Source organism: Pseudomonas sp. ZY71 (assembly GCF_036542145.1).
Classification (GTDB): Bacteria; Pseudomonadota; Gammaproteobacteria; order Pseudomonadales; family Pseudomonadaceae; genus Aquipseudomonas; species Aquipseudomonas koreensis_A.
In genome coordinates this window covers 6017501-6074978 of sequence record NZ_CP144274.1, presented here as the reverse complement: position 1 = coordinate 6074978, position 57478 = coordinate 6017501, and the positions used below count along the sequence as shown (strand labels likewise).

Here is a 57478-nt window from a genome sequence, read left to right as displayed (position 1 = left end):
TTACCACGGCAAGAATCGTCACCAACAGCAACAGCCCCGGCAAACCGTAGATCAACAGATCCGACCAGAATGTCCGATGATCAAGGACGTTGCCGACCCAGTGCTCCTGAATGCTGCTGATTTCATCAGGGCTCATGTCCGCGAGCACTTTGTCGAGAATTCCCACCAGTACTTTGTTGTCGCGGGGCACGGCCATTGCCAGTTGGTAGCGATAGGGGGTTTCGCCGCTGACGTACAGGCCGTCGAGCTTGAGCTGGCGCAGGCTCCAGACGCTGGATGCGAGGTCGCCGACCACAGCGTCCACTTCGTCGATCGCCAACGCCTGCAGCGCCGAACTGACATTGGGCATGGCGACCAGATTCAGATCGGGGTGGTGGGTGCGCAGCAGTTCGTGGGGCGCATAGTTTTCCACCACGGCGATTTTCAAACCGTACAGGTCGTCGAGTTTGCGCGGTTGCGCGCCGCCGATGTGCGCGAGGATCACGATCGGGAAATCAAGATAGGGGCGAGTGAACGACAGGTAGGTCTGGCGTTCAGGGGTGGACATGATGCCGGGCAGAAGGTCGATCTTGCCCGATTTGACCTGTTCCAGTACCACCGTCCAGCTCACGGGCTCGATCGGCGTCAACTTGATCGCCAGGCGTTGGCGAATCACGTCGATATAGTCCGCCGCCAGGCCCTGGTAGCGATTCTGATCGTCGCGAAACTCAAAGGGCGGCCACGACGCGTCGACACCCAGGCGCAAGTCCGGGTGAGCCGCCAGCCAGCTACGTTCTTCATCGGTCAGAGTCAGCGCGTCAGCCGTTGCGGTCCAGATCATCAGTGACAGCAAAAAAAGCACGGACGCCAATCTGGGCATAACGCTCTCGTTATGGCTCGGGGATGATTGTTTCGAGTGTAGACGGGGTATGCGGGGGAGGGGCGTTGCGAAGGATTTAATCTGCCATATAAACAAAACCCCCGGCCTGGGCCGGGGGTTCTGGTATCACTCGTCGAGGAAGGAGCGCAGATGCTCGCTTCGCGTCGGGTGGCGCAGCTTGCGCAGTGCCTTGGCTTCGATCTGACGGATCCGCTCACGCGTTACGTCAAACTGTTTGCCCACTTCTTCGAGTGTGTGGTCGGTGTTCATGTCGATACCGAAACGCATGCGCAGTACTTTGGCTTCACGGGCAGTGAGGCCGGACAGCACTTCGCGAGTCGCTTCTTTCAGGCTCTCAACAGTGGCGACATCGATTGGCGACTGCATGGTCGAGTCTTCGATGAAGTCACCCAGATGGGAGTCTTCGTCATCACCGATCGGGGTTTCCATGGAGATCGGCTCTTTAGCGATCTTCAATACCTTGCGGATCTTGTCCTCAGGCATCTCCATGCGTTCGCCCAGCTCTTCCGGCGTCGGTTCGCGACCCATTTCCTGCAACATCTGCCGGGAAATACGGTTGAGCTTGTTGATCGTCTCGATCATGTGCACCGGAATACGGATGGTGCGGGCCTGGTCGGCGATCGAGCGAGTGATCGCCTGACGGATCCACCAGGTGGCATAAGTCGAGAACTTGTAACCACGACGGTATTCGAACTTGTCCACCGCTTTCATCAGGCCGATGTTGCCTTCCTGGATCAGATCGAGGAATTGCAGGCCGCGGTTGGTGTACTTCTTGGCGATCGAGATCACCAGACGCAAGTTGGCTTCAACCATCTCTTTCTTCGCGCGGCGGGCCTTGGCCTCACCGATCGACATGCGACGGTTGATGTCCTTGATTTCTGCGATGGTCAGACCGGTCTCGGTTTCCAGCGCGATCAGTTTCTGCTGGCAACGAATGATGTCCGGCTGCACGCGACCGATGGCTTCGGCGTACTTGCTCTTGCCTTTGGCCAGGGCGTCGGACCAGCTTTCGTCGACTTCGTTGCTCGGGAACTGACGCAGGAAATCGGCGCGTGGCATACGTGCATCACGTACACACAGTTGCATGATCGCGCGCTCTTGCTGACGCAGACGATCCAGGGCACCGCGAACACGCTCGACCAGGCCTTCAAATTGCTTCGGCACCAGTTTGATCGGCATGAACAGCTCGGCCAGTACCAGCAACTCGGCAATCGCTGCCTTGTTGTTGCGACCGTGCTTTTTCAGGGCCTTGCGGGTGATTTCCATCTGATCAGCCACGGCGCCAAAGCGCTGGGCAGCGATGACCGGATCCGGACCGCTTTCGGCTTCTTCTTCGTCATCGGAAGATTCGGCTTCATCGTCGTCGGTTTCGTCGTCGGCTTTCGCCACTTTCGCTTCGACAGGCGGCGGCACTTCGGCAGGCGGCGCAATGCCGTCGTCCGGGTCGATATAACCGCTCAGAACGTCGGACAGGCGACCACCTTCGGTGGTGACGCGAGTGTACTCGGAGAGAATGTGGTCAACCGTGCCAGGGAAGTGCGCGATTGCGCTCATCACTTCACGGATGCCCTCTTCGATACGCTTGGCGATTTCGATTTCGCCTTCACGAGTCAGAAGCTCGACCGTACCCATTTCACGCATGTACATGCGCACTGGGTCAGTGGTGCGACCGATATCGGTCTCCACCGCTGCCAACGCAGCGGCTGCTTCTTCCGCAGCGGCCTCGTCGGTATCGGCGTCGGCCAACATAAGGGCGTCCGCATCCGGAGCACTCTCGTGTACGGGGATCCCCATGTCGTTAATCATGCGGATGATGTCTTCCACCTGCTCTGGATCTGAAATATCCTCGGGCAGGTGGTCGTTGACCTCGGCGTAAGTCAGATACTTCTGCTCACGACCCAGTTTGATCAACTCAATAATACGAGACTGCTGTTGCGCTTTTCCGGACATAACACCCTATCCACTGAAGGTCTTGGCGGGCAAAAAACAAGCCGAGGATTATACCTGAGCTATGACCTCACGCGCCAGTTGAGGTCGGGTTTGATGCGGAAACATTGCGACTTAATAGGTCGCGCAGTTGATTTTTCTCTTCGATACTCAGTTCGCTTTGACGCGCTTTCCTGAGCAACTGTTCCAGATTTCGCTCGCGTTGGCGGGCTGACAAGCTAGTAATGGTGTCGAAAAACTGTTGTTCAAGGTTATCTCCGTCAATCAGCCACTCCTTTTCTGCCAGCGCCTTGAGCAAACGACCCTGTTCAGTGCCGTGCCATCGCGCGATCAACTGAAATGAGTTTAGCTTGGGATTCTTCTGTACGGCTTCGAGCAGCGCCACAAGTAACTGGGCGTTGGTCTGATTCTCGTCCGCAATGTGCCCGGCATCTTCGACGCGCTCGGCCAGTTGCGGGTGATGGAGCAGGGTGCGCAGGGCAGTCAGGGTAGGCGATTCGACACCGATCGGCGTGCGCGGGCGCTGTTGTTCGCGATCACCGCCACGTTTGCCATTCTTGTCCCAGGGTTTCTTGTCCCATTTTTTGCCGCCAGCGCCGGGTTTCTTTGGCGTCCACTCCTGCTGCGGCACATACATGTCCTGTGCCTGCGGCTGATGGTAGTCGCTGTAGTCCGGCATCGCGTCGTAATCGATGCCCGGATCGTAGGCGGGCGGTGCTTCCTGCGGCGCACTTTGTGCAAGCTGGCTGACGGTTTCACTGCTCAGACCAGTAATTTCGGTCAGGCGTTGACGCATCAGGATCCGCAGGTTGGCGCCCGGCACTTTGTCGATCAGTGGCGCAGCGAGGGTGGCCATGTGCGCCTTGCCCTCAAGCGAGCGCGGGTCGGCTTCTTCGGTCAGTTGCTGGAAGAAATAATCCGCCAGCGGCTGAGCATGCTGATTGATCCTCGCCTTGAACGCATCAGTGCCTTCGGCGCGCACCAAGGTGTCCGGGTCTTCGCCTTCGGGCAGAAACAGAAAACGGGCGCGACGCCCGTCCTGCAGGCTTGAAAGCGTTGCTTCCAGTGCGCGCCATGCGGCGTTGCGGCCAGCCTGATCGCCGTCGAAGCAAAACAGCACGTTCGGCACTACGCGGAACAGACGCTTCAAATGTTCTTCGCTGGTCGCGGTGCCGAGCGTCGCGACGGCATTTTTCAGCCCTTGCTGAGCGAGGGCGATGACGTCCATATAGCCTTCAACGACGATGATTTCGTCGAGGTTGCGGTTGTTCTTGCGCGCTTCATAGAGGCCGTAGAGTTCCTGACCTTTATGGAATACCGGGGTTTCCGGTGAGTTCAGATACTTCGGCTTGTCGTCGCCGAGTACGCGGCCGCCGAAAGCGATAATTCGCCCACGGGTGTCGCGGATCGGGAACATCACGCGATCGCGGAAGCGGTCATAGCGTTTGCCGGTTTCGGCGTTCTCGATCAGCAGGCCGGCGTCGATCATGGCTTTTTGCTGAAGCGTGTCGCTGCTCAAATGCTTGAACAGGTTGTCCCAGCCCGGCGGTGCGAAGCCGAGACCGAAGTCCCGGGCGATCTCGCCAGTCAGGCCGCGGCCCTTGAGGTAGTCCACTGCAGCTTTTCGCGATGGATGGCTCTTGAGCGCCTGCCGATAAAAGTCGGCGGCAGCGGTGAGCAGCGGATACAGCGGCGAATCGGTCGGTTGGCGCGGTTTGTGCGGTCGGCCGCTTTCTTCGCGAGGGATTTCCATGCCGGCGGCTTTCGCCAGATCTTCGACAGCCTGGGGGAAGTCCAGGTTGTCGTGATCCATGAGAAAGCCGAGGGCGTTACCGCCGGCGCCGCAGCCGAAGCAATAATAAAACTGCTTGTCGGGGCTGACGCTGAAGGACGGAGTTTTCTCTTTGTGAAACGGGCAACAGGCGGTGTAGTTCTTGCCGGCCTTCTTCAATTGCACGCGCGAACTGACCACATCGACGATGTCGGTGCGGTTCAGCAGGTCGTCAATGAAGCTCTGGGGAATCAGCCCGGCCATGGCGTTCTCGTCGTCTGCGCTGTAATAAGTCCGATGCGTAAGGCTGGCGGACGCGGGTCATTGTTTGAAGCGCGCAAATATGCGGCTCGACCGGTGTCGTCTGCGTAATCGCTGTCGGGAAGTGTATCTGCCGAAAATCCACTGACGTTAGTACTCATCAGCCTTCGACTATTTGAAAGTGTTGCGCTGAATCCGCTGACAGCCGGTTAGGGGCCTCGGATAGCTCAATAAAGCGGGCACGCATGCAGGTGCCTTGGGCTGATCGTCGTAAGAGGAATCAGTGGGTGTGCTCGTCAGTAGCCTTGAAAGGCTCGTCAGAAAAGACGTGCACCGCTGGCAAAAGAGCCAGGTCTGACGTGTAAAGCAGATTCGTCTTGGTCGCGTCTGCGGCTTCGACGTTGAAGCATCAAGCGTTTTACGCAAATGCCATTAGCCCGGCTGAGAGCCGGGCTTAGGCAAAGAAGCTTGCAACGAACGTCTGTGTATTAGTACAGACGAACGGCGCGGCGCTGTTCGCGCTGAACTTTCTTGGCGTGACGCTTAACAGCGGCTGCTGCTTTGCGCTTACGCTCAGAAGTTGGCTTCTCGTAAAATTCGCGGCTACGAACTTCAGCCAGTACACCGGCTTTTTCGCAGGAGCGCTTGAAACGACGCAGAGCTACGTCGAAGGGTTCGTTCTCTTTAACTTTGACGGCTGGCATCCAGAGCTACCTTCATTCATTACCGGGGTCAACATCCTCGCGGCAAAAGAGCACTTGAAGACGTCGGTTTTTAAGGGTTGCGGATGTTAACCCCTCATCGCTCGGAATGCAAAGCCTCTGATCGAAAACCGCTGGTCGGGGCATCACGTGGCGACTATTATGCGCGCCTTCGAATTCAGCCTAAACAAGGCGCAAACCCATGCTAGTACTGGGATTAGAAACCTCCTGCGACGAAACCGGCGTCGCATTATATGACAGTGAACGGGGCCTGCTGGCCGACGCGCTGTTCAGTCAGATCGACCTGCACCGCGCTTATGGCGGTGTGGTGCCGGAGCTGGCCTCGCGTGACCACGTCAAACGCATGCTGCCCTTGATTCGTCAGGTGTTGGCCGAGGCGGACTGCGTACCGACCGAGATCGATGCGATCGCCTATACCGCGGGTCCTGGGCTGGTTGGCGCGCTGCTGGTCGGTGCTTCCTGCGCTCAGGCGCTGGCGTTTGCCTGGGGCATTCCGGCGCTCGGCGTGCATCACATGGAGGGGCATTTGCTGGCGCCGATGCTGGAGCCGAAACCACCGGAATTCCCGTTCGTCGCTTTGTTGGTGTCCGGCGGCCATACGCAGCTGGTTCAGGTGGATGGCATCGGCCAATACAGCCTGCTCGGCGAGACGCTCGACGACGCCGCGGGCGAAGCGTTCGACAAAACCGCGAAGATGATGGGCCTCAATTATCCGGGGGGGCCGGAAATCGCCAAACTGGCCGAGAAGGGCGTCGCAGGACGTTTTACCTTCCCGCGTCCGATGTGTGATCGCCCGGGTCTGCAATTCAGCTTCAGTGGTCTGAAAACCTCTGCGCTCAACGCCTGGCAGCAGTGCGTCAGCGCCGGGGACGACAACGAGCAAGCCCGTTGCGACATCGCGCTGGCGTTCCAGCAGGCCGTGGTGGAGACTTTGACCATCAAGTGCAAGCGTGCCCTGAAACAGGCCGGCATGAAGCGTCTGGTGATCGCTGGCGGCGTCAGTGCCAACAAGGCCTTGCGAGTTTCGCTGGAGAAAATGCTCGGCGATATGAAAGGTGATGTGTTCTACGCCCGTCCCGAGTTCTGCACCGACAATGGCGCGATGATCGCGTTTGCCGGTTGCCAGCGCTTGCAGGCCGGTCAGCAGGAAAGTCTGGCAATCAGCGTGCAGGCGCGCTGGCCAATGGAGCAATTGTCGCCGTTGTGATGAGAGGCGCTCATGGCCGGTATTTAAAAATGCCGTTCGCGCCCGGCAAACAGGTCGCGTAGATTGCCGCGATGGCGCCAGACGATCAGCAAGGTCAGCGCGCTCATCGGCAACAGCGCCTCCGGTTCCTGCCAGGCCAGCAACGGCAGGGTCAGCGGCGTGGCAATCAGCGCGGCCAGCGAGCTGGTGCGGGTCAGGTAGAACGTCAGCAGCCAGGCGCACACGGCCAACAGCGCAGCGGGCGGATACAGGCCCAGCAGCATCCCGGCAGCGGTGGCGACACCTTTGCCACCACGGAAGCGGAAATACAGCGGGAACAGGTGACCGATCACGGCGCACACGCCGATCCACGCCTGATCCTGCAGCGAAAGGCCGACAGCCGAGGCGATCAGCACCGGCACCAGGCCTTTGCACAGATCACCCAGCAGGGTCAGGATCGCCAGTTTGCGACCGGCCAGGCGCAGCATGTTGGTGGCACCGGCATTGCCCGAGCCACTCATTCGCGGATCCGGATTTCCGGTCAGGCGGCTGAGCAAAATGGCGAAGGACAGCGAGCCGAGCAGGTAGGCGAAAGTCGCCAGTAACCAAAACATGCTAACTATTCCGGGCGAGGACGCCCTGATTCTAACGGCGCATTGCGCCCTTGTCGTGCAGCGGAGAGAAGTGCTTGGACAGAGTGTTTATCGAGGGCCTGGAAGTCGACACCGTCATTGGTGCCTACGACTGGGAGCGCGGCATCCGACAGTGCTTGCGACTTGATCTGAGCTTCGCCTGGGACAATCGCCCGGCCGCCGCCGGTGACGACCTGACCCTGGCGCTCGACTACGCTAGCGTTTCCACGCGGATTCAGGCTTTTGCCGAGCAGGCGCAGTTTCAGTTGGTCGAGACCTTTGCCGAGCGTCTGGTCGAAGTGCTGATGAGCGAATTCAGCATCACGTGGGTGCGTCTGAAGCTGACCAAGCCTGGCGCCGTTCCGGCTGCGAAGGGTGGCGTGGGTGTGGAGATCGAGCGCGGATGTCGCTGACTCAGGTCTATCTCGGGCTCGGTAGCAATATCGAGCGCGAAACCCATTTGCGTGCCGGACTCGACGCTTTAGCGACATTTCTGGTGGATATCCGCTGTTCGGCGGTGTTCGAGAGCGCACCTGTGGGGATCAAGAGCGGGCCGTTCTTCAACTTTGTGGTGTCGGCGTTTACCGATCTACCGTTGATGGAACTGGATCGACGCTTGAAATTCATCGAGGCGGATAACGGTCGCTACGCGCCTGATCGCAAAGGCTTGCCGCTGGATATCGACGTGCTGCTGTATGGCGAGCTGGCGGGGAATTTCGACGGGTTGGTTCTGCCACGTGCCGAGATTTTGAAAAATGCTTTTGTGCTGTGGCCGTTGTCGCTGATTGCGCCGGATCGCGTGCATCCGGGTGCGGGAAAAAGCTTCGCGACGTTGTGGGCTGAGGCGCAGATCGACCAAGTGCTGGCGCCGGTCGCGTTCGAGTGGCGTGGGCAGCGGCTCACGCCTTCAGATTTGCTTTAGATCGACTGACGTCTTCGCGAGCAGGCTCGCTCCCACAGGGAAATGCATTCCAAAATGTGGGAGCGAGCCTGCTCGCGAAGCTTTTCAAGCGGACGCCGCGTCTTTGTAGGCTTTCAGCGCCTTCAGTCGCTCACGCTTGAGCGCTTCGCCCAGCTCCGGGCCTTTGAATCCCTTCTCTAGCAATGGCTGCACCGCGACTTCCCGTGCTGCCTTCGCCGCACCACGCAAATAATCGGCCTGTGGATAACTTCTCTGCTCGAGCCCCTTGCGGCCCCGCGCATCCATCTCGCACGCAACAATGAACTCTTCAAACCGCTGCGGCCGGCGATACACGTCAAAACTCTGCAGCAACTCCAGCAATGTCGAAGCCTTCAGCTCCAGCGCCCGGTGGCAATGGGTGTGGTACTGGCCGACCAGTAGTGCCAATTCCTGACAATCCTTGGGTGCCTTAAAGCGTTCGCAGACCGCTTTGATCAGCTTCAACCCCGTGTGCTCATGGGCGATGTGTCGCGGCCACTGTTCTTCCGGGGTCAGACCTTTGCCGAGATCGTGCAGCAGGCAAGCCCAGCGCACGGTCAGCGGTTGTTTGTACAGCGCCGATTGCTCCAACACGCTGAGCGTGTGCAGGCCGGTGTCGATTTCCGGATGATGCGCTTCCGGTTGTGGCACGCCAAAAAGCGCGTCGACTTCCGGCATCAGTACTTTCAGTGCGCCGCAGTCGCGCAGCACCTGAATGAACACCTGCGGCTGATCTTCCATCAATGCCCGGGAGATTTCCTTCCAACTGCGTTCGGCAGTCAGTGCTTCGAGTTCGCCGGAGTCGCTGAGCTGACGCATCAGTTCGAGCGTCTCTGGCGCGACGGTGAAACCGAGTCCGGCATAACGCGCAGCGAAGCGGGCAACGCGCAATACACGGAGGGGATCTTCGGCGAATGCCGGAGAAACATGGCGCAGTATTCGATCTTCCAGATCGCGCTGACCATGGTACGGATCGGTCAGATTCTGTTGATCGTCCTCGGCCATGGCGTTGATGGTCAGGTCGCGACGGATCAGATCTTCTTCAAGCGTGACTTCGGGGCTGGCGTGAAAAGTGAAACCGCCATAACCGCGCCCGCTTTTGCGCTCGGTGCGGGCGAGGGCGTATTCCTCGCCGCTTTTTGGATGAAGAAACACCGGGAAATCCGCACCGACCGGGCGATAACCCTGGGCGAGCATTTCTTCGGTGGTGGCACCGACCACCACCCAATCGATGTCCGTGACCGGTTTGCCCAGCAAGCGATCACGAACGGCGCCGCCAACCTTGAAAATCTGCATAAAAAACCTCCGTTAGCCCGACAGGATAACCCTTGCGTCAGACTTTCGGAGGCCAGAACCGGATCAAAGATGAATGACGGCCAGATCCAGTCGACCGTAATCCCCTTCGCTGTGTTCACTGCGTGGCGGAACGTGATGGGTTTTCATGATCTGGTCGCCTTGCAGGGTTTCCAGGTGGATATCGAAGCCCCACAAGCGATGCAGGTGTTTGAGCACCTCGTCGGTGGAATCTCCCAGCGGTTTGCGATCGTGCTGTTGGTGACGCAAGGTCAGTGAGCGGTCGCCGCGTCGATCGATGCTGTAGATCTGCACGTTCGGTTCACGATTGCCGAGGTTGTATTGCGCGGCCAGGGTTTCGCGGATGATCCGGTAGCCGGGCTCGTCATGAATCGCAGGCACCAACAAGTCGTCCTTCTGATCGTCATCCATGATGCTGAACAGTTTCAGGTCACGGATCACCTTCGGCGACAGATACTGCAGGATGAAACTCTCATCCTTGAAGCTGCTCATGGCGAACTTGATGGTCGACAGCCAGTCAGTCCCGGCGATTTCCGGGAACCAGCGACGATCCTCTTCGGTAGGCTCCTCGCACATGCGCCGAATGTCGCGATACATCGCAAAGCCCAGCGCGTAAGGGTTGATGCCGTTGTAGTAGGGGCTGTCGAAGCCTGGCTGAAACACCACACTGGTGTGCGAGGTGAGGAACTCCATCATGAAGCCTTCGGTGACCAGGCCTTCGTCGTACAGGTCGTTCATCAGCGTGTAATGCCAGAACGTTGCCCAGCCTTCGTTCATCACCTGGGTCTGACGCTGCGGATAGAAATACTGAGCGATCTTGCGCACGATCCGCACGATTTCGCGCTGCCACGGCTCCAGCAACGGCGCGTGTTTCTCGATGAAATACAGGATGTTTTCCTGCGGCTCGGCCGGGAAACGCGCGTTGTCCCTGTCACTGTACTTGTCCGCGCCTTTGGGGATCGTGCGCCACAGATCGTTGATCTGCTTCTGCAGGTGCTCTTCGCGATCCTTCTGCCGCCGGCGTTCCTCTTCGGCGGAAATCGGATACGGACGCTTGTAGCGGTCGACGCCGTAGTTCATCAGCGCATGGCAGGAGTCGAGCAGGTCTTCCACCGCGTCGATGCCGTGGCGCTCTTCGCACTGCATGATGTACTGCTTGGCGAACACCAGGTAATCGATGATCGAACTGGCGTCGGTCCAGGTGCGGAACAGGTAGTTGCCCTTGAAGAAACTGTTGTGGCCATAGCACGCGTGCGCTACCACCAGCGCCTGCATGCAGATGGTGTTTTCTTCCATCAGGTAGGCGATGCAAGGGTCGGAGTTGATCACGATTTCGTAGGCCAGGCCCATCTGCCCGCGGCTGTAGGACTTTTCGGTGCTGAGGAAGTGTTTGCCGTAGGACCAATGGTGATAGCCCAGTGGCATGCCTACCGAGGCGTAGGCGTCCATCATTTGCTCGGCGGTGATCACTTCGATCTGGTTGGGATAGGTATCCAGGGCGTAGCGGGCCGCGATCCGGGCGATTTCGCGGTCGTAGGTCTGGATCAGCTCGAACGTCCATTCGGAGCCGGTGGAAATGGGTTGGCGCTTCTGCTCTTTGGCGGTCATGTCACTAACCTGCGCTGGAAGAGTTCACGGAAGACCGGATAGATATCCCCGGCCGAGACCAGTTGCTGCTGGGCAAAAGTGTCAGAGAAGGCTTCGGCGATGCGTTCGTACTCGTACCACAGGGCCTGATGTTCGCGCGGGGTGATCTCCACATAAGTGTAGTACTGCACAAACGGCATGATCTGGTTGATCAGGATGTCGCGGCAGATCGGCGAGTCATCGTTCCAGTTGTCGCCGTCGGAAGCCTGCGCCGCGTAGATGTTCCACTCGTTGCTCGGGTAACGCTCGGCCATGATCTCCTGCATCAGTTTCAGGGCGCTGGAAACGATGGTGCCGCCGGTTTCCCGCGAATAGAAAAACTCTTCTTCGTCGACTTCCCGGGCACTGGTGTGGTGACGGATGAACACCACGTCGATCTTGTCGTAATTGCGTTTCAGGAACAGGTACAAGAGGATGAAAAAGCGTTTGGCGATGTCCTTGGTCGCCTGCGTCATGGAGCCGGAAACGTCCATCAAGCAGAACATCACCGCTTTTGAACTGGGGTTGGGCTGCTTGATCAGCAAGTTGTATTTCAGGTCGAACGTATCGAGGAACGGCACGCGATGGATGCGCGCGCTGAGTTTTTCGATTTCCGCCTCGAGTTCCTGGATATCGCCGAAGTTGTCTGGCTCTTCGCGTCTCAGTCGCTCAAGTTCTTCTTTGACTTCGCGCAGTTTCGCCCGACTGCTGCCGGACAGGGCAATGCGTCGCGCATGAGCCGAACGCAGGGTGCGGATGATATTGATGCGCGACGGGTTGCCTTCGTTGCTGATCCCGGCACGAACGGTTTTAAAAGTGTCAGTACCGCTCAAATTGCGTTTGACCAGGTTCGGCAGCTCGAGGTCTTCGAACATGAATTCGAGAAACTCTTCCTGTGTAATCTGGAAGACGAACTCGTCCATGCCTTCACCGGAATTGCCGGCCTTGCCCGGGCCGCGTCCGCCGCCACCTCCCGGCGGGCGAGCGATGTGTTCGCCGGCGGTGAATTCCTTGTTGCCGGGATGAACCACGGTCTGCTTGCCGCCACGGCCGTGGTGAAGCACCGGTTCGTCGATGTCGCGACCGGGAATGCTGATCTGTTCGCCGTGTTCCATATCGGTAATGGAACGCCGGCTGACCGCCTCTTCGACAGCCTTCTTGATGTGGTCACGGTAGCGCCGCAGGAAACGCTGGCGGTTTACCGTGCTCTTGTTCTTGCCATTGAGACGTCGGTCGATCACATAACTCATAGGAAGCCCTCCGGGCAGCTTCAAGTTGTGAGCCTCAAGCTGCAAGTAAAAGCAGGTTCCCGGGGATCACTGGGTTACGCGCTTTGTTCTTGCAGCTCGTAGCTGGAAGCTTGCTGCTGCTTCACTGCGACTTCCGGACCCGTAGGTACCATTCGGACAGCAGTCGTACCTGTTTGTCGGTATAGCCACGTTCGACCATGCGTGTAACGAAGTCGTTGTGCTTTTGCTGATCCTCTTTGCTGGCCTTGGCGTTGAAGCTGATGACTGGCAGCAGGTCCTCGGTGTTCGAGAACATTTTCTTCTCGATGACCACCCGCAGTTTTTCGTAACTGAGCCAGGTCGGGTTCTTGCCGTTGTTGTTGGCCCGTGCGCGCAACACAAAGTTGACGATCTCGTTGCGGAAATCCTTCGGATTGCTGATGCCGGCCGGCTTCTCGATTTTCTCCAGTTCTTCGTTCAGAGCGACGCGGTTGAGGATCTCGCCGGTTTCCGGGTCGCGGTATTCCTGATCCTGAATCCAGAAGTCGGCGTACAGCACGTAGCGGTCGAAGATGTTCTGGCCGTACTCGCTGTAAGACTCGAGGTACGCGGTCTGGATCTCCTTGCCGATGAATTCGATATAACGCGGTGCCAGATACTCTTTCAGGTAGCGCAGATAGCGCTCGCGGGTTTCGGCCTGGAATTGTTCCTGTTCGATCTGCTGTTCCAGTACATAGAGCAGATGCACCGGGTTGGCGGCGATTTCATGCGGATCGAAGTTGAAGACCTTGGACAGGATCTTGAAGGCGAAGCGGGTCGACAGACCGTTCATGCCTTCATCGACGCCTGCCGAGTCGCGATATTCCTGAATCGACTTGGCCTTCGGATCGGTGTCCTTGAGGTTTTCGCCGTCGTAGACGCGCATCTTCGAGTAGATGTTGGAGTTTTCCGGCTCCTTGAGGCGTGACAGCACAGTGAACTGCGCCAGCATTTTCAGGGTGTCCGGTGCGCAATGGGCCTTGGCCAGTGAGCTGTTGAACAGCAGTTTGTCGTAGATCTTCACTTCGTCGCTAACGCGCAGGCAGTACGGCACTTTGACGATGTAGATTCGGTCGATGAACGCTTCGTTGTTCTTGTTGTTGCGGAAGGTGTGCCACTCCGATTCGTTGGAGTGGGCGAGCAGGATCCCGGTGAACGGAATCGCGCCGAGGCCTTCGGTACTGTTGTAGTTGCCTTCCTGAGTCGCGGTCAGCAATGGGTGCAGCACCTTGATCGGTGCCTTGAACATTTCGACGAATTCCATCAGGCCCTGGTTGGCCCGGCACAGCGCACCGGAATAGCTGTAAGCGTCGGCGTCGTTCTGTGGGTATTCCTCGAGTTTACGGATGTCGACTTTACCGACCAGTGCGGAAATGTCCTGATTGTTCTCGTCACCCGGTTCGGTCTTGGCCACGGCGATCTGGTTAAGGATCGACGGGTACAGTTTGACCACGCGGAACTGGCTGATGTCGCCGCCGAACTCGGCCAGGCGTTTGGTCGCCCATGGCGACATGATGGTGTTCAGGTAGCGCCGCGGGATACCGAAGTCTTCTTCGAGGATCGCGCCATCTTCAGTGGCGTTGAACAGACCCAGTGGCGATTCGAATACCGGCGAGCCCTTGATCGCGTAGAAGGGCACTTTTTCAATCAGCTGTTTCAGCTTCTCGGCCAGCGACGATTTACCGCCGCCGACGGGGCCGAGCAGATAGAGGATTTGTTTCTTCTCTTCCAGGCCCTGGGCGGCGTGGCGGAAATACGAAACGATCTGGTCGATGCATTCTTCCATCCCGTGGAAGTCTTCAAAGGCCGGATAGCGACGGATCACCTTGTTGGAGAAGATGCGTGACAGCCTCGAGTTGGTCGAGGTGTCGAGCAGTTCCGGCTCGCCGATGGCCAGTAATAGACGCTCGGCGGCGGAAACGTAGGCGCTACGGTCTTTCTTGCACAGCTCCAGGTACTCTTGCAGCGAGAGTTCTTCCTGGCGTGTGGACTCGAAGCGTTGTTGGAAGTGGCTAAAGATACTCATGACGTCACCTCGCTCGATACGTGGAGCCGACGCCGGATCACTCAGTCGATGCTGGCAAGCAGCCGCAGTAGCAGCCGATTGTTTACCCCCCAGAACACTTCCACGATCGACAATCGTGAAAGTCACTCCCGATGACCCGTGCGCCGGTGTACCGGCTCTCCCCTGTTTTGGATGGCCTGGGCTTAAGGATAGTTGGGAATTCAGGAGGTAAAGGCGAGATACGTAATTAGTTGTGGCAAGACCGTTCGTCTGCCCGCGCAGGCCCGCGTCAGCCGGGGCCTGCGCGTGACAAAAAAATTATTCGGCGGTGCCTTGCGCGGTTTCCGCAGGATAAGTCGTACGCCACAACTCAAAGCCACCGTCCATGCTGTAGACGTCGGAGAAGCCTTGGCTGATCAGGTAGGCCGCCGCGCCCTGGCTGGAGTTTCCGTGATAGCAGACGACTACGGTCGGTGCATCGAGGTCAGCGCCTTGGATAAACGCGTGCAGCGAATGATTGTCCAGATGCTTCGAGCCGCTGATATGCAGGGCGGCAAAAGTCGCCGGATCGCGGACGTCGACGACAACGGCGCCTTGTTCACGCAGGGCCTGGGCCTGTTCCGGGGGGATTCGTTTGAATTCGCTCATGGCGGGTTCCTGTTGCTCGGCTGAAAGCGCAGTCTAACGCGGGACGCTGACTGGCGAAGTTTCGGGGATAAGTGGTGCGACGGTCGGGGCGAGGCCGCCGTGTTCATCGCATTTGCATGACAGGCGTTCACCGCTGTCGACGTTCATCAGGGTCAGGCTGCCGCCCCAGACACAACCGGTGTCCAGCGCCGAGATGCCTGGCTCATGGATATTGCCTTCGAGTGCCGCCCAGTGGCCGAAGATGATGCGCAGACCCTTGGTCTTGCGGTCCCGGTGCTGGAACCACGGTTTGTAACCGGGCGGGGCGGTGTCGAGGCCTTCCTTGCTCTTGAGGTCGAGCTTGCCTTCGGCGGTGCAGAAACGCATGCGCGTGAAATAGTTGGTGATGACGCGCAGGCGGGCCACACCTTTGAGATCGTTGTCCCATTTCGCCGGCTCATTTCCATACATGCCGTCGAGGTAGGCCGGAAACAGGTTGTCGTCACGCAGCGCGGTTTCGACTTCATCAGCGCATTTCAGGGCGCGGCGCAGTGACCATTGCGGTGGAATACCGGCGTGAACCATGGCGACATCACGCGTCTCGTCGTAGTGCATCAGCTTTTGTTGGCGCACCCATTCAAGCAGTTCGGCACTGTCCGGCGCTTCGAGAATCTCGCGCAGGGTGTCGGACTTCTTTAAACGCTCGATATTCTTTGCGGCAGCAAGCAAGTGCAGGTCGTGGTTGCCGAGTACGCAGATCAGCGACTCACGCATGCCATACAGAAAACGCAGGGTTTCCAGCGACTGCGGGCCTCGGTTGACCAAATCACCCACCAGCCACAGTCGATCGATTTTCGGGTCGAACGCGACTTGCCTGAGCAGGCATTTCAGCGGTTCGAGGCAGCCTTGCAGGTCGCCGACGGCATACGTCGCCATCAGTGCAGGGCTCCGGGGACGGCGAGGCGGAAGGGCTTGATGATCGCGTCGAAATGCTTGCCGTCAGTGGCGACCATTTCGTAGGTGCCTTGCATGGTGCCGACCTTGGTGGTCATTACCGTGCCGCTGCTGTAGGTGTGGCTCTGGCCGGCATCAATCAAGGGTTGTTGGCCAACGACGCCGGCGCCGCGCACCTCTTCGACATGCCCGTCGCCATCGGTGATCACCCAATGCCGTGACATCAGGCGTGCGGGTTGCTCGCCATTGTTCTGCACAGTGATGGTGTAGGCGAAGGCGAAGCGGTCGTGCTCGGGTTGCGATTGGTCTGCCAGATAGCGGGTAACGACACTGACATCGACCTGGTAACGGGAATCGGACATGCAAGAGGCCTTAAACGAAGCGGAACGCGGGGCGTAGCTGATGGGGAGTCAGTCTAGGCAAGTATCGGGCAGTAAACCAGAGTGGCGTCCTGCCCGATAGCGTTCATCGTTTATCAGTCGGCGGCAGGGGAGGCCGGGACTTGTACTGCGAGCTGGTCGGCCAGGCGTACGAACGCGGCCAGATCCAGTTGCTCCGGACGCAGACTGCCATCGACGCCGGCGGCTTCGATCTCGGCATTGCTGAGCAGTTGCTTGAGGGTGTTGCGCAGGGTCTTGCGGCGTTGGTTGAACGCTTCGCGCACAACGCGCTCCAGCAACTTGTGATCCTTGGCCGGGTGCGGCAGTACGGCGTGCGGCACCAGACGGACGATCGCCGAATCGACCTTCGGCGGCGGGTTGAACGCGCCCGGGCCGACGTTGAACAGATGTTCGACGCGGCAGTGGTACTGAACCATGATCGACAGGCGACCCCAGTCACCACCACCCGGGCCTGCCGCCAGACGCTCGACCACTTCTTTCTGCAGCATGAAGTGCATGTCGCGAATGATGCCGGCGTTGTTCAGGAGATGAAAAATCAGCGGCGTCGAGATGTTGTACGGCAGGTTGCCGACCACCCGCAGGCTGTTTGGTGCGGCATTGAGCGTGTTGAAGTCGAACTTCAGCGCATCGCCCTGGTGCAGGTTGAAATTGCTCTTGCCGGCAAACTGCTGGTTGAGGATCGGGATCAGATCCTTGTCCAGTTCCACCACATCGAGTTGCGCGCCGGAGTTCAGCAGGCCGGCGGTCAATGCGCCCTGGCCCGGGCCGATTTCCAGCAGGCGGTCTTCAGACTTGGCGCTGATGGAGCGCAGGATGCGGTCGATAACCCCGGCATCGTGCAGGAAGTTCTGGCCAAAGCGTTTGCGCGCCTTGTGTTGGTATTGCTCGGTCATAAACGGGTCTCGGCCATCTGGTAGGCGGTTTCCAGGGCGACTTGCAGGCTGCCGGTGTCGATCTTGCCGCTGCCGGCCAGATCCAGGGCAGTGCCGTGATCGACCGATGTGCGGATGATCGGCAGACCCAGGGTCACGTTGACGGCAGCGCCGAAGCCTTTGTACTTGAGCACAGGCAAGCCCTGGTCGTGGTACATCGCCAGCACTGCGTCGCAGTGCTCCAGATATTTGGGGGTAAACAGAGTGTCGGCAGGCAGCGGGCCACGAAGGTCCATGCCCTCGCCGCGCAGGCGCTCTAATGTCGGTTCAATGATGTCGATTTCTTCATGGCCCAGGTGTCCGCCTTCTCCAGCGTGCGGGTTGAGCCCGCAGACAAGGATACGTGGCTGGGCGATGCCGAATTTGTTTTGCAGGTCGCTGTGCAGAATCCGTGTAACCCGTTCCAGCCGTTCCGGTGTGATTGCGTCGGCAATCTCGCGCAGGGGCAGGTGAGTGGTGACCAGCGCGACGCGTAAACCGCGGGTGGCGAGCATCATCACCACTTGGGCGGTGTGGGTCAGGTCAGCGAGGAATTCGGTGTGCCCGGAAAAGGCGATGCCCGACTCGTTGATCACGCCCTTGTGCACAGGGGCGGTGATCATCCCGGCGAAGTCGCCGTTGAGGCAGCCATTGCCGGCGCGGGTCAGGGTTTCGAGGACGAAAGCCGCGTTGGCCTTGTCCAGTTGCCCGGCCACCACGGGGGCGCTGAGCGGTGTGTCCCAGACGTACAGGCTGTTGGCGGGCGCCGGAGCATCCGGCCAACTGCCAGGCGCAACATCCAGCAAAGTGACGGCCAGCCCCAACTGCGCGGCCCGCTCGGAGAGCAGGTCGCGGCTGGTTATGGCAATCAGGGGATGTGGCTGGGCTTGCGAGGCGAGCAGCAGGCACAGGTCGGGACCGATGCCGGCTGGTTCGCCGGGTGTCAACGCGAAACGCTGGGGTTTCACTGCGCTGCCTGGTCTGCACCAGGGAGTTTGATCTCTACGTACGCTTCGTCACGGATCTGACGCAGCCAGGTTTGCAGCTCTTCGTCGTATTTGCGGTTACGCAGTACGGTCATGGCTTGCTGCTCGCGGGCCTGTTCGGTGCTGTCGGTGGCGCGGCGGCCAAGGACTTCCAGAACGTGCCAGCCGTATTGGGTCTGGAATGGCTTGGACAGCTGACCTTGTGGGGTCTTGGCCATCACTTCGCGGAATTCCGGTACCAGTGCGTTCGGGTCGATCCAGTTCAGGTCGCCGCCGTTAAGCGCCGAGCCCGGGTCTTCGGAGTAGCTTTTCGCCAGAGTGGCGAAATCTTCACCGGCCACGATGCGTTCATACAAAGATTGAACCAGTGCCTTGGTCTTCGCTTCATCACGAATCGGGCTTGGTTTCACCAGAATGTGGCGTACGTGCACTTCATCGCGCATCTGCGCTTCGCCACCACGTTTTGCCAGCACCTTGAGGATGATGAAACCACCCGGCGTGCGTGCAGGCTGAGTGATGTCGCCGACGGCCATGCTGCTTAGCTCGCGGTCGAAAGGCGGTGGCAGTTGCGCGGCTTTACGCCAGCCCATGTCGCCGCCTTCCAGTGCGTTGTCGCTGCCGGATTTGGCCACGGCCATCTGGCCGAAGTCAGCGCCTTGCTTGAGCTGCTGGTAAACCTCCATGGCCTGACGGGCAGCACTCTGAATCGCATCAGAGTTGGCGCTTTCCGGCGTCGGGATCAGGATGTTGGCCAGGTGCAGCTCTTCGGACAGTTGCATCTTGCCCAGGTCGGAGGCGAGGAAGTTTTTCACTTCCTGCTCGGAGACCTGAATGCGCTCTGCCACACGACGCTGACGCACACGGCTGATGATCATTTCGCGCTTGATCTGATCACGGGCGTCGTCATAGTTCAGGCCGTCGCGAGCCAGCGCTGCACGGAACTGCTCAACTGTCATGTTGTTGCGCTGGGCAATGGTGCCGACCGCCTGGTTCAGTTCTTCATCGGTGATGCGGATGCCGGAGCGGTCGCCGATCTGCAGTTGCAGGTTTTCGACGATCAGGCGCTCAAGCACCTGTTGATCCAGTACGCCAGGAGGCGGCAGGCCGCCGCCACGCTTGGCGATGGTCTGCTGCACTTCGTGGACGCGCTGGTCCAGTTGACTCTGCATGACCACGTCGTTGTCGACGATTGCTACCACTTTGTCGATGGACTGTACCGCGGCGTTAGCCGCAGTACCCAGGAACAGCGCGCCCAGCATCAGCGGGCGCAGACAATCAGAAAGCTTGGTCTTCACGTTCACGATAACCTTGAATGCCTTTGTCGAGGAAGCTCTCTACCTTGGCGCCGGTGAGGCCGCCGAGTCCCTTCAGAACAATTTGGAGGAAGACGCCGTGGTCGCCTTTTTCGTTTTCCGGGGCGTTCTGACTGAATTCGTCATAGCTGACCCAGTAACGGTTGATCAGGCGCAGTTTCCAGCAGCAGTTGTCGTACTCGAAACCACCGAAGGCTTCCAGCGTGCGGTTGCGGTTGTAGTCGTACTGCCAGCGGCTGATCGCGCTCCATTGTGGAACGATCGGCCAGATGACCGAGAAATCATGCTGCTGGATCTTGTAGTAGTCCTTCACGTAGCCAGGTTGGCCCGGAGTGCCATAGTCACCACCACCCACCGACCATTTACCGGTGTTCTGGTCATAACGAACCTGGTCGTTGCGATAGCGATAGCCGACGTTGACGACCTTGTTGGGGTTGTCTTCAGGCTGGTAGTGGAACATCGCACTGCCGGAACGTGGGCTGCGGCTGTCCGGATCCCAGTTGTAGTCGGCTGTGGTGCGCCAATCGCGGTTCCAGCGGTATTCGTATTCCAGTGCGTATGGCGAGACGTTGGCTTGGGCATCGTCACGGGTTTTGGCATCGATACCTGGCAGTTGAACTTCACGATCCTTGAAGTACAGAGCCTGGCCGACACTGATGCGTTGACGTTCAAAGCCGTCGTCTTCGATCCAGCGGCTGGTCACGCCCAGCGACAGCTTGTTCTCGTCGCCGACACGGTCGGAGCCGGAGAAACGGTTGTCGCGGAACAGCGAGGCGTAGTTAAAGGTGTATTCGCTGGTGTCGAATACAGGAATGTCTTCCTGGTTTTCTTCAGGCACATAGAGATAGAACAGTCGCGGTTCCAGTGTCTGACGATAGTTCTTGCCAAAGAAAGACGTATTGCGGTCGAAGTACAGGCCGCTATCGATGCTGGCAATTGGTACGCCACGATTCTGATTGCTTCCGAACTCGCCGCCTACGTATCTGGTGCCATTACTCGCTGCTGCAGTCTGCTGGTTAATAATGTCTTGCTTGCCGGTACCGTCCAGATCCAGTTGATACTGGGTGTACTGGTATTTCAACGTAGGCTTGAGGAAGCCATAGGTCCAGTTCAACGGCAGGCTGACGCTTGGCGCCAGGTTCAGGCGGTCACCGTTGGCACGGGCCAGACCCGTTACGTTCGTATCCAGACGATCGGCGGTTGTACCGTCTTCGTTGGTGAACTTGCCGTTTTCCAGATCACGGTCAAAGCGAACGAGCTCAGTCTCGTAGTTGAAGTTCAGGCCTTCCGGGTGATACGGCAGCTGACCAGTGAAAGTGATCTGCGGCAGACGGTCGTAAGGCGTGATGTTCGATACGGTCGCCAGCTGATAAGCCTGGGCATTCAGGCGCGCCGTGTAGCTGTCGCCGCGATAGGTGACCGAACCCTGCTGGTTGACGTAATCGGAGCTCTTGACGCCGATCTGGTCAGTTTGCAGATCCTGGAAGTAATAAGGATCACTGATCTTGGTGTAGTCAACCTGGGTGAGCACGCGGGAGTCGAGACCGCCCTTGTGCTGCCAGTTATACATGTAGCGATTTTTTTGATAATCGCTCTGCTTGCTGCGGTCGGTGTCTTCGTCGTTCAGATACGCAGCACCGAACTGACCTTCACTCGACTTGGTCAGGTAACGGAACTCACCTTCCACCAACATGCCACGCTTGCTCATGTAGCGCGGGTACAACGTGGCATCGTAGTTCGGCGCCAGGTTGAAGTAGTAAGGGGTGACCAGCATGAAGCCGGTATCGCTGCCGGTGCCGATGGTCGGCGGCAGGAAGCCCGACTGGCGACGGTCGTCGATCGGGAAGTAGATGTACGGCGTGTACAGAATCGGAATGTCTTTTACGCGCAGCGTCACGTTGGTCGCGGTACCGAAGCCGGTGGCCGGGTTCAAGGTGATGTTGTTGCCCTTGAGCTGCCAGGCATTGCTGTTCGGTTCGCACGTGGTGTACGTGCCGTCCTTCAAGCGAATGATCGCGTTTTCCGCACGCTTGGCGTACAGCGCGTTGCCGCGAATGCGCGATTTGTGCATCACGTATTCGGCGTTGTCGACCTTGGCTTCACCGGTGTCGAGTTGCACGTCGGCGTGGTCGCCGACGATCAGCGCGCCGTTGTCGCGGATACGTACATCGCCATTGAGTTCGGCGCGGCTCTCGGCCTGATACAGGCTGGCCTCGTCGGACTCGACCTGCATGCTGCCCTGACGCAGGACGACATCACCGGCCAGCGTACCGACTTGATCATCGGTGTTATAGCGCGAGGCTTTTGCGCCGATAAAGGTCGGAGCATCGCTTTTATTCGTCTTGTCATTCATGCCAGGACGAGTGGGTTCGATATAGGCACCAGAGCAGTAAGGCCCGGTCTCGGCCAATTGAGCGGCGGTGAGCTTCTCGCGCGGAACCCAGTCGAGGTGACTGAAGTCTTCGCTACGGGATTTCAAACCGCGGCCCTTGGCTTCGGTGACCAGCGCCGTTTTAGGCGCTGCGTCGGCAACCGAACCGGTCTCGGTCGCAGCTTCGCCGGTAGCGCTGACGGCACTGCCGTCATGCACCGGACGCGGCGGCAACGCAGCAGCGGTTGATTTGGGCGCACAGGCCCAACCACCCGAAGCCGAGACGGAGCAGTCATACTGCTCGGCGGCAACAACGAATTGACTGGCCAGAGGTTGCATAGCCAGCAGACTGCCGGTTACCAACAACGGAAATTTTTTACGAAACGCGGGGGATTTCAATGCCATCTTATTAGTCCGGGCTTCCTGCGTGCCATCTGCCCGCGGTGTGGGCCGCACGCCTCTCGATGGTCTGAAAAAGATGCTGGATAATAAAGCATGACCCGCTTGACGGCTAGCGCCGTCGGAGACCCTTGCAATGCCTGACCAAGATGTACGCTTGCAACACCTGAAAGTTTGGCTCGATGAGCAGTTGGCAAACCTGTTTGCAGATCAGGGCTGGGGCGCCGTGCCCCCGGCCACGTTGACCGCGGCCAGCAGCGACGCGAGTTTCCGCCGTTACTTCCGTTGGGAAGGTGAAGGTCGCAGCTTCGTCGTGATGGACGCTCCGCCGCCCCAGGAAAACTGCAAACCGTTCGTGGATATCGCTTTTTTGCTGGCGAAATCCGGAATAAATGTGCCGAAAATTTACGCCGAAGACCTCGAGCGCGGATTTCTTTTGCTCAATGACCTGGGCAACCAGACCTATCTCGACGTGATCGATGGCGAAAATGCCGACGCATTGTTCAACGATGCCTTGCAAGCGCTGCTGGCTTTTCAGCAGTTGCCGATGGTTGCACCGTTGCCGAGTTACGACGTTGCGTTGCTGCGTCGTGAGCTGGAACTGTTCCCCGAGTGGTATGTGAAACATGAGCTCGGCGTCGAATTCGATTCGACTCAGCAACAGCAGTGGCAGCAGGTCAGCGATCTGCTGATCGACAGCGCACTTGCCCAGCCCAAAGTGCTGGTGCACCGCGACTACATGCCGCGCAACCTGATGCTCAGCGAGCCGAACCCCGGCGTGCTGGATTTCCAGGATGCAGTTTACGGCCCGGTGACCTACGACGTGACGTGCCTGTTCAAGGACGCCTTCCTCAGTTGGCCTGAAGAACGCGTGCGTGGCTGGCTGGAAAGTTATTGGCAGCAAGCCTCGGCGCTGAATATTCCGGTGCAGCCGGACTTCGAGGACTTCCTGCGCGCCAGCGACCTGATGGGCGTGCAGCGTCACCTGAAAGTCATTGGCATCTTCGCGCGCATCTGCCATCGCGACGGCAAGCCGCGTTATCTGGCCGACGTGCCGCGTTTCTTCTCTTATATAGAAGCGGTGATTGCGCGTCGTCCGGAACTGGCGGAGCTGCAAGCGCTGTTCACCAGCCTGCGGGGTGGAGCAACAGCATGAAGGCAATGATTCTGGCGGCAGGCAAAGGCGAGCGTATGCGCCCGCTGACCCTGACCACGCCGAAACCACTGGTGCGTGCCGGCGGTGTTCCCCTGATCGAATATCACCTGCGCGCCCTGGCGGCTGCGGGGTTCAACGAGATCGTGATCAATCACGCCTGGCTCGGTCAGCAGATCGAAGATTACCTGGGCGACGGTTCGCAATTTGGCGTGAGCATTCAGTACTCGCCGGAAGGTGAGCCACTGGAAACCGGCGGCGGGATTTTCCGTGCGCTGCCGTTGCTCGGCGATGACGCCTTCCTGGTGGTCAACGGTGATATCTGGACCGATTACGACTTCAGCGTGCTGCATCAGCCGATCAACGGGCTCGCACATCTGGTACTGGCCGACAATCCGGCGCATCACCCGAGTGGAGATTTCACTTTGGTCGATGGCAAGGTGCACGACGGTCAGCCGGACGCTGCGACCCTGACCTACAGCGGCATCGCGGTGCTGCATCCTCAGCTGTTCGACGGCTGCATCGACGGCGCCTTCAAACTGGCGCCGCTGTTGCGCAACGCCATGGCGGCTGACGAGGTCACGGGCGAGCGACTGAAAGGTCACTGGGTGGATGTCGGTACGCACGAGCGTCTGGCTGAAGCTGAAACCTTGATAGAAGCGAGTCGCTGACATGTTGTGGCCAGGGACTCTGATTGGAGCCGGAGCGGGTTTTGCGATCGCCAGCATTCCGGGGGCCATGCTTGGGGCATTGTTGGGGCAGGCGCTGGATCGGCGTTTGCACTTGCAGAGCTGGGGACACTTGCGGGAAAAGCTCGGCGGTCGGCCGATGCTGCGTAACGACGAACTGTTGTTTGTGTTGCTCGGACGTCTGGCCAAAAGTGACGGTCGAGTCACCGATGGCCATATCCAGCAGGCGCGCAACGAGATGCGCGCGCTGGAAATGAGTGAGCCGGCGACGCGTCGGGCGATTGCCGCGTTCAACCGCGGCAAGTCGGAAAATGACAATCTGCGTGGCTATCTGCGGCGTCTGAGCGGACAACCCCACGCGGCCGAAGGGGTGTTGCGGGCGTGTTGGCGGATGGTCTGGGCCGATGGTCGTGCGGGCGTCAGCGAGCGGGAATTGTTGGCGCAGTGGGGCAAATGGCTGGGCTGGACATCGCAGCAGGTTCAGGCCCTGGCCAATGATTACGAGCCGGGCAAACGACCGATCGTCAGCGCTGCGGTGAGTTATCAGGAGGCGATGCGTTTATTGGGCGTGTCGGCGTCCAGCGAACCGGCGCAGATCAAGCGAGCCTATCGGCGTCTGCTCAGTCGTCATCATCCGGACAAGATTGCCGGTACGGGGGCGACGCCAGCGCAGGTGCGCGAAGCGACCGATAAAACCCGCGAGCTGCACAATGCCTACACGTTGATTCGTGAGCGGCGGGATTTTCGCTAGTCGTTAGAGGTGTAGCGACTGCGCTGGCTCCTTCGCGAGCAGGCTCGCTCCCACAATGGATTGTGTACGCAGATCCAATGTGGGAGCGAGCCAGCTCGCGAAGGGGGCGACGCGGTTTACCGATCAGTCCGGATTCTGCGGATTCAGCCAGCCACGCACTCGGCGGAACAACTGTTCCTGTTCAGCCTTGTTATCCGGCAAAGCCTTGAGCGCGACCTGGCTGAACGCCGAGGTCTTCAAGCGCTTGCTCGCTTGCATGCGCTCCAGCGCTGCGTTGCGATCAAGCGGCTTGTCCATGTAGAAAATATCCACGGTCGGCAATTTCAACGTCGGCGTCAGTTCTACCAGCGCCGGTTTGGCCTTGGTCGGTGCCAGCACATCAACCATGACGAACTTTTCGACCTGCGAAGTTTGTTTTTCGCTCAAGTAGCGCGCGGCCCAATAAGCACCGGTGCCGTGTCCGAGCACGACTATGCTGCGCGCGCTCTGCTGCTCGGCGTAGGCAATCGCCGCGTCGATGCGCGCGAAGATTCGTTCGGCGTCAGCCTTGGATTGCTCTTCAGTGGTTTCGGCGACCACTTGATCCGCCACTTCGGCTTCACCGCCAGCGGCTTGCTCGATTGGCTGTGCGGTGGTGGCGTCCTTGCTGCCGCTTTCCGGTGCCTTCGGCGCTGCAGCTGCTTCGACGACGCGCGGGGCAATGGTATCGCTTTGCAGGTCAGGCAGCGTGATGCTCAGGCTGCTCCAGTCGGCGTTTGGCAGTTTTTGTCGCAATGGGCCGATTGCCTGCGGCCAGTCAGCGGTTTCGCCGGCGCCGGGGATGATGATCACCGCGCCTTTGGGCTCGGCGGTGTTGGCCGGTTTCCACAGGGCGAGGAAGGTGTCGCTGCCGGCCTGCAACTGTTGCTGTTCTTGTGCCGGGACTTTACGTTCCAGTGCAGCGGCTTCTTCCTGACTACGCTCAAGCAGTGGCTGGCGTTCGGCCGGTTTTTCTTCGGCCGGTTTTTCCGCCGTGGCGGCGGGTGCCGGATCGGCGGCTTCGACGGAAAACGCACAAGGCAGGAGCAGCGACAGGCACAATGCTGGCATTGCCAGGCGGTAAACAGAGGGCATCGGTCATTCCAGGCCAGAAAGTATCCCGGCAGCCTAATGGGTTGGTCAGAATTTGTCAGTGTATGAGACTTCAATGAAGCGATTTTGCTGCCTGTGGGTTATCGGCTGTTTATGGTTTCCCTTGATGGGCTGGGCGGCGCCTGCGCCCCCGGCGCATGTTGCGCAATTGTCGGCGGGCCAGCAGCAATGGCTGGCGCAGCACAATGAATTGCGCGTCGGTCTGGTGTTGCAAGCGCCGTTTGCGCAATACGACCGGCGTTTGCAGAAGCTGTCCGGGGCCAACGTCGAACTGATGAAGTTGCTGGCCAAGTCGCTCAATGTCGAACTGAGCTGGCGCAATTTTCAGGATCTCGCGCAACTGGAAACCGCCGTGCGCGAGGGCGAGATCGATATCGCCCCGGGCCTGAGCCAAACCCCGAGCGCCCTGCGTCTGTGGCAGTTTTCCGATCCATATATGCGCGTGCCGCAACTGGTGGTCAGTGATCAGAAAGCCAGTGGCGTGGTCGATCTGGAAAAGCTCGATAGCCAGGTCCGCGTCGCCGTGCGCATGCCCAGCAGCACGGCCGATTACCTGCGCGGCAACTATCCCCATCTGAATCTGCAAGGCGTGCCGCTCGAACGTCAGGCCTTGCAGTTGCTGTTGAGTCAGCAGGCTGCCTACGCCGTGGTCGATGAGGCGCAACTCGGACGCTTGTCGGTAGAACCGGAGTTCGCCGAACTGGTGGTGGTTGGCGATATTGGCCTGCCGCAACTGCTGCGAGTCGGCTCGCGCCGCGATTGGCCAGAGTTGGCCGGCATCGTCCAAAGCGCTTTGCGCGCAATCCCGGCGAAAGACCTGGAGCGTCTGCACAATCAATGGCTGCAACCGAAATACCCGCGACTGTCGGAGTCGCCGGGCTTCTGGCAAAACCTCGCGCTGTTGTTCGCGGTGATGTTGTTCAGTTGCGTGGCGATTGTGTTCTGGCAACGGCGCCAACAGCACAGCCTCGAGCAACGTTTGCTCGCCGCCCGTGAAGACATTGCCTTGCGCACCGCCAGTGAAGAAGCGCTGCGGCTGACGCAATTTTCCATCGACCAAAGCACCGTCGGCATTCTCTGGGTCAACTGGGACAGCCATGTGCGCTACGCCAATCGCGCGGCGGAAATCATGCTCGGTTATCCCTCGGGCGGGTTGATCGAGCGACCGCTGATCGACTTCGAACCGGGTCTGCACATGGATCGCTGGCTTAACCTGTGGAAACGCGCGCGGGCCAGCGAAGAAGGGCCGCTGAGTTTCGAAACCAGCTGCGTGCGCGCTGACGGCAGTGTTTTGCCAGCGGACGTGTCGCTGAGTTTTCTGCGCTTTCGCGACAGCGAATACCTGGTGGTTTACCTCACCGACGTCACTGATCGCCGTCGCGCCCTCGCCGCGTTGCAGGAAAGCGAGGCGCGTCTGCAAGGCATCGCCGCCAACGTGCCGGGATTGGTGTTCCGTCTGGAGCGGGCACCGGTGACCGGGCAGATCGACTTTGCCTACATCAGCGAAGGCAGCGAAAGTCTGGTCGGCTACGCGCCGGCCGTTATCGCTCATCGCGACATGGGCCTGCGCAGTCTGGTGCATCCGGATGACAAGGCCAGTTATCACCGCACTCAGGATCAGGCGCTGGACACCGACAGCGATTGGTCGTGGCAGGGCCGAATCCTTACGCGTCAGGGCCAGCAGCGCTGGGCCGAGATCAAGGCGATCACCCGGCAACTGGAGGATGGCGCCTACGTCTGGGACGGCATCGTCTGGGACATCACCGAGAGCAAGCGTATCGAGCTGGAGCTGGCCGCCTCCCGTGAACAACTGCGCGAACTGTCGGCGCACCTTGAGAGCGTGCGTGAAGAAGAGAAGGCGCGAATTGCCCGCGAGGTTCACGATGAGCTGGGGCAGATGTTGACCGTGCTGAAGCTGGAAACATCGATGTGCGAACTGGCCTACGCGCAGCTCGATCCCGGTCTGAACGAGCGGCTGAACAGCATGAAACGCCTGATCGCCCAATTGTTCCAGTTGGTGCGCGATGTGGCGACGGCGCTGCGACCGCCGATTCTCGATGCCGGGATTGCCTCGGCGATCGAGTGGCAGGCACGACGATTTGAAGCGCGTACGCAGATTCCGTGTCTGGTGCAGGTGCCGGACAATCTGCCGGCGCTGAGCGATGCCAAGGCGATAGGGTTGTTTCGGATTTTGCAGGAGGCGCTGACCAATGTGATGCGTCATGCTCAGGCGCATACTGTGGAACTGACGCTGGCGCTGGAGGGTGACGAACTTTGTCTGACAGTCAGCGATGATGGCGTAGGATTTGTCCCCGCTGCCGGTCGGCCGACTTCGTTTGGGCTGGTGGGCATGCGTGAGCGGGTGCTGATCATGGGCGGGCGGCTGGTGCTGGAGAGTGAGCCGGGGGAGGGCACCAGTCTGATGGTGCGAGTGCCGGTGAGTGAGGTCTGAAAGTCTGTAGTGTTTGGGCTGACGCTATCGCGAGCAGGCTCACTCCTACAGGGAATGGTGTGTACCTGAAATCTGGAGAGAGAATTTGATCCGTGTACTGGTAGCCGAAGACCACACCATCGTCCGTGAGGGCATCAAGCAATTGATCGGCCTGGCCAAGGATCTGCAAGTGGTGGGCGAGGCGAGTAATGGCGAGCAATTGCTCGAGACCCTGCGCAGCGTGCCGTGCGAAGTGGTGCTGCTCGACATCTCCATGCCTGGCGTCAATGGCCTGGAGGCGATTCCACGGATCCGGGCATTGAACAACCCGCCAGCGATTCTGGTGCTGTCGATGCACGACGAAGCGCAGATGGCTGCGCGAGCATTGAAAGTCGGCGCAGCGGGGTATGCGACCAAGGACAGTGATCCGGCGCTGTTGCTCACGGCGATCCGCAAAGTCGCGGCGGGTGGGCGCTATATCGATCCGGATCTGGCCGATCGCATGGTCTTCGAAGTCGGCCTGACCGATGCGCGACCGCTGCACTCGCTGCTGTCCGAACGCGAATTCTCGGTGTTCGAACGCCTGGCCCAAGGCGCCAACGTCAACGACATCGCCCAGCAACTGGCGCTGAGCAGCAAGACCATCAGCACCCACAAGGCGCGGCTGATGCAGAAGCTCAACATCACCTCGCTGGCCGAACTGGTCAAATATGCGATGGAACACAAACTCCTCTAACAGTCACCGCGATCAAAAATTGTAGGAGTGAGCCTGCTCGCGATAGCGGTGGATCATTCACTGCAGTGTTGGCTGATCCACTGCTATCGCGAGCAGGCTCACTCCTACAAGGGATCTCCTCAGCCTTCGGGGAATGTGGGCATATCTGTTAGCGACAGCCGCTTTTGCTTGTTCTTGCAGCTTGCAGCTCAACCCTCGCCACTGCCTTATCCATGAGCGCCATCCTTGTAGGGCAATCCCTACCCCCAACCTTCCATCCGGCTGAGGCGATTCTCTCCTGCGCCCCGATTTGCGTGGCTGTCAGCAACCACTAGGCTTAATCCACAAGCAGTCATCAACAACAAAGGTGTGGGTATGAGCCAGGTCGATACAAACGCAGGGGCCAGTGATGTGCTGGTCAGCTTTCGTGGAGTGCAGAAGAGCTACGACGGCGAGAACCTGATCGTCAAAGACCTCAACCTCGACATCCGCAAAGGCGAATTCCTCACCCTGCTCGGGCCGTCCGGTTCCGGCAAGACCACCAGCCTGATGATGCTCGCCGGTTTCGAAACACCGACCGCTGGCGAGATTCTGCTGGCCGGGCGCTCGATCAACAATGTGCCGCCGCACAAGCGCGACATCGGCATGGTGTTCCAGAACTACGCGCTGTTCCCGCACATGACCGTGGCGGAAAACCTCGCGTTTCCACTGACCGTCCGTGGCCTGAACAAAAGCGATGTCAGTGACCGCGTGAAAAAAGTCCTCAGCATGGTTCAGCTCGACGCGTTCGCTTCGCGCTATCCGGCGCAACTGTCCGGCGGTCAACAGCAACGCGTGGCACTGGCCCGCGCGCTGGTGTTCGAGCCGCAACTGGTGTTGATGGACGAACCCCTTGGCGCCCTCGACAAACAACTGCGTGAACACATGCAGATGGAGATCAAACACCTGCACCAACGCCTTGGCGTGACCGTGGTCTACGTGACCCACGATCAGGGTGAAGCGCTGACCATGTCCGACCGCGTCGCAGTGTTCCATCAAGGCGAGATCCAGCAGATCGCCCCACCGCGAACCCTTTACGAAGAACCGAAAAACACCTTCGTCGCCAACTTCATCGGCGAAAACAACCGCCTCAACGGCCGCTTGCTCAGCCAGAGCGGCGAGCGTTGCGTGGTCGAGTTGGGTCGTGGCGAAAAGGTCGAGGCGCTGGCGGTCAATGTCGGCCAGACCGGCGAACCGGTGACCCTGTCGATCCGTCCGGAGCGCGTCAGCCTCAACGGTTCGAGCGATCAATGCGTCAACCGCTTCTCAGGGAGGGTGGCGGAATTCATCTATCTGGGCGACCACGTCCGGGTGCGCCTGGAAGTCTGCGGCAAGACCGACTTCTTCGTGAAACAACCGATTGCCGAGCTCGATCCAGGACTCAGCGTCGGCGACGTGGTTCCGCTTGGCTGGCAGGTCGAGCACGTTCGCGCGCTCGATCCTCTTCTAGAGGCGAACTGATCGCCCCGGCAATACCAACACCAACCCTGCACGTGGAGAGAACAATAAATGTTGAGATCCCTGAAGTTCACCGCCCTGACCTTGGGCCTGATGGGTGCGGCAAGCGCAATGGCCGCTGGCCCGGATTTGACCGTGGTGTCGTTTGGCGGGGCGAACAAGGCGGCGCAAGTCAAAGCCTTCTATGCACCGTGGGAAGCGGCGGGCAACGGCAAGATCGTCGCCGGCGAATACAACGGCGAAATGGCCAAGGTCAAAGCCATGGTCGACACCAAGAGCGTGTCGTGGGATCTGGTCGAAGTTGAATCGCCAGAGCTGTCCCGTGGTTGCGACGAAGACATGTTCGAACAGCTCGACCCGGCACTGTTCGGCAAGACTGAAGACTACGTCAAAGGCGCGATTCAGCCATGCGGCGTGGGCTTCTTCGTGTGGTCGACCGTACTGGCTTACAACGCCGACAAGCTGAAAACCGCACCGACCAGCTGGGCTGATTTCTGGGACACCAAGAAATTCCCGGGCAAGCGTGGCCTGCGTAAAGGCGCCAAGTACACCCTCGAATTCGCTTTGATGGCCGATGGTGTGGCGCCGAAAGACGTCTACAAAGAGCTGGCGAGCAAGGGTGGGCAGGATCGCGCGTTCAAGAAACTTGATGAGCTGAAGCCGAGCATCCAGTGGTGGGAAGCCGGCGCGCAACCGCCGCAATACCTGGCTTCCGGCGACGTGGTGATGAGCTCGGCCTACAACGGTCGCATCGCGGCGGTGCAGAAAGAATCCAACCTGAAAGTGGTGTGGAACGGCGGCATCTACGACTTCGACGCCTGGGCTATCCCGAAAGGTCTGGACGCCAAGCGTGCCGAAGCGGCGAAGAAGTTCATCGCCTACTCGGTGCAGCCGCAGCAGCAGAAGACCTACTCGGAAAACATCGCCTACGGCCCGGCCAACACCCAAGCCGTGCCGCTGCTGGCCAAGGATGTCCTGAAAGACATGCCGACCACCCCGGAAAACATCGCCAACCAGGTGCAGATCGACGTCAGCTTCTGGGCTGACAACGGCGAGCAACTGGAGCAGCGCTTCAACTCCTGGGCGGCGAAATAAGCCGAACCTGGTGAGGGTGGGCTTGCCCACCCCTGCGGGAGCGAGCCTGCTCGCGAAAGCGGTAGATCAGCCAGCATGGATGTTGAATGTGCTGGCCTCTTCGCGAGCAGGCTCGCTCCCACAGGTAGCGGTGTTTCAACACAACAGCGGTGGTTCGCCACCTCTGTAACGATCAAAGATTTGCGGAGTACGTCATGGCCATCGCCGTTCCCCTGAACGAGGGCAACAGCCCCACCTTGAAGCAGAAGCTCAAGCGCGCCGAGCGGGTCAACCGCTGGAAGGCTCAAGCGCTGATAGCGCCGCTGGTGCTGTTTCTGCTGCTGGTGTTTCTGGTGCCGATCGTGGCGCTGCTCTACAAAAGCGTTGGCAACCCCGAAGTGGTCGGCGGCATGCCGCGCACCGTGGCGGCCATCGCCAGCTGGGACGGCCGCGGCCTGCCCGCTGAACCGGTCTACAAAGCTGCCGGCGAAGACCTCGCCGAAGCGCGCAAAAACCAGACGCTGGGCGATTTGTCCAAGCGCTTGAACATGGAGTTGGCCGGCTATCGCAGCCTGTTGACCAAAACCGCCCGGGCGCTGCCATTCGCCAGCGAACCGGCCTCTTATAAAGAAGCGCTGGAAGGTCTCGACGAACGTTGGGGCGATCCGGCGTATTGGCAAGCGGTCAAACGCAACACCAGCAGCATCACCCCGTATTACCTGCTGGCGTCCGTCGACCACCGCATCGACGACCTCGGCGAAATCGCGCCGGCCACTCCGGATCAGGCGATCTACCTCGACATCTTCGCCCGCACCTTCTGGATGGGCCTGGTGATCACCGTGATCTGCCTGCTGCTGGCGTATCCACTGGCCTACCTGCTGGCGAACCTGCCCTCGCGGCAAAGCAACCTGCTGATGATTCTGGTGCTGTTGCCGTTCTGGACATCGATTCTGGTGCGCGTCGCTGCGTGGATCGTGCTGCTGCAATCGGGCGGCCTGATCAACAGCGGTCTGATGGCCATGGGCATCATCGATAAACCGCTGGAACTGGTGTTCAACCGCACCGGCGTATACATCTCGATGGTGCACATCCTGCTGCCGTTCATGATCCTGCCGATCTACAGCGTGATGAAAGGCATCTCGCCGACCTACATGCGCGCGGCGATCTCCCTCGGCAGCCACCCGTTCGCCAGTTTCTGGCGGGTGTACTTCCCGCAGACCTATGCCGGTGTTGGCGCCGGTTGCCTGTTGGTGTTCATCCTCGCGATTGGCTACTACATCACCCCGGCGCTGCTCGGCAGCCCGAACGATCAAATGGTCAGCTACTTCGTCGCTTTCTACACCAACACCAGCATCAACTGGGGCATGGCCACCGCACTGGGCGGGCTGTTGCTGCTGGCGACCGTGGTGCTTTATCTGATTTACAGCTGGCTGGTCGGCGCCAGTCGCCTGCGCCTGAGTTAAGGGGAATTCGAGATGCTGAGTCCTTACATGTCGCCCATTGAACGGGTGTGGTTTTACAGCCTGCGGATCCTCTGCGGCCTGATTCTGTTGTTCCTGATTCTGCCGGTGCTGGTGATTATTCCGCTGTCATTCAACTCGGGGAGTTTTCTGGTCTATCCGCTGCAGGGTTTTTCGTTGCACTGGTATCAGGATTTCTTCGCCTCGGCGGAATGGATGCGCGCCCTGAAGAACAGCATCATCGTCGCCCCGGCGGCGACGGTGCTGGCGATGGTTTTCGGCACGCTGGCGGCGATTGGCCTGACTCGCGGTGACTTTCCCGGTAAAGCGCTGGTGATGGCGTTGGTGATTTCGCCGATGGTGGTGCCGGTGGTGATCATCGGTGTGGCGAGTTATCTGTTCTTCGCGCCGTTGGGGCTGGGCAACAGTTTCTTCTCGCTGATCGTCGTGCACGCGGTGTTGGGTGTGCCGTTTGTGATCATCACGGTGTCGGCGACGTTGCAGGGTTTCAATCACAATCTGGTGCGTGCCGCCGCGAGTCTGGGGGCTTCGCCGCTGACCGCGTTCCGTCGGGTGACCTTGCCGCTGATTGCACCGGGAGTGATTTCGGGGGCGCTGTTTGCCTTTGCGACGTCGTTTGATGAAGTGGTGGTGACGTTGTTTCTGGCCGGGCCTGAGCAGGCGACTTTGCCTCGGCAGATGTTCAGCGGGATTCGCGAAAACCTGAGTCCGACGATTGCGGCTGCGGCGACATTGTTGATTGCCTTCTCGGTCATCTTGCTGCTGACGCTGGAATGGCTGCGTGGCCGTAGCGAGAAACTGCGCACTGCTCAGGTTTAAGGGATAGATCAAAAGCTTACCCCCTCACCCCAGCCCTCTCCCCCAAGGGGGCGAGGGGGAAAGGGAGCAGATCTTCATGGTTTTCAAAAACTGAGTTCGACTCGATATCGCAAGTCGGTGCACCTCTCCCATCCACCTCGGTCAGTCTTTTTACCTTCGGGGGAAGGGAGCAGATCGTCGTGCTTTTCAAAGCCTGAGTTCGACTCGGTATCTCAAGTCGGTGTACCTCTCACATTCACCTCGATCAGTCCCCTCTCCCTCCGGGAGAGGGCTAGGGTGAGGGGCTCTTGCTTTTGCTCTCGTCTGCGATGGGTCATTCACCACCTGAATAGCAGACAACCCCAAATCCCCAGCTAATCTTGTGCCCAGCTCCCACATCTATAAGAGGCTGCGCACGATGAGTCTGTCCCAGTTCAAAATCGCCCACAAACTGATCACCGGCGCCGCTGCCATCGAGCAATTGGCCGCCGAACTCAGCCGCCTCGACATCGACAACCCCCTGATCGTCACCGACGCCGCGCTGGTCAAATCCGGCACGGTCGAGCTGGCGCTGGTGCAACTCGGTGGGCGCGACTACGAGATTTTCGACCGTGTGCTGCCCGATCCGGAAATCGCCATCGTCGAAGACTGCATGCGCGTGTACCGCGAGGGCGGGCATGACGGCTTGATCGGCCTCGGTGGCGGTAGCGCCATCGACATCGCCAAAAGTGTCGCGGCCTATGCCGGTTACCACGGCGCACTGGAAGATCTGTTCGGCGTCGATCAAGTGCCGCGCAAGGGCCCGCCGCTGATCGCCATCCCGACCACCGCCGGTACCGGTTCTGAAGTCACCAATGTCGCAATCCTTTCGGACAAAGCCGCGCAACTGAAGAAAGGCATCGTCAGCGACTTTCTATTACCGGACGTGGCGCTGGTCAGCCCGCAGATGACCCTGACCTGCCCACGCAGCGTCACCGCCGCCAGTGGCGTCGACGCACTGGTGCACGCCATCGAATCCTACCTGTCGGTGAATGCCTCGCCGATCACCGACTCGCTGGCCATCGGTGCCATCAAGCTGATCGCCAAAGCCCTGCCCAAGGCCTACGCCAACGGCGCCAACCTGCAAGCGCGCGAAGACATGGCCACCGCCAGCCTGATGGCCGGCATGGCGTTTGGTAATGCCGGGGTCGGCGCTGTGCATGCGCTGGCGTATCCGCTGGGCGGGCGCTTCAACATTGCCCATGGCGTGAGTAACGCCTTGCTGCTGCCGTATGTCATGACCTGGAACAAGATGGCCTGCGTCGAACGCATGCAGGATATTGCCGAAGCGATGGGGGTGAAGACCGCTCATCTGAGTGCCGCCGAAGCAGCGGACAAAGCCGTGCAGGCGATGACCGATCTGTGCGCGGCCGTGGAAATCCCGGCCGGGCTGCGCAGTTTCGGTGTCCCGGAAGAGGCGATCCCGGCGATGGCCGTGGAAGCGGCAGGGATCGAGCGGCTGATGCGCAACAACCCGCGCAAACTCAGCGCCGTGGACATCGAGAAGATCTACCGCGCGGCGTATTGAGTCAGCGTCGGTCATCCGTCATGGCACAACCCAATCATCGCGGTCACGGTGCGCGCTTGGAAACTTGAGGTATACAATGCGCGCCATCGTGATTTAGCTCAGAAAAGGTGCGTCATGCAGCCCTTCGTAATTGCTCCGTCGATTCTCTCCGCCGACTTCGCCCGCCTCGGCGAGGAAGTCGACAACGTTCTCGCCGCTGGTGCCGACTTCGTTCACTTCGACGTCATGGACAACCACTACGTGCCGAACCTGACCATCGGCCCGATGGTCTGCGCGGCATTGCGCAAGTACGGCGTTACCGCGCCGATCGACGCGCACTTGATGGTCAGCCCGGTGGATCGCATCGTTGGCGACTTCATCGAGGCCGGCGCCACCTACATCACCTTCCACCCGGAAGCCACGCTGCACGTTGATCGCTCGCTGCAGCTGATCCGTGAAGGCGGCTGCAAATCCGGTCTGGTGTTCAACCCGGCGACCCCGCTGGACGTGCTCAAGTACGTGATCGACAAGGTCGACATGGTCTTGCTGATGAGCGTCAACCCGGGCTTCGGCGGGCAGAAATTCATTCCCGGCACCCTCGACAAACTGCGCGAAGCGCGGGCGATCATCGATGCCTCGGGTCGTGACATCCGTCTGGAAATCGACGGCGGCGTCAACGTCAACAACATCCGCGAAATCGCCGCGGCTGGCGCTGACACCTTTGTTGCCGGCTCGGCGATCTTCAATGCGCCGAACTATCAGGAAGTCATCGACAAGATGCGTTCCGAACTGGCGCTGGCTCGCCCATGAGCGGATTTGAGCAGCTGTTCCCGGGAAAACTGCCACGGCTGGTGATGTTCGATCTGGATGGCACGCTGATCGACTCGGTTCCAGACCTGGCAGCGGCGGTGGACACCATGCTGCTCTCCCTCGGCCGTCAACCGGCGGGCATCGATTCGGTGCGCGAATGGGTTGGCAATGGCGCGCCAGTCCTGGTGCGCCGCGCGCTGGCCGGCGGCATTGATCATTCAGCGGTGGATGACGTCGAGGCCGAGCACGCGCTGGAAGTATTCATGGACGCCTACGGCGCCAGCCATGAGCTGACCGTGGTCTATCCCGGCGTGCGCGACACCCTCAAGTGGCTGCACAAGCAAGGCGTGGCGATGGCGCTGATCACCAACAAACCGGAGCGTTTCGTCGCGCCGCTGCTGGATCAGATGAAAATCGGCCGCTACTTCAAGTGGATCATCGGTGGCGATACCTTGCCGCAGAAAAAGCCTGACCCGGCGGCGCTGTTCTTCGTGATGAAAATGGCCAATATCCCGGCCTCGCAATCGTTGTTCGTCGGCGACTCGCGCAGCGACGTGCTGGCGGCGAAAGCGGCGGGGGTCAAATGCGTGGCGCTGAGTTACGGTTACAACCATGGCCGGCCAATTGCCGAAGAGTCGCCGGCGCTGGTGATCGACGATCTGCGCAAGCTAATTCCCGGTTGCCTCGGTTCGGCCGCTGAGATAACGTTGCCCGACGCTTCTCACTCCCATTCTGGAAACGCCATCGTGGTGGTCACTCGCAAACTCTGGATGAAAGTCATCAAGGCCCTGGCCCGCTGGCGTTGGCGCGCCTGACTTGTTCCTGGCCGGCCTGCCGGCGCGTTTGCATACCTGACTGATTTGTCCCTCACACCACGAGGCACCTTATGATCCGCGAAGAATTCCTGCGCTTGGCCGCTGACGGCTACAACCGCATTCCGTTGGCCTGCGAAACCCTGGCCGACTTCGACACGCCGCTGTCGATCTACCTGAAACTGGCCGACCAGCCCAACTCCTACCTGCTCGAATCGGTGCAGGGCGGCGAGAAGTGGGGCCGTTACTCGATCATCGGCCTGCCGTGCCGCACTGTGCTGCGGGTTCACGACCATCACGTCAGCATCACCGTTGATGGTGTCGAGACCGAAAGCCACGATGTTGAAGATCCGTTGGCGTTCGTTGAAACCTTCAAGGCGCGCTACAACGTGCCAACTATCGCCGGTCTGCCGCGTTTCAACGGTGGTCTGGTCGGATACTTCGGTTACGACTGCGTGCGATATGTCGAGAAGCGCTTGGGCAAATGCCCGAACCCGGATCCGCTGGGCGTACCGGACATTCTGCTGATGGTTTCCGACGCTGTCGTGGTGTTCGACAACCTCGCCGGCAAGATGCACGCGATCGTGCTGGCCGACCCTGCGCAGGTGGATGCCTTCGAACAAGGTCAGGCGCAACTGCAAGCATTGCTGGAGAAACTGCGCCAGCCAATCACCCCGCGCCGCGGCCTGGATTTCAGCAAACAGCAATCCGCTGATCCAGTGTTCCGCTCCAGTTTCACCCAAGACGATTACGAAAAAGCCGTCGACACCATCAAGGAATACATCCTTGCCGGTGACTGCATGCAGGTCGTGCCGTCGCAGCGCATGTCGATCGACTTCAAGGCTGCGCCGATCGATCTGTACCGCGCGCTGCGTTGCTTCAACCCGACGCCGTACATGTACTTCTTCAACTTCGGCGACTTCCATGTTGTTGGCAGTTCGCCGGAAGTGCTGGTGCGCGTTGAAGACAACCTGATCACCGTGCGTCCGATTGCCGGTACTCGCCCTCGTGGCGCGACCGAAGAGGCGGACGTGGCGCTGGAAGAAGATCTGCTGTCGGATGACAAAGAGATCGCCGAGCACTTGATGCTGATCGATCTCGGTCGCAACGACACCGGCCGCGTTTCGGAAATCGGCTCGGTGAAGCTCACCGAGAAAATGGTCATCGAGCGTTATTCCAACGTGATGCACATCGTCTCCAACGTCACCGGGCAGTTGAAAGAAGGGCTGACGGCGATGGATGCACTGCGGGCGATTCTGCCGGCGGGCACCTTGTCGGGCGCCCCGAAGATTCGCGCGATGGAAATCATCGACGAACTGGAGCCGGTCAAGCGTGGCGTCTACGGTGGGGCGGTCGGTTACTTCGCCTGGAACGGCAACATGGACACCGCGATTGCCATTCGCACGGCAGTGATCAAGAACGGCGAGCTGCACGTGCAGGCTGGCGGCGGCATCGTTGCCGACTCGGTGCCGGCCCTGGAATGGGAAGAAACCCTGAACAAACGCCGCGCGATGTTCCGCGCCGTGGCCCTGGCCGAGCAAACCCCGCAAGCTTGAGTTCACACAAAACCTTTGTAGGAGTGAGCCTGCTCGCGATAGCGGATTAACATTCAACAGATGTGTTGAATGAAGCACCGCAATCGCGAGCAGGCTCACTCCTACATTTGATCTGTGTTCGGTCATAAAAAAGCGGCGCCTGTGAGGGCGCCGCTTTTTTTGTGCTTGTGGTTTTAGAAGTCCAGCACAACCCCGACGTTAACGCCCTGTTGGGTAAAGTCATCATCCTTGCGCAACGAATAACCGCCACGCAGCGCCAGATCAGCCGTGAGCTTGTGGCTGACGCCCAGACTCAAGCGATTCAAATGACTCTGCGGCGTGTAGCCCTCAAGTTTGAAGTCATTCGCCGGCAAGGTGTTGAGCGCGATGTTGACCTTCTGCACGTCATCTTCGTACTCACGCTCGTGAGCGTACTCGCCGAACACCTGCGTTTGCGGGGTGATGTTGTATTTGCCCTGCAAGCCCAACCCCAGACGTTTCGAATCGCGAGTCTGATCATCGAAGGTCAGCGCTGTGGCGCGGTTGCTCTTCTCTGAATAACCATCGACATCAACGCTGGCGTAGTCAGCGCTGACGAATGGCGACAGGTGCCACTCGCTGCCCGGCTGGGCAATGTCATAACCGACTCGAGCGCTGAAGGCCCAGAGGCTGCCGTCGGTGTCGCCTTTTTCAGCCCCTTCGCTTGCACCGAGATCGAACTTGCGCTTGAGGTTGTCGTAGTCGAGTTTGCCGCCGGTCAACGCCGCGTCAGCCCACCAGCGGTTCTGCTGGTACTGGGCAAATGCCGTGGCCATGTAGCTGTTGAGTTTGTAGTCCGAATCGTTATGACCGGCCTCCAGATTCTGCCGGTAGAAGCCGCCTGCCACGCCGACGCGCCAGGCCTCATTCAAACGATAACTGCCGCCGACGTTGAGGTTGTAACCGCTGCCATCGGCGCTGACGCCGCTGCTTTGGCTGTCGACATCCAGATGCTGGCCACCCGCGGAAACAATCGCGCGCCATTGGCCGACCGCTTGCCAGTTTTCCCAGTCCGCTTGCCATTGGTTGCGCAATTCGTCTTGGTGCGCGCGTACCGTGGCGTGGGCCATTTCCGGTAACAGCGTCAGCTCCCAAGGTGCGGCGAGGAGGGAGTAGGCGTAATCGGAGATCAGTTTTTGTCCGGCTTCGGTCGGGTGTACGCCGTCGTTGTAGATCAGCTTGCTCGGGTCAGGTGTCGCACTGTTGATCCCGTAACGGGCGTTCTCGGTGCAGCTATTGCCACTGAAGCAGGTCGCGGTCAGGTTCTGATCGGTCGCGAGGCCAAAACGTCCTGGATCGGCAAACACTTCCGACAGCAGCACCGGAATGTTCAGCGGAATGATCTCGGCGTTGATGCCTTGCAGGCGCGTAACCAACTGACTGTTGAACTGGGTGGCGAGTTGGCTGCTGAAAGCTTGCAGTGGCGTACCGTTGATGGCCGGCGTCAGCCCCACATCAGGCAACAGCCAGACCATCACGTATTTGGCGCCGGCGGTTTGCAGGGTTTGCACGCTGTCGGCCAGTCGATCGGCGGCGGCGTTGGCTTGCGGCAGGCTGAGAATGCGCCCTTGCAGGAAGTCGTTGCCGCCGCCGGAAATGTAATACAGCGCATTCGGATCGGCGCGGAAGCCATTCGATGGCAGGTAACCGGCGCGAGTGCGTTCACCGGTAGCGGATTGCGTGGTGATCGAGTCGAGGATCTGGTCGGTACGATAGCCGCCCACCGCCCAGTTGTTACCGTCCGGTTGGCCGTTTTCGGCGCGCACGGCAGAGCTGGAAGAGGCTGTCTGATCTGGCGAAAAGCCAAGGCGTCCGCCGAGCAACTGCGTGGAGTTCAATGAATACAGTTCGCCGCTGCCATCCTGATACACCGGCCCGGTCCGGTTGGTGTAACGCTCGGTGGAGCCGGCCGGTCCGCCGGCGTCGGTGAAGGTACCGGCATCATTGAGGCTGTCGCCAAACACAATGAAACGGGAATAAGGATTGGGCGCTGCATTGGCCTGAGCACAAGCCAGTGCGAGCAGGCAGCCAGCCAGCGGTACAAACAACGTCTGTTTGATCATGAGCAAGTCCGTTTATTTATTGTTGTAGGTGAACGAAACGACAGTACCAAAAACTCCCGGCGTTTTGCCATCGGTCGCGAATCCTCCCCTGGATTTATCCCCCAAAGGCCCGGCCATATTGCACGCTCCGCCCAGCTAAGTTACTGTGCCGGAACGTATGAACGAGACCTCCCCCGTGTTGATCACCAGCAAACTTCTGGATCAAGTCATCAAGGCACACGCCCGCTGGCGTTGGCGCGCCTGAATCTTTTCTGCCGGCCCCGCCGGATCTGTATCGCTTTGCCTTCCTTGCCTGTTTGAAATGCCGCTGTGCCGCCGCGTCTTCCTGCGTCCGACATCGTGCAGCGCCCTGCGGGCAAGTGATCTGAAGGCTGTTTTCAAATCAGAATTCAAGAGGTTCGAAACGCCATGTTGCTGATGATCGACAACTACGACTCCTTTACTTACAACGTTGTGCAATACCTTGGCGAGCTGGGTGCCGAGGTCAAAGTCGTGCGCAACGACGAATTGACCATCGCCGAAATCGAAGCACTCAAGCCTGAGCGCATCGTGGTTTCCCCGGGTCCGTGCACGCCGACCGAAGCCGGCATTTCCATCGAAGCCATCAAGTACTTTGCCGGCAAACTGCCGATCCTCGGCGTCTGCCTGGGTCACCAGTCCATCGGCCAGGCCTTTGGCGGCGATGTAGTGCGCGCCCGGCAAGTGATGCACGGTAAGACTAGTCCGGTATTCCACGAGGACAAGGGCGTTTTCGCCGGTCTCAATCATCCGCTGACCGTCACCCGTTACCACTCGCTGATCGTCAAGCACGACACTTTGCCCGATTGCCTGGAACTGACTGCGTGGACCCAACACGACGACGGTTCAGTCGACGAAATCATGGGCCTGCGGCACAAGACCCTGAACATTGAGGGCGTACAGTTCCACCCCGAGTCGATCCTGACTGAACAGGGGCATGAACTGTTTGCCAACTTCCTCAAACAAACCGGCGGCACGCGCTAAGGACTTCCCATGAATATCAAGACAGCCCTGAGCCGTATCGTCGATCACCTCGACCTCAGCACCGAGGAAATGCGCGATGTGATGCGCGAAATCATGACTGGCCAATGCAGCGATGCGCAGATCGGCGCGTTCATGATGGCCATGCGCATGAAGAGCGAGAGCATCGACGAAATCGTCGGCGCCGTGTCGGTGATGCGTGAGCTGGCCGATCAGGTCGAACTGAAGACCCTTGATGGCGTGGTCGATGTGGTCGGTACCGGCGGTGACGGTGCAAACATCTTCAACGTGTCGACGGCTTCTTCGTTCGTCGTCGCGGCAGCCGGTTGCACCGTGGCCAAACACGGTAACCGTGCGGTGTCGGGCAAGAGCGGCAGCGCCGACTTGCTGGAAGCGGCTGGCATCTATCTGAACCTGACGCCGGTGCAGGTCGCCCGTTGTATCGACAACGTCGGCATCGGTTTCATGTTTGCCCAGACTCACCACAAAGCCATGAAGTACGCCGCCGGCCCGCGCCGCGATCTCGGCCTGCGCACACTGTTCAACATGCTCGGCCCGCTTACGAATCCGGCCGGTGTGAAACATCAGGTAGTGGGCGTATTCAACAAGGCGCTGTGCCGGCCATTGGCCGAAGTCTTGCAGCGTCTGGGCAGCAAGCATGTGCTGGTGGTGCACTCGAAGGACGGCCTGGATGAATTCAGTCTCGCCGCACCGACCTTTGTCGCCGAGCTGAAAAACAACGAGATCAGCGAATATTGGGTCGAGCCGGAAGACCTCGGTATGAAAAGCCAGAGTCTGCATGGCCTGTCGGTCGACGGCCCGGAAGCCTCGCTGGCGCTGATCCGCGATGCCCTCGGCAAGCGCAAAACCGAAAACGGCCAGAAAGCTGCCGAAATGATTGTCCTCAACGCCGGTGCCGCGCTGTACGCCGCCGACGTGGCGAGTAGTTTGAAACAGGGCGTGGAGCTTGCGCACGACGCCTTGCACACCGGTCTTGCTCGGGAAAAACTCGAGGAGCTGGGTGCCTTTACCGCGGTATTCAGAGTGGAGAATGAGGGATGAGTGTACCGACGGTTCTGGAAAACATTCTGGCGCGCAAAGTTCAGGAAGTCGCCGAGCGGAGTGCTCGCGTCAGCCTGAGCGAGCTGGAAAGTCTGGCCAAGGCGGCCGATGCACCCCGTGGTTTTGCCCAGGCATTGCTGGCGCAAGCCAAGAAGAAGCAGCCGGCGGTGATCGCCGAAATCAAAAAGGCCTCGCCGAGCAAAGGCGTGATCCGCGAGAACTTCGTTCCCGCCGACATCGCCAAAAGCTACGAGAAGGGCGGGGCGACTTGCCTGTCCGTACTGACCGACATCGATTATTTCCAGGGCGCCGATGCGTACCTGCAACAGGCCCGGGCCGCGTGCAAACTGCCGGTGATCCGCAAGGACTTCATGATCGATCCGTACCAGATCGTCGAAGCCCGTGCGCTGGGCGCCGACTGTGTGCTGTTGATCGTCTCCGCGCTGGACGACGTGAAAATGGCCGAGCTGGCCTCGGTCGCCAAAGGCGTTGGTCTTGATGTGCTGGTTGAAGTGCACGATGGCGATGAGCTGGAGCGCGCATTGAAAACCCTCGACACGCCGCTGGTGGGTGTCAACAACCGTAATCTGCACACCTTCGACGTCAGCCTGGAAACCACCCTCGATCTGCTGCCGCGCATTCCGCGCGATCGTCTGGTGATTACTGAAAGCGGCATCCTCAACCGTGCCGATGTCGAGTTGATGGAAATCAGTGACGTGTACTCGTTCCTGGTCGGTGAAGCGTTCATGCGCGCGGAAAATCCGGGCACTGAACTGCAGCGACTGTTCTTCCCGGAGCGTGGCACTTCCATCAGCGGTTCGACCCTCGACTGATTCGCTCCAGACCGAGTCGACGCCATCGCGAGCAGGCTCACTCCTACAGGGGAACGCGTTCCAATTGTAGGAGTGAGCCTGCTCGCGATGAGGTACTAGAAATCCCCAAAGATTCCAGATCTGCCGGAGCCTTCCATGTCGCTGCCAACCCCCCTGACCATCGAAGCTGGCCTGCAAGCCGAACAGGATTTGCTGGCCTCGGTTTGCGCCGGCGACACGGAATTCGGCCTGCTGTTCTGGCAACCCAGCGATCGCGCCCTGGTCATGCCACGCCGCCTCAATCGCCTCCCCGCGTTCGACCACGCCTGTGAAGTCTCCGCCGCTGCCGGTTGGCCAGTCCTGCTGCGTGAAACCGGCGGCGAACCGGTCCCGCAATCTGCCGCGACAATCAACATCGCCCTGGTCTACGCGCCACCGCGCAGCGAAGGCGACCTCAATCGCATCGAAACCGGCTACCACCGTCTCTGCGACCCGATCTGTCAGTTACTGGATGAATTGGGCGGCACATCATCGTTGGGCGAAATCGATGGCGCATTCTGCGACGGTCGATTCAACGTCAACCTCGATGGCCGCAAAATGGTCGGCACCGCGCAGCGCTGGCGCCAGAGTCAGGGCGGACAGCGTCCGGTCGGTCTGGTGCACGGTGCGATGCTGATGGATAACGAGCGCGAATCGATGGTCGCCGCGGTCAATCGCTTCAACGAAGCGTGCGGCCTGGAGCAGCGGGTACGGGCTGAAAGCCACATTGCCCTGCATGAGAAATTCAACGCGCCACAGGCCTTGGCGCGTCTCGATGAGCTGTTTCGTCTGATGCTGGCGCAGATGTACAGCGCCTGATATTCGGGCTTAGCGCGTACCGAAGACCACCATGGTCTTGCCTTTCACATCGACCAGGTTGCGTTCCTCGAGATCCTTGAGCACGCGACCGACCATCTCCCGCGAACAACCGACAATCCGGCCGATTTCCTGACGGGTCACCTTGATCTGCATGCCGTCAGGGTGGGTCATCGCATCGGGTTGTTTGCACAACTCAAGCAAGCAGCGCGCGACTCGACCGGTTACGTCGAAGAACGCCAGATCGCCGACCTTGCGCGTGGTGTTGCGCAGGCGTTGTGCGATTTGTCCGCTGAGCACGTAAAGAATGTCCGGATCCTGCTGCGACAACTCGCGGAACTTGGCGTAGCTGATTTCTGCTGTTTCGCATTCAACCTTGGCCCGCACCCAGGCGCTGCGCTCCTGTTCTTGACCCGCTTGCTCGAAGAGGCCCAGTTCACCGAAGAAATCCCCGGCGTTGAGGTAGGCGATGATCATCTCGCGACCATCGTCGTCCTCGATCAGGATCGTTACCGAACCCTTGATGATGAAGTACAGCGTGTCCGAGCGATCGCCTGCACAAATGATGTTGCTCTTGGCCGCATGGCGACGGCGCTGGCAATGCATCAACAGCTTGTCGAGGTTCTTGATTTTGGGTGTGGGGGTAATAGCAACCATGGTTGTATCCCGAAAAGACTGCACGGTGATGTTTGATTTTTTTATGAGGCGCTGAAGGCGGTCGCTACACAGCTGGCATGGGCGCCAGCGAATTGGCGCCAGCTTAACAGACACTTCGTCGAAAATTCGAGAAATTACCTACGTCGTAGAGGCATCCGTCCTAGGATCAGCGCTCGCTGTCAGGCCGGGGCGCTGTGCTAAGCTGGCGACCCTTTTTTCTACAGTGGAGTCTCGGCGATGAAGGCACGCATCCAATGGGCTGGCGAAGCCATGTTCCTCGGCGAATCCGGCAGCGGTCATGTCGTGGTGATGGACGGTCCGCCGGACGCCGGTGGTCGTAATCTGGGTGTTCGCCCGATGGAAATGCTTCTGCTGGGTGTCGGCGGTTGCAGCAACTTCGACGTGGTCAGCATTCTGAAGAAGTCCCGCCAGGCCGTTGAAAGCTGCGAGGCCTTCCTCGAAGCCGAGCGCGCGACTGAAGATCCAAAGGTGTTCACCAAGATTCACATGCATTTCGTGGTCAAGGGCCGTGGCTTGAAAGAAGCTCAGGTCAAGCGCGCCATCGAGTTGTCCGCCGAGAAGTATTGCTCGGCCTCGATCATGCTCGGCGCGGCCGGCGTGGCAATCACCCACGACTACGAAATCGTCGAACTCGGTTGATCCGACATTCAACTATCATAAAAGCAGTGCAGACTCTGGCGATCCCCCGCTGACGTCTGCATAATGCGCCACTTTTTTCAGGGCAGTGATCGGTCAGCCGACGGATCAGCCGCCTGAACAGATAACCAAAATCGCCATCGCGAAGAGGTGTTAACCGTCCTACGCAGGTGCGTTGTTCGCACTTGACGGGCATGCTTGATCACGCGGCTGCGCCGCATACATAGAGAGTTTTTAACGGTGAAAAGCAAACTCAAGCTCCACGGGTTCAATAACCTGACAAAGACCTTGAGCTTCAACATCTATGACATCTGCTACGCGGAAACCCCGCAAGACCAGCAGGCTTACGTCGAGTACATCAATCAAGAGTACAACGCGAAACGCCTGACGCAGATTCTCACAGAAGTTGTCGAGATCATTGGTGCCAACATCCTGAACATTGCCAGTCAGGACTATGAACCTCAGGGCGCCAGCGTCACGATCCTGATTTCTGAAGAGCCGGTAACCCCGACTGAAAGCCAGATTGAAGAATCGCCGGGCCCGTTGCCCGAAATTATCCTGGCCCACCTCGACAAGAGCCACATCACGGTGCACACCTACCCGGAAATCCATCCGGACGACGGTATTGCAACCTTCCGTGTGGACATCGACGTGTCGACTTGTGGTGTCATTTCACCGCTGAAAGCGCTCAATTTCCTCATTCACCAGTTCGATTCGGACATCGTGACTGTGGATTATCGTGTGCGCGGCTTCACCCGTGACGTTGAAGGCAACAAGCACTTCATCGACCACGAGATCAATTCGATCCAGAACTACCTCTCCGAAGACACTCGCGACGCGTATCAGATGACCGACGTGAACGTGTACCAGGAAAACCTGTTCCACACCAAAATGCTGCTGAAGAACTTCGAACTGGATAACTACCTGTTCGGCGACGCCACCAGCAATCTGTCCCCGGAGCAACGCGCTCAGGTGACTGATCGTGTGAAACACGAAATGCTCGAAATCTTCTACGCGCGCAACATGCCGACCTAAGATTCCCGGGCACAAAAAAGGCGACCTTTCGGTCGCCTTTTTCAATTCTGCCACCCCCTGTGGGAGCGAGCCTGCTCGCGAAGGGGCCCTTTGCAGCAATACCGTTCTCAGATCCGATAAGTACTCTTGGTCATCACCTTGGCCAGAATACTCATCCCGAACTTCACCGGCGCCGGAAAACGGAACCCTCCAGCCTCCAGCGCACTCTCCGCATGATGTTCTTCATCTATGCGCATCTGCTGCAGAATCGCCCGGGACTTCTCGTCCTCCGCTGGCAACTGCTCGAGATGTTCGTTCAAGTGCTTGCACACCTGATGTTCAGTCGCCGCGACAAACCCGAGACTGACCTTGTCGCTGATCAATCCGGCCACTGCGCCAATCCCGAACGACATGCCGTAAAACAGCGGATTCAAAACGCTGGTATGGCTGCCCAACTGGTGAATGCGCTGTTCGCACCACACCAGATGATCAATCTCTTCCTCGGCGGCGTGCTCCATGGCCTCGCGTACCTGCGGCAGCTTGGCAGTCAACGCCTGTCCCTGATACAGCGCCTGGGCGCAGACTTCACCGGTATGGTTGATGCGCATCAGACCGGCGACGTGGCGGGTGTCTTCGTCGCTCATTTGCGTATCCGGTTGCAAAATTGCTGGCGATGGACGGTACGGCTGGCCACTGAAGGGCAGCAGGGTACGCATCGCGGCATCGGCTTGCAGCAGAAGACGGTCAATTGGCGAGTAGTGACGTTGGGTAGTCATGCTGACCTCCGGGAAGAATCTCGGCGGCCAGTTTAACCGAATCGGCCGGGGGAAGGTTTGCGCTGGGTCATTTGCTGCGCGGTCATGCTTTTTTGTGGGAGCGAGCCTGCTCGCGAAGGCGGAATGTCAGGCACTGATACATTGGATGTGCCGAAGACTTCGCGAGCAGGCTCGCTCCCACAGGGGGATGGGGTACGGATCAGCCCGGTGGCCAGTTCATCTGCCGCTGACCGAGTACGTGCATGTGAATGTGGTAGACGGTTTGCCCACCCTTTTCATTGCAGTTCATCACCACGCGGAAACCGTCTTCGCAGCCCAACTCCAGCGCCAGGCGCTGTGCGGTGAAGAGGATATGCCCGGCCAGTGCCTTGTCGTCTTCGGTCAGGTCATTGAGGGTGCGCACCGGTTTTTTCGGGATCACCAGGAAATGCACCGGTGCCTGCGGGGCGATGTCGTGGAACGCCAGAACCTGGTCGTCCTCGTAAATGATCTTGGCCGGGATTTCCCGGTTGATGATCTTGGTGAACAGAGTATCCACTGCTGTTTTCTCCGTTGTTGGGCTGGTCTGAGTGTACGCAGGGCGGCTTATCCCGCCCAGTGTTTTACCTGTAGGGCATTTCAGCGAGGGCAGTAAGCCTTGTTGACCATGCCGACAATGGTGCGATTAAGCCAGCGCGAACCCAGTCGCGGCAAAAACGCGAACCAGCGATTGCGTCGTCCCGGAATGATGATCGCCCGGTTCTTGTCGAGGGCGCGCACGGTGTACAGCGCGACTTCCTCGGGGCTCATCAGCAATTTGCTGTCTTTGAGTTTTTCGCTGTTGAGCTGTGCCGTGCGGAAAAATGCCGTGCGTGTCGGGCCTGGGCAGAGCACCGAAACCTTCACCGCGCTTTGTTTTAGTTCGACCCGCAAGGCTTCGGAGAAGTGCAGCACATAGGCCTTGCTGGCGTAGTAAGTGCTCATCCATGGGCCGGGATTGAACGCGGCCACCGAGGCAACGTTAAGAATCTGCCCGCCACCCTGCAACGCCATGCTGTTGCCGATGGCGTGGCAGAGGCGGGTTAGGGCGAGGATGTTCACTTCGATCAGGTCCTGCTCGGTCATCCAGTCCTGCGCGAGAAACGGGCCGCAGGTGCCGATACCGGCGCAATTGACCAGCAAGTCGATTTGCCGGTCACCTTCTTCGAGTTCCAGCAGGAAGCCGGACAGCCGCAATGGCTCGCCCAGATCGCAGGCGCGGAACAGTACCTCGACGCCAAAACGCTGGGTCAACTCGATCGCAATGCTTTCCAGCTGATCACGCTGTCGGGCCACCAGAATCAGGCTGCGGCCACGCCGGGCCAGTGCCTCGGCCATCGCCAGGCCAATGCCGCTGGAAGCGCCGGTGATCAGTGCGTATCGGGTCATGCAATTCTCCATCGCAACAGCTCCGCGCCGGCGACGCGGGTGTCACGGCGGGGAGCGCTGTTCATTCTTTCGCAGAGTCTACAGGGGCCTGCGCCGCTTCGGCTGCCTCGTCGGCGGAATCCCCAGGCGCTTGGACCTCTACTTCGACTTCATCAGTGGTCACCGAGCCACTTTCGTAGCTGCTCTCCAGGTTATTTTCGTACTCCTGCTGGATGGCCGAGATCCCGCCAAGCATGCCGCCGGCGAACACCAGCGCGAAGAACACGATCCACAGGGAGCACAGCACTTTCACGGCGGTGCTGTTGGGCGGTGGGGGAGGGCCATAGCGATTGGCGCCGGTATTACCCGGCACCACCATGATCACCAGCGGAAAGAAACTGCCTACGAATGGCACCAGGTTCAGTAGCCAGAGCCAGCCCGACCAACCGATGTCGTGTAGACGCTGAATGCTGAACAGGATGCTGACAATCAGGAAAGCGATAAACAGGAAGAACGCGAAGATCCCGCCAATGATCAGGCCAGTGGTGGAATCGCCGGCGACCAGTCCCAAAGCCAGCAGGGCGAACACGCCGACAATGGGCAAGGTCACCAGGCTCAGGACCATTGTCCACGCCAGAAAACGCAAGCGTCCGATTCGGCCTTCGACGCTGAACGGCTTGAGCGTGGCGAACTCCGCCTGGCTTTCGCCAACGCTTGCGCGAGGCGGTGCATACGGCGAGTCCGGTTCGGCCACAACGGCGGTGTGCTCATGGACATCCGCCAGGTTCAGCTCGATTGCCGTTTCAGCTTCAATGCGTGCGTCGATCCCGGTTTTGCTCAGCGCTTGCAGATAGGTCTGCGCATCGCTGTGGGACAAATCACGCTTGAGCGCGACGCTGCGGCCACTGAACAGGCGTTCGATCGCGGCCACATCGCTTTTGAACAGATCCGCCAGATTGAGTTTGGCAGTGGTGATATCGACACCGGGCTGTAGAGCACCGTCGAACACGATCTTGTAACGGGGTTCGCTCATGGCCGAGGCATCCTTGTCGCGAATAAATTGAAAGGTCAGCAGTGTAAGGCCAGCCCAGCGGGGCTGACCCGATTTTTCTTAGCGCGGCCAGCGTTGCGGTAGCTGGGCTGCGCGTTCCTGTGCCTGGCGATACTCGGCGTCCAGCCGTGCGATCAATTGATCCACACTCGGCAGGTCATCGATCTGCCCTACGCCTTGACCGGCCGACCACACGGTTTTCCAGGCTTTGGCCTCATCGCTGATCGGCTTCAACTTGTCACCGAAATTCACTTCGCCTTTGCCTTGCAGAGCAGCCATATCGAAACCGGCCGCCTCCAGGCTCTGACGCATAAAACTCGCCGGCACTCCCGAGACCGCTGGAGTATGGATGATGTCCGAAGCCTTGGCTGTCAGCAGCATCTCCTTGTAGGCGTCAGGCGCATGACTTTCCGTGGTACCGATAAATCGCGTACCGAAGTAGGCCAAATCCGCGCCGAGCAGTTGTGCGGCGAGAATCTCATGGCCGTGGTTAAGACATCCTGCAAGCAACAGGGTTTTATCGAAAAACTCTCGGATCTCGGCGATCAGCGCAAACGGACTCCAGGTTCCGGCATGCCCCCCGGCGCCCGCAGCAACGGCGATCAAACCGTCGACACCCGCCTCGGCTGCTTTCTCGGCATGTCGGCGAGTGGTGACGTCATGGAACACCAGACCGCCATAGCTGTGTACCGCGTCGACCAACTCCTTCACCGCGCCGAGGCTGGTGATGACGATCGGCACTTTGTGCTCGACGCAGATGTTCAAGTCCGCCTGCAAGCGCGGGTTGCTGTTGTGAACAATCAGGTTTACCGCGTATGGCGCCGGGTTATCCAGTGTCGCAAGTCCCGCTTCGATCTGTTCCAGCCAGGCTTTGAAGCCGCTGCTTTCGCGCTGGTTCAAGGCTGGAAAACTGCCGACCACGCCATTACGACAGCAGGCGAGCACCAGCTCCGGGTTGGAAATCAGAAACATCGGCGCCGCTACTACAGGCAGACGCAGGCGTTGTTCGAGCAAAGCGGGCAGCGACATTATGAGTACCCCAAAGATCTGTTCTTGTTGAAGTTAGAACGGCTTGACCACGACCAGAATTACGATAGCCAGCAATATCAGAACCGGCACTTCATTGAACCAGCGATAAAAGACATGGCTGCGGGTGTTTTCGCCACGGGCAAAACGTTTTACCTGCGCGCCGCACATATGGTGGTAGCCGATCAGCAAGACGACGAGGGTCAGTTTGGCGTGAATCCAGCCACCCATGCTGAAGATGCTCGGGTTGAGATAGATCAGCCAGCCGCCAAAGATCAGCGTGGCGATCATCGCCGGGCCCATGATGCCGCGATACAACTTGCGCTCCATGATGCTGAAGCGTTCTTTGCTGAGCGTGTCTTCGCTTTGCGCGTGATACACGAACAGACGCGGTAAGTAGAACAGCCCGGCAAACCAGCAAACGACGCTGACAATGTGAAAAGCTTTGATCCATAGATAGAGCATTTTTAGTTATTCCAGGTTCACGGTAAGCCGGATAGTAGAGGCTTGAGCGTCCGCACGTCACCTTGACGGTTGTCGCAGGCGCGCGCGGCCCCTATTATCGACGGCTTTCCAGTGGTTCTTTGAGGGCAGGTTATGGTCAAGGTCGGTATCGTCGGCGGCACGGGTTACACCGGTGTCGAACTGCTGCGTCTGTTGGCGCAGCATCCGCAGGCAGAAGTGGTTGTCATCACTTCCCGATCCGAGGCCGGCCTGCCTGTGGCTGACATGTACCCGAACCTGCGCGGTCACTACGACGGCCTCGCCTTCAGCGTACCGGACATCAAGACGCTCGGCGCTTGTGACGTAGTGTTCTTCGCCACACCACACGGCGTTGCTCACGCGCTGGCGGGCGAATTGCTGGCAGCGGGCACCAAGGTCATCGACCTGTCAGCCGACTTCCGTCTGCAAGACGCTGAAGAATGGGCCAAGTGGTACGGTCAGCCGCACGGCGCGCCCGGGCTGCTGGACGAGGCGGTTTACGGTCTGCCGGAAGTCAATCGCGAGCAGATCAAGAAAGCTCGCCTGATCGCCGTGCCGGGTTGCTATCCGACCGCGACGCAGTTGGGTTTCCTTCCTTTGCTTGAAGCAGGTCTGGCCGATACTTCGCGTCTGATCGCCGACTGCAAATCCGGTGTCAGCGGTGCCGGTCGCGGTGCGGCTGTAGGATCGTTGTACTCCGAGACGTCGGAAAGCATGAAGGCCTACGCGGTAAAAGGTCACCGTCACCTGCCGGAAATTCGTCAGGGTCTGCGTCGTGCAGCGGGTAAGGATGTCGGTCTGACCTTCGTTCCGCACCTGACCCCGATGATCCGTGGCATTCACTCCACGCTCTACGCGACCGTGGTTGATCGTTCGGTGGATCTGCAGGCGCTGTTTGAAAAGCGTTATGCCAACGAACCGTTCGTCGACGTGATGCCGGCCGGCAGCCATCCGGAAACCCGTAGCGTGCGCGGCGCCAACGTTTGCCGTATCGCCGTTCACCGTCCGCAGGATGGCGATCTGGTGGTGGTGCTGTCGGTGATCGACAATCTGGTCAAAGGCGCGTCGGGCCAGGCGGTACAGAACATGAACATTCTGTTCGGGCTGGACGAGCGCTTCGGTCTGTCCCACGCCGGTATGCTGCCGTAACATTTTAAACGGCAGAGCGAAAAGGCCCGTCTGACGGGCCTTTTTGCATTCTGATCAGCTCGTCGGGTTTATTGATATACCGTAACAATAGTTGACCGATTTTCTCGGACAAGCGGATAATGCGCGTCATCACGCATTATGGCGGCGTAACGCCGGGAGATAGTCAGCATGAGCGTCGAATCCTTCACCCCCACGGCTTTGCAATTCACCCACGGTGCCGCGCACAAGGTGAAGAGCCTGGTCGATGAAGAGGGGAATGATCGCTTGAAGCTGCGCGTATTCGTTACGGGCGGCGGTTGTTCAGGGTTTCAGTACGGTTTCACCTTCGATGAAGATGTGGCCGAGGACGACACCATCGTCGAGCGCGAAGGCGTGAGTCTGGTGGTGGATCCGATGAGCTTTCAGTACCTGGCCGGTGCTGAAGTGGACTACCAGGAAGGTCTGGAAGGTTCGCGCTTCGTGATCAAGAACCCGAACGCCACCACGACGTGTGGTTGCGGGTCTTCGTTCTCGATCTGATCGCGCCGCGCTTCAGATAACAAAACGCCGCAGAGCCTTACGGTTCTGCGGCGTTTTGCTGTGTGCGGTTTAATCAGGCCGGGTAGATGGCGCCGAGGACACGAAGACCGCGAGCGCCGGTGACGCTTGGGCGGTTGGCGGCGATGCCTTCAAGGCAGCAATGGGCGAGCCAGGCGAAGGCCATGGCTTCAACCCAGTCCGGATCAACGCCGTGAGTGGCGGTGCTGGCGACCGTTGCGTTTGGCAGCAGGTCGGCCAGGCGCTTCATCAGTGTGGCGTTGTGCGCACCGCCGCCGCAGACCAACAATTCCTGAGTGTCGGATTGAGCGCTTTGCAGCGACTCGATGATGGTCAATGCGGTCAGTTCAAGCAGCGTGGCCTGCACATTCTCAGCGGCAAAGGTTGGCAGGCGTGAAAGGTGTTGTTCCAGCCATGGCAGGTTGAACACTTCGCGGCCGGTGCTTTTTGGTCCTTTGGTAACGAAGAACGGATCGCTGAGCAGTGACTGCAACAGGGTTGGCTCAATAGTGCCTGATTTCGCCCATTCGCCATTGCGATCGTAGTTTTCGCCGCGCTGCTGCTGAATCCAGGCGTCCATCAGCACATTCCCCGGGCCACAGTCGAAACCGGCTACAGGCTTGGTCGGCTCAATCAGACTGAGATTGCTGAAACCGCCGACATTCAAGACGGCCTGATTGCCGGTACCCTCTTCGAACAAAGCTTCATGGAACGCGGGAACCAGCGGAGCGCCTTGGCCACCGGCTGCGACGTCGCGGCTGCGGAAGTCGCTGACTACGGTAATACCTGTGAGTTCGGTCAGCAGGGCAGGGTTGCCGATCTGCACGGTGAAACCGCGCGCCGGTTCATGGCGGATAGTCTGGCCGTGGCTGCCGATTGCACGAACGTCTTGGGGTTTGAGTTGCTGCTGATCGAGGAGGGTGTGAATGCCGTGCGCAGCGAGCGTCACCCAGTTCTGTTGGGCAATCGCCGAACGGGCGATTTCGTCGGGGCCGCTGGCGCACAAGCCAAGCAGCTCGGCGCGCAGGGATTCAGGCATGGGAATGTAGTGCGTGGCGATCAGCTTGATCGCCGAGGTCTGTTCGATCAGGGCAATGTCCAGACCGTCGAGGCTGGTTCCGGACATTACGCCGATATACAGGGCCATGACTTAGCGCTTGCTCGAAGCCAGCATGGTGGCCTTCTCTTGATCCATGCGCGCCATCAACGGTTGGCTCTGTGCAAGGAAGCGCGCACGTTCGGCTTTGGCAATCGGATCAGCCATTGGCAGCTTCTGGCCCAGCGGGTCGACGTGAACGCCGTTGACCTGGAACTCATAGTGCAAGTGCGGACCGGTCGAGAGGCCGGTGGTGCCGATGTAGCCGATGACCTGGCCCTGTTTCACGGTACCGCCAGTCTTCACACCTTTGGCGAAGCCTTGCATGTGGCCGTATAGCGTGCGGTAAGTGTTGCCGTGCTGGATGATCACGGTGTTGCCGTAGCCACCACGACGCCCGGCGAGCAGCACTTTACCGTCACCGGCAGCCTTGATTGGCGTACCGCGTGGCGCAGCGTAATCAACGCCTTTGTGGGCGCGGATCTTATTGAGGATCGGGTGTTTGCGGCCCATGGAGAACTTCGAGCTGATGCGGGCGAAATCCACCGGAGTTCGGATGAATGCCTTGCGCATGCTGTTACCGTCAGCGGTGTAGTAGCTGCTGTTGCCTTGTTTATTGGTGTAACGCACGGCGGTGTAGGTCTTGCCGCGATTGGTGAAGCGGGCGGACAGGATCGGGCCATTGCCGACGGCTTTGCCGTTGACCACTTTCTGCTCGTAGATCACATCGAATTCGTCGCCCTGGCGGATGTCTTGAGCGAAGTCGACGTCGTAGCCGAAGACGCTGGCCATATCCATGGTCAGGCTATGGGAGAGGCCGGCACGGGCCGCGGATTGTGAAAGCGAGCTGTTGATAACACCGTGTACGTAAGCGGTGCGAACGGTGGGTTTTGCAGTAACCCGGTTGAAGGCATAACCCTTGTCATTCTTGGTCAGGGTGATGGTTTCGACGTCGCTGACCTTGCTGTGCAGGCTGGTCAGTTGGCCTTCTGGGTTCAATTCGAATTCGAGTTTCTGGCCGTGCTTGAGCTGGCTGAACTGTTTGGCTTGTTTGTCGCTGGCCAATACTTCATGAACGGAGGCGGCAGGCAGGCCGACCTTTTCGAACAAGGTCGATAGTGTATCGCCTTTGGCAACGATGACTTCACGATGACCTGGCGCTTTTGGCTTTTCAGCGGCTGGTGCCGGTGCTGCTTCAGCGGTTTGTGCGGTGTTTTCGTCAGTGTTTTCGATTTGAGCAAACGGAGAAGCTACTGGCTCATTTGTGGCTTGAGCCGCGTCAGCAGCGTCTTGATCTTGTGTCAGTTGTTCAGCAGGACTTTCCAGTTCAAGACTCAGGGTCGTCTTTTTGGCTTCAACATCACTGGAAGGGAATACCAGGAGTGCCAGGCTAAGAAGGGCGGCGATTCCACTTGCGGCAAGCAGGTGGGTCTTCGGGTAAAGCGGCGGCGCTTTAGACGGTTCTGTGGTCATAGGTAATTTTGACTTTGAAAAATGATGAATTGGAAAAGATGAATGACATGATGAAGATGAAATAACTGTATAAAATATAACCAAATCATCTCTGAAGCAAGTCTACAGACACCGCGTCTGTGGATTGGTGTCCGTGCGCCGGGCAAAACTTGTAATTGGTGCGCGATCTTGTATGGTTGGTTCCCTTTGAATCTGAGCCTTGCGGGTCTGTTATGAAGTCGGTTGAAGAGCAGCTAGCGCTGATTAAACGTGGTGCGGAAGAACTATTGGTCGAGTCCGAGCTGATCGAGAAGCTCAAGCGCGGCCAGCCGCTGCGTATCAAGGCTGGTTTTGATCCAACCGCTCCGGATCTGCACCTGGGTCATACCGTGCTTATTAATAAGCTGCGTCAGTTCCAGGAGCTGGGGCATCAGGTGATCTTCCTTATAGGTGACTTCACCGGGATGATCGGTGATCCGAGCGGCAAGAGCGCTACTCGTCCTCCGCTGACTCGCGAGCAAGTTCTGGAAAACGCCGAGACCTACAAAACTCAGGTGTTCAAGATTCTCGATCCGGCGAAAACCGAAGTCGCGTTCAACTCCACCTGGATGGATCAGATGGGGCCTGCGGACTTCATTCGCCTGACTTCGCAATACACGGTCGCGCGCATGCTTGAGCGTGATGACTTCGACAAGCGTTACACCACTAATCAGCCAATCGCTATTCACGAGTTCCTCTATCCGCTGGTGCAGGGTTATGACTCGGTCGCTCTGCGCGCGGATGTCGAACTGGGTGGTACCGATCAGAAGTTCAACTTGCTGATGGGGCGTGAGTTGCAGCGTGGTTATGGCCAAGAGGCTCAGTGCATTCTGACTATGCCGCTGCTTGAAGGTCTGGATGGCGTGAAGAAGATGTCCAAGTCGTTGGGCAACTATGTCGGTATTCAGGAAGCGCCGGGTGTCATGTACAGCAAGCTGGTTTCGATTCCGGATGCATTGATGTGGCGCTACTTCGAGCTGCTGAGTTTCCGCTCGATGGATGAAATCAATGCGTTGCGTGCCGATGTCGAGGCGGGTGCCAATCCGCGCGACGTCAAAATCAAGCTGGCTGAAGAGATCGTTGCGCGCTTCCATGGTGAAGAGGCGGCGGCCAATGCTCATCGTGCGGCGGGCAATCGCATGAAGGATGGCGAGCTGCCGGATGATCTGCCGGAGATCGAACTGGCGTCTGCTGAAGATATGCCGATCGCGGCTGTTCTTAATAAAGCAGGTCTGGTGAAGAACTCAGCAGCAGCGCGTGACCTGTTGGCGTCCGGCGGTGTGCGCGTTGATGGTGAGGTGGTTGATCGCTCCTTTATATATGTACTGGGCGCAACCCATGTTTGCCAGGCAGGCAAGAAGGCGTTTGCACGTATCACGCTGAAATCC

General features: G+C 59.2%; 52 protein-coding genes (2 of these 52 cut by a window edge). 25 read left to right on the top strand and 27 right to left on the bottom strand.

The window, feature by feature from the left end; translation table 11 throughout:
- The 4 genes from VY732_RS27040 to rpsU all read right to left on the bottom strand — a co-directional run.
- On the bottom strand, positions 1-859 hold the 5' portion of the coding sequence (locus VY732_RS27040) for a bifunctional diguanylate cyclase/phosphodiesterase (RefSeq protein ID WP_331692704.1). 2888 nt of this gene lie to the left of the window's left edge; 859 of the gene's 3747 nt are visible here — the first part of the coding sequence; its start codon is at positions 857-859; its stop codon lies beyond the left edge, outside the window.
- A 126-nt stretch (positions 860-985) separates the two neighbouring features.
- Positions 986-2830, bottom strand: a complete 1845-nt coding sequence (gene rpoD / locus VY732_RS27035; RefSeq protein WP_137217364.1) for an RNA polymerase sigma factor RpoD — start codon at positions 2828-2830, stop codon at positions 986-988.
- 67 nt (positions 2831-2897) lie between these two features.
- Positions 2898-4862 (bottom strand): DNA primase, encoded by a 1965-nt coding sequence (dnaG, locus tag VY732_RS27030; RefSeq protein ID WP_077574774.1) that lies wholly within the window; start codon positions 4860-4862, stop codon positions 2898-2900.
- A gap of 485 nt (positions 4863-5347) precedes the next feature.
- On the bottom strand, positions 5348-5563 hold the full coding sequence (rpsU, locus tag VY732_RS27025) for a 30S ribosomal protein S21 (RefSeq protein ID WP_002551877.1): 216 nt from the start codon (positions 5561-5563) through the stop codon (positions 5348-5350).
- Between the two features lie 199 nt (positions 5564-5762).
- Here rpsU and tsaD point away from each other — a divergent pair, with 199 nt between their 5' ends.
- Positions 5763-6788: a tRNA (adenosine(37)-N6)-threonylcarbamoyltransferase complex transferase subunit TsaD gene (tsaD, locus tag VY732_RS27020; RefSeq protein WP_007910097.1), complete on the top strand. Its 1026-nt coding sequence runs from the start codon at positions 5763-5765 to the stop codon at positions 6786-6788.
- A gap of 23 nt (positions 6789-6811) precedes the next feature.
- Here the strand turns inward: tsaD and plsY are convergent, their stop codons facing one another.
- Positions 6812-7381: a glycerol-3-phosphate 1-O-acyltransferase PlsY gene (gene plsY, locus VY732_RS27015; RefSeq protein WP_038363312.1), complete on the bottom strand. Its 570-nt coding sequence runs from the start codon at positions 7379-7381 to the stop codon at positions 6812-6814.
- Positions 7382-7455: 74 nt separating this feature from the next.
- Here plsY and folB point away from each other — a divergent pair, with 74 nt between their 5' ends.
- Positions 7456-7812 carry a dihydroneopterin aldolase gene (gene folB / locus VY732_RS27010; protein WP_038363315.1) on the top strand — a complete coding sequence of 119 codons (357 nt, stop codon included), beginning with the start codon at positions 7456-7458 and terminating at the stop codon, positions 7810-7812.
- Positions 7803-8321 (top strand): 2-amino-4-hydroxy-6-hydroxymethyldihydropteridine diphosphokinase, encoded by a 519-nt coding sequence (gene folK / locus VY732_RS27005; protein ID WP_077574772.1) that lies wholly within the window; start codon positions 7803-7805, stop codon positions 8319-8321. The genes folB and folK overlap by 10 nt, the downstream gene beginning before the upstream one ends.
- Positions 8322-8405: 84 nt before the next feature.
- Here folK and VY732_RS27000 read toward each other — a convergent pair whose 3' ends face one another.
- The 11 genes from VY732_RS27000 to VY732_RS26950 all read right to left on the bottom strand — a co-directional run bounded on the left by VY732_RS27000 (position 8406) and on the right by VY732_RS26950 (position 22520).
- Complete coding sequence (locus VY732_RS27000) at positions 8406-9635, bottom strand: multifunctional CCA addition/repair protein (RefSeq protein WP_331692700.1); 1230 nt, start codon at positions 9633-9635, stop codon at positions 8406-8408.
- Between the two features lie 63 nt (positions 9636-9698).
- The gene (locus VY732_RS26995) at positions 9699-11261 is read right to left on the bottom strand and encodes a SpoVR family protein (RefSeq protein WP_077574770.1); all 1563 of its coding nucleotides are present in this window, start codon (positions 11259-11261) and stop codon (positions 9699-9701) included.
- A complete protein-coding gene (locus VY732_RS26990) occupies positions 11258-12529 on the bottom strand; it encodes a YeaH/YhbH family protein (protein WP_007910114.1) in 1272 nt (423 codons plus the stop codon). The genes VY732_RS26995 and VY732_RS26990 overlap by 4 nt, the downstream gene beginning before the upstream one ends.
- Before the next feature lie 121 nt (positions 12530-12650).
- Complete coding sequence (locus VY732_RS26985; protein ID WP_007910115.1) at positions 12651-14573, bottom strand: PrkA family serine protein kinase; 1923 nt, start codon at positions 14571-14573, stop codon at positions 12651-12653.
- 297 nt (positions 14574-14870) lie between these two features.
- Entirely contained in the window at positions 14871-15200 is a 330-nt protein-coding gene (glpE, locus tag VY732_RS26980; RefSeq protein WP_016983139.1) for a thiosulfate sulfurtransferase GlpE, read from the bottom strand.
- 33 nt (positions 15201-15233) lie between these two features.
- Positions 15234-16115: a symmetrical bis(5'-nucleosyl)-tetraphosphatase gene (locus tag VY732_RS26975; RefSeq protein ID WP_077574768.1), complete on the bottom strand. Its 882-nt coding sequence runs from the start codon at positions 16113-16115 to the stop codon at positions 15234-15236.
- Positions 16115-16495: a Co2+/Mg2+ efflux protein ApaG gene (gene apaG / locus VY732_RS26970; protein WP_095122614.1), complete on the bottom strand. Its 381-nt coding sequence runs from the start codon at positions 16493-16495 to the stop codon at positions 16115-16117. The genes VY732_RS26975 and apaG overlap by 1 nt, the downstream gene beginning before the upstream one ends.
- Before the next feature lie 113 nt (positions 16496-16608).
- Positions 16609-17427, bottom strand: a complete 819-nt coding sequence (rsmA, locus tag VY732_RS26965; RefSeq protein ID WP_095122616.1) for a 16S rRNA (adenine(1518)-N(6)/adenine(1519)-N(6))-dimethyltransferase RsmA — start codon at positions 17425-17427, stop codon at positions 16609-16611.
- Positions 17424-18413 (bottom strand): 4-hydroxythreonine-4-phosphate dehydrogenase PdxA, encoded by a 990-nt coding sequence (gene pdxA / locus VY732_RS26960; protein WP_077574766.1) that lies wholly within the window; start codon positions 18411-18413, stop codon positions 17424-17426. The genes rsmA and pdxA overlap by 4 nt, the downstream gene beginning before the upstream one ends.
- The gene (gene surA / locus VY732_RS26955) at positions 18410-19732 is read right to left on the bottom strand and encodes a peptidylprolyl isomerase SurA (protein ID WP_176091775.1); all 1323 of its coding nucleotides are present in this window, start codon (positions 19730-19732) and stop codon (positions 18410-18412) included. Before surA ends, pdxA begins: the two co-directional genes overlap by 4 nt.
- Complete coding sequence (locus tag VY732_RS26950; RefSeq protein ID WP_331692696.1) at positions 19707-22520, bottom strand: LPS-assembly protein LptD; 2814 nt, start codon at positions 22518-22520, stop codon at positions 19707-19709. The genes surA and VY732_RS26950 overlap by 26 nt, the downstream gene beginning before the upstream one ends.
- Before the next feature lie 130 nt (positions 22521-22650).
- On the opposite strand from VY732_RS26950, the gene VY732_RS26945 reads away from it, so the two are divergent.
- The 3 genes from VY732_RS26945 to VY732_RS26935 are packed head-to-tail and all read left to right on the top strand — an operon-like array spanning position 22651 to position 25107.
- The gene (locus VY732_RS26945) at positions 22651-23670 is read left to right on the top strand and encodes an aminoglycoside phosphotransferase family protein (protein ID WP_331692695.1); all 1020 of its coding nucleotides are present in this window, start codon (positions 22651-22653) and stop codon (positions 23668-23670) included.
- A complete protein-coding gene (murU, locus tag VY732_RS26940) occupies positions 23667-24338 on the top strand; it encodes an N-acetylmuramate alpha-1-phosphate uridylyltransferase MurU (RefSeq protein ID WP_116028311.1) in 672 nt (223 codons plus the stop codon). The genes VY732_RS26945 and murU overlap by 4 nt, the downstream gene beginning before the upstream one ends.
- A gap of 1 nt (position 24339) precedes the next feature.
- On the top strand, positions 24340-25107 hold the full coding sequence (locus VY732_RS26935) for a TerB family tellurite resistance protein (RefSeq protein WP_331692694.1): 768 nt from the start codon (positions 24340-24342) through the stop codon (positions 25105-25107).
- 123 nt (positions 25108-25230) lie between these two features.
- Here the strand turns inward: VY732_RS26935 and VY732_RS26930 are convergent, their stop codons facing one another.
- Complete coding sequence (locus VY732_RS26930) at positions 25231-26220, bottom strand: alpha/beta hydrolase family protein (protein WP_123594044.1); 990 nt, start codon at positions 26218-26220, stop codon at positions 25231-25233.
- A gap of 73 nt (positions 26221-26293) precedes the next feature.
- On the opposite strand from VY732_RS26930, the gene VY732_RS26925 reads away from it, so the two are divergent.
- From VY732_RS26925 to trpE, 10 genes are all read left to right on the top strand, one after another.
- Positions 26294-28690: a PAS domain-containing sensor histidine kinase gene (locus tag VY732_RS26925; protein WP_331692692.1), complete on the top strand. Its 2397-nt coding sequence runs from the start codon at positions 26294-26296 to the stop codon at positions 28688-28690.
- A gap of 85 nt (positions 28691-28775) precedes the next feature.
- On the top strand, positions 28776-29405 hold the full coding sequence (locus VY732_RS26920; RefSeq protein WP_116028308.1) for a response regulator: 630 nt from the start codon (positions 28776-28778) through the stop codon (positions 29403-29405).
- A gap of 354 nt (positions 29406-29759) precedes the next feature.
- Entirely contained in the window at positions 29760-30884 is a 1125-nt protein-coding gene (locus VY732_RS26915) for an ABC transporter ATP-binding protein (protein ID WP_331692691.1), read from the top strand.
- 48 nt (positions 30885-30932) lie between these two features.
- Entirely contained in the window at positions 30933-31976 is a 1044-nt protein-coding gene (locus tag VY732_RS26910) for an ABC transporter substrate-binding protein (RefSeq protein WP_008085222.1), read from the top strand.
- Positions 31977-32170: 194 nt separating this feature from the next.
- Complete coding sequence (locus VY732_RS26905) at positions 32171-33418, top strand: ABC transporter permease (RefSeq protein WP_331692688.1); 1248 nt, start codon at positions 32171-32173, stop codon at positions 33416-33418.
- A 12-nt stretch (positions 33419-33430) separates the two neighbouring features.
- Positions 33431-34255 carry an ABC transporter permease gene (locus VY732_RS26900; protein ID WP_008027084.1) on the top strand — a complete coding sequence of 275 codons (825 nt, stop codon included), beginning with the start codon at positions 33431-33433 and terminating at the stop codon, positions 34253-34255.
- 397 nt (positions 34256-34652) lie between these two features.
- A complete protein-coding gene (locus VY732_RS26895) occupies positions 34653-35801 on the top strand; it encodes an iron-containing alcohol dehydrogenase (protein ID WP_331692686.1) in 1149 nt (382 codons plus the stop codon).
- Positions 35802-35915: 114 nt separating this feature from the next.
- Positions 35916-36590, top strand: coding sequence for a ribulose-phosphate 3-epimerase (gene rpe, locus VY732_RS26890; protein ID WP_007918813.1), 675 nt, complete (start codon positions 35916-35918; stop codon positions 36588-36590).
- The gene (locus VY732_RS26885) at positions 36587-37405 is read left to right on the top strand and encodes a phosphoglycolate phosphatase (protein ID WP_137217350.1); all 819 of its coding nucleotides are present in this window, start codon (positions 36587-36589) and stop codon (positions 37403-37405) included. The genes rpe and VY732_RS26885 overlap by 4 nt, the downstream gene beginning before the upstream one ends.
- Positions 37406-37476: 71 nt before the next feature.
- Positions 37477-38958, top strand: a complete 1482-nt coding sequence (gene trpE, locus VY732_RS26880) for an anthranilate synthase component I (protein WP_137217349.1) — start codon at positions 37477-37479, stop codon at positions 38956-38958.
- A 173-nt stretch (positions 38959-39131) separates the two neighbouring features.
- Here trpE and estP read toward each other — a convergent pair whose 3' ends face one another.
- On the bottom strand, positions 39132-41039 hold the full coding sequence (gene estP / locus VY732_RS26875; protein ID WP_331692684.1) for an esterase EstP: 1908 nt from the start codon (positions 41037-41039) through the stop codon (positions 39132-39134).
- A gap of 408 nt (positions 41040-41447) precedes the next feature.
- Here estP and VY732_RS26870 point away from each other — a divergent pair, with 408 nt between their 5' ends.
- From VY732_RS26870 to VY732_RS26855, 4 genes are all read left to right on the top strand, one after another.
- Positions 41448-42041: an aminodeoxychorismate/anthranilate synthase component II gene (locus tag VY732_RS26870; RefSeq protein ID WP_077574753.1), complete on the top strand. Its 594-nt coding sequence runs from the start codon at positions 41448-41450 to the stop codon at positions 42039-42041.
- Positions 42042-42050: 9 nt separating this feature from the next.
- Positions 42051-43100 carry an anthranilate phosphoribosyltransferase gene (gene trpD / locus VY732_RS26865; protein WP_077574752.1) on the top strand — a complete coding sequence of 350 codons (1050 nt, stop codon included), beginning with the start codon at positions 42051-42053 and terminating at the stop codon, positions 43098-43100.
- Entirely contained in the window at positions 43097-43933 is an 837-nt protein-coding gene (gene trpC / locus VY732_RS26860; RefSeq protein ID WP_212620929.1) for an indole-3-glycerol phosphate synthase TrpC, read from the top strand. Before trpD ends, trpC begins: the two co-directional genes overlap by 4 nt.
- A 135-nt stretch (positions 43934-44068) precedes the next feature.
- Positions 44069-44770: a lipoate--protein ligase family protein gene (locus VY732_RS26855; RefSeq protein ID WP_331692681.1), complete on the top strand. Its 702-nt coding sequence runs from the start codon at positions 44069-44071 to the stop codon at positions 44768-44770.
- Between the two features lie 9 nt (positions 44771-44779).
- Here the strand turns inward: VY732_RS26855 and crp are convergent, their stop codons facing one another.
- Complete coding sequence (crp, locus tag VY732_RS26850; RefSeq protein ID WP_008088598.1) at positions 44780-45424, bottom strand: cAMP-activated global transcriptional regulator CRP; 645 nt, start codon at positions 45422-45424, stop codon at positions 44780-44782.
- Between the two features lie 237 nt (positions 45425-45661).
- On the opposite strand from crp, the gene VY732_RS26845 reads away from it, so the two are divergent.
- Both VY732_RS26845 and speD read left to right on the top strand, forming a co-directional pair.
- A complete protein-coding gene (locus tag VY732_RS26845; RefSeq protein ID WP_003228794.1) occupies positions 45662-46084 on the top strand; it encodes an OsmC family protein in 423 nt (140 codons plus the stop codon).
- 237 nt (positions 46085-46321) lie between these two features.
- Complete coding sequence (speD, locus tag VY732_RS26840; RefSeq protein ID WP_016983471.1) at positions 46322-47116, top strand: adenosylmethionine decarboxylase; 795 nt, start codon at positions 46322-46324, stop codon at positions 47114-47116.
- Positions 47117-47223: 107 nt separating this feature from the next.
- Here the strand turns inward: speD and coq7 are convergent, their stop codons facing one another.
- The 6 genes from coq7 to hemJ all read right to left on the bottom strand — a co-directional run bounded on the left by coq7 (position 47224) and on the right by hemJ (position 51799).
- A complete protein-coding gene (gene coq7, locus VY732_RS26835; RefSeq protein ID WP_137217346.1) occupies positions 47224-47871 on the bottom strand; it encodes a 2-polyprenyl-3-methyl-6-methoxy-1,4-benzoquinone monooxygenase in 648 nt (215 codons plus the stop codon).
- A 199-nt stretch (positions 47872-48070) separates the two neighbouring features.
- Positions 48071-48409 carry a histidine triad nucleotide-binding protein gene (locus VY732_RS26830; protein WP_053124353.1) on the bottom strand — a complete coding sequence of 113 codons (339 nt, stop codon included), beginning with the start codon at positions 48407-48409 and terminating at the stop codon, positions 48071-48073.
- A gap of 80 nt (positions 48410-48489) precedes the next feature.
- Complete coding sequence (locus VY732_RS26825) at positions 48490-49278, bottom strand: SDR family NAD(P)-dependent oxidoreductase (protein ID WP_077574749.1); 789 nt, start codon at positions 49276-49278, stop codon at positions 48490-48492.
- 61 nt (positions 49279-49339) lie between these two features.
- Entirely contained in the window at positions 49340-50290 is a 951-nt protein-coding gene (locus tag VY732_RS26820) for a DUF805 domain-containing protein (protein WP_331692677.1), read from the bottom strand.
- A 78-nt stretch (positions 50291-50368) separates the two neighbouring features.
- Positions 50369-51337, bottom strand: coding sequence for an NAD(P)H-dependent flavin oxidoreductase (locus VY732_RS26815; RefSeq protein WP_331692676.1), 969 nt, complete (start codon positions 51335-51337; stop codon positions 50369-50371).
- 33 nt (positions 51338-51370) lie between these two features.
- A complete protein-coding gene (gene hemJ, locus VY732_RS26810) occupies positions 51371-51799 on the bottom strand; it encodes a protoporphyrinogen oxidase HemJ (protein WP_077574746.1) in 429 nt (142 codons plus the stop codon).
- A gap of 132 nt (positions 51800-51931) precedes the next feature.
- Here hemJ and argC point away from each other — a divergent pair, with 132 nt between their 5' ends.
- Together argC and erpA are read left to right on the top strand one after the other, a co-directional pair.
- Positions 51932-52966, top strand: coding sequence for an N-acetyl-gamma-glutamyl-phosphate reductase (argC, locus tag VY732_RS26805; RefSeq protein WP_116028298.1), 1035 nt, complete (start codon positions 51932-51934; stop codon positions 52964-52966).
- 168 nt (positions 52967-53134) lie between these two features.
- On the top strand, positions 53135-53485 hold the full coding sequence (gene erpA, locus VY732_RS26800) for an iron-sulfur cluster insertion protein ErpA (protein WP_008077999.1): 351 nt from the start codon (positions 53135-53137) through the stop codon (positions 53483-53485).
- 73 nt (positions 53486-53558) lie between these two features.
- Here the strand turns inward: erpA and VY732_RS26795 are convergent, their stop codons facing one another.
- The gene (locus VY732_RS26795; RefSeq protein WP_331692673.1) at positions 53559-54650 is read right to left on the bottom strand and encodes an anhydro-N-acetylmuramic acid kinase; all 1092 of its coding nucleotides are present in this window, start codon (positions 54648-54650) and stop codon (positions 53559-53561) included.
- A gap of 3 nt (positions 54651-54653) precedes the next feature.
- Complete coding sequence (locus tag VY732_RS26790) at positions 54654-56072, bottom strand: peptidoglycan DD-metalloendopeptidase family protein (protein ID WP_077574743.1); 1419 nt, start codon at positions 56070-56072, stop codon at positions 54654-54656.
- 212 nt (positions 56073-56284) lie between these two features.
- Here VY732_RS26790 and tyrS point away from each other — a divergent pair, with 212 nt between their 5' ends.
- Positions 56285-57478 carry the 5' portion of a tyrosine--tRNA ligase gene (gene tyrS, locus VY732_RS26785; RefSeq protein WP_129395737.1) on the top strand. 6 nt of this gene lie beyond the right edge of the window, so only the first 1194 of its 1200 coding nucleotides appear in the window; the start codon lies at positions 56285-56287; its stop codon lies off the right edge, out of view.

Coding starts and splice junctions, on each gene's coding strand:
- VY732_RS26845 (WP_003228794.1), top strand. CDS start 45,662: ATGAAGGCACGCATCCAATGGGCTGGCGAAGCCATGTTCCTCGGCGAA.
- VY732_RS26995 (WP_077574770.1), bottom strand. CDS start 11,261: ATGACCGCCAAAGAGCAGAAGCGCCAACCCATTTCCACCGGCTCCGAA.
- folK (WP_077574772.1), top strand. CDS start 7,803: ATGTCGCTGACTCAGGTCTATCTCGGGCTCGGTAGCAATATCGAGCGC.
- VY732_RS26975 (WP_077574768.1), bottom strand. CDS start 16,115: ATGGCGACGTATGCCGTCGGCGACCTGCAAGGCTGCCTCGAACCGCTG.
- VY732_RS26930 (WP_123594044.1), bottom strand. CDS start 26,220: ATGCCCTCTGTTTACCGCCTGGCAATGCCAGCATTGTGCCTGTCGCTG.
- VY732_RS26925 (WP_331692692.1), top strand. CDS start 26,294: ATGAAGCGATTTTGCTGCCTGTGGGTTATCGGCTGTTTATGGTTTCCC.
- erpA (WP_008077999.1), top strand. CDS start 53,135: ATGAGCGTCGAATCCTTCACCCCCACGGCTTTGCAATTCACCCACGGT.
- argC (WP_116028298.1), top strand. CDS start 51,932: ATGGTCAAGGTCGGTATCGTCGGCGGCACGGGTTACACCGGTGTCGAA.
- VY732_RS26795 (WP_331692673.1), bottom strand. CDS start 54,650: ATGGCCCTGTATATCGGCGTAATGTCCGGAACCAGCCTCGACGGTCTG.
- apaG (WP_095122614.1), bottom strand. CDS start 16,495: ATGTCCGATTCCCGTTACCAGGTCGATGTCAGTGTCGTTACCCGCTAT.
- trpC (WP_212620929.1), top strand. CDS start 43,097: ATGAGTGTACCGACGGTTCTGGAAAACATTCTGGCGCGCAAAGTTCAG.
- rpe (WP_007918813.1), top strand. CDS start 35,916: ATGCAGCCCTTCGTAATTGCTCCGTCGATTCTCTCCGCCGACTTCGCC.
- VY732_RS26985 (WP_007910115.1), bottom strand. CDS start 14,573: ATGAGTATCTTTAGCCACTTCCAACAACGCTTCGAGTCCACACGCCAG.
- tsaD (WP_007910097.1), top strand. CDS start 5,763: ATGCTAGTACTGGGATTAGAAACCTCCTGCGACGAAACCGGCGTCGCA.
- rsmA (WP_095122616.1), bottom strand. CDS start 17,427: ATGACCGAGCAATACCAACACAAGGCGCGCAAACGCTTTGGCCAGAAC.
- VY732_RS26895 (WP_331692686.1), top strand. CDS start 34,653: ATGAGTCTGTCCCAGTTCAAAATCGCCCACAAACTGATCACCGGCGCC.
- VY732_RS26885 (WP_137217350.1), top strand. CDS start 36,587: ATGAGCGGATTTGAGCAGCTGTTCCCGGGAAAACTGCCACGGCTGGTG.
- VY732_RS26815 (WP_331692676.1), bottom strand. CDS start 51,337: ATGTCGCTGCCCGCTTTGCTCGAACAACGCCTGCGTCTGCCTGTAGTA.
- estP (WP_331692684.1), bottom strand. CDS start 41,039: ATGATCAAACAGACGTTGTTTGTACCGCTGGCTGGCTGCCTGCTCGCA.
- rpoD (WP_137217364.1), bottom strand. CDS start 2,830: ATGTCCGGAAAAGCGCAACAGCAGTCTCGTATTATTGAGTTGATCAAA.
- murU (WP_116028311.1), top strand. CDS start 23,667: ATGAAGGCAATGATTCTGGCGGCAGGCAAAGGCGAGCGTATGCGCCCG.
- VY732_RS26915 (WP_331692691.1), top strand. CDS start 29,760: ATGAGCCAGGTCGATACAAACGCAGGGGCCAGTGATGTGCTGGTCAGC.
- VY732_RS26825 (WP_077574749.1), bottom strand. CDS start 49,278: ATGACCCGATACGCACTGATCACCGGCGCTTCCAGCGGCATTGGCCTG.
- VY732_RS26950 (WP_331692696.1), bottom strand. CDS start 22,520: ATGGCATTGAAATCCCCCGCGTTTCGTAAAAAATTTCCGTTGTTGGTA.
- coq7 (WP_137217346.1), bottom strand. CDS start 47,871: ATGACTACCCAACGTCACTACTCGCCAATTGACCGTCTTCTGCTGCAA.
- VY732_RS26790 (WP_077574743.1), bottom strand. CDS start 56,072: ATGACCACAGAACCGTCTAAAGCGCCGCCGCTTTACCCGAAGACCCAC.
- rpsU (WP_002551877.1), bottom strand. CDS start 5,563: ATGCCAGCCGTCAAAGTTAAAGAGAACGAACCCTTCGACGTAGCTCTG.
- VY732_RS26935 (WP_331692694.1), top strand. CDS start 24,340: ATGTTGTGGCCAGGGACTCTGATTGGAGCCGGAGCGGGTTTTGCGATC.
- VY732_RS26990 (WP_007910114.1), bottom strand. CDS start 12,529: ATGAGTTATGTGATCGACCGACGTCTCAATGGCAAGAACAAGAGCACG.
- VY732_RS26820 (WP_331692677.1), bottom strand. CDS start 50,290: ATGAGCGAACCCCGTTACAAGATCGTGTTCGACGGTGCTCTACAGCCC.
- dnaG (WP_077574774.1), bottom strand. CDS start 4,862: ATGGCCGGGCTGATTCCCCAGAGCTTCATTGACGACCTGCTGAACCGC.
- VY732_RS26945 (WP_331692695.1), top strand. CDS start 22,651: ATGCCTGACCAAGATGTACGCTTGCAACACCTGAAAGTTTGGCTCGAT.
- VY732_RS26900 (WP_008027084.1), top strand. CDS start 33,431: ATGCTGAGTCCTTACATGTCGCCCATTGAACGGGTGTGGTTTTACAGC.
- hemJ (WP_077574746.1), bottom strand. CDS start 51,799: ATGCTCTATCTATGGATCAAAGCTTTTCACATTGTCAGCGTCGTTTGC.
- plsY (WP_038363312.1), bottom strand. CDS start 7,381: ATGTTTTGGTTACTGGCGACTTTCGCCTACCTGCTCGGCTCGCTGTCC.
- VY732_RS27000 (WP_331692700.1), bottom strand. CDS start 9,635: ATGCAGATTTTCAAGGTTGGCGGCGCCGTTCGTGATCGCTTGCTGGGC.
- trpD (WP_077574752.1), top strand. CDS start 42,051: ATGAATATCAAGACAGCCCTGAGCCGTATCGTCGATCACCTCGACCTC.
- crp (WP_008088598.1), bottom strand. CDS start 45,424: ATGGTTGCTATTACCCCCACACCCAAAATCAAGAACCTCGACAAGCTG.
- glpE (WP_016983139.1), bottom strand. CDS start 15,200: ATGAGCGAATTCAAACGAATCCCCCCGGAACAGGCCCAGGCCCTGCGT.
- VY732_RS26855 (WP_331692681.1), top strand. CDS start 44,069: ATGTCGCTGCCAACCCCCCTGACCATCGAAGCTGGCCTGCAAGCCGAA.
- VY732_RS26905 (WP_331692688.1), top strand. CDS start 32,171: ATGGCCATCGCCGTTCCCCTGAACGAGGGCAACAGCCCCACCTTGAAG.
- VY732_RS26910 (WP_008085222.1), top strand. CDS start 30,933: ATGTTGAGATCCCTGAAGTTCACCGCCCTGACCTTGGGCCTGATGGGT.
- trpE (WP_137217349.1), top strand. CDS start 37,477: ATGATCCGCGAAGAATTCCTGCGCTTGGCCGCTGACGGCTACAACCGC.
- VY732_RS26870 (WP_077574753.1), top strand. CDS start 41,448: ATGTTGCTGATGATCGACAACTACGACTCCTTTACTTACAACGTTGTG.